Consider the following 44,925-nt stretch of genomic DNA (forward strand, 5'->3'; position numbering starts at 1 on the left):
AGAAAGGATCAAACGACAAACGCTTGAGCCAAGGCGCTTGCTTCACCGCAAGCTTGCCGCCTAAAACACATCAACCAGATGAGACCAAAAACTCAGCAAGCCAAAGCTTCAGCGTGTCTCAATTTATCTGACGACGGACACCTAGCTCAAGATCATTATATTCCAGAATGATGATGCAAATGTGCGGCTAACATCGACAGCCTTTCCACTATCAGGCCAGCTTGAGCCAGCGCTTTCAGTGAGTAGGTTAGCTCGAGCTTGTAACCCACTCTAACGGTCAATTCCCTTCACCCGCTCCACTTTCCGTCCGCTAACAAAAGAACGGAAGCGCACTAGAAGCGCACTGTAAGCCGCGCTAGATCATGGGCATGACCAATATGACACATGCCCGAGCGATCCTTGATCGGCTGATCGCTTTTGACACCACTTCTCGCAATTCCAATCTGGCGCTAATTGAATGGGTCGAAAGCTATCTTTCTGAGTATGGTGTAACTGGCCACCGTGTCGCCAATGAGGATGGCACCAAGTCCAATCTCTTCGCGACTATTGGGCCAATGGTTGAAGGCGGCGTGATCCTTTCGGGTCACACCGATGTGGTTCCCGTGGACAATCAAGACTGGTCCAGCGACCCTTGGATCACACGCGAGGAAAGCGGCAAGCTGTATGGGCGCGGCACGGCAGATATGAAGAGCTTTATCGCTTTGGCGCTTGCTTGGGTGCCAGAGTTTGCGAAGGGTGCCAAACCGATCCATTTGGCGATCAGCTATGATGAGGAGATCGGTTGTCTTGGTGCGCCCGCGATGATCGAACAGATGCGGACAAGTGTCCGGGCGCCGCGCCTTGCCGTTGTGGGTGAGCCGACGTCTATGCGGCTTGTGACCGGGCACAAGGGGATCAGCGTCTATAAAGTCGAAGTACAGGGTGCAGAGGCGCATTCCAGCCTCGTCAATCACGGCATCTCAGCCAATGAACATGCGGTGGATTTGATGCATTCCTTGGTCGAATTATCGCGCGAATTGAAAGCCAAAGCGGACCCCGACAATGGCTTCGACCCGCCCTATCCAACTCTTACGATTGGCGTGATGCAAGGGGGCGAGGCCGCCAATATTCTTGCTGGTCATGCCCAGTTCCAATTCGACCTTCGTTGTCCCCCGGGTTTCGCTCCTGATGAGCTGCTCGCTCCATTCAAGGCACGGTGTGAGGCGTTAGATAAAGAGCTGAGCGCACGCTTTCCTCAGGCTGGCGCTAGTTTTGAAAAACTGGCTGATGCGCCGCCTCTAAGCGACGATGGAAGCGATGATGCGATCGCCTTTGTGCAGAGGTTAACTGGCGAAAACATGCCGCCTGCCAAAGTGTCCTATGGCGCTGAAGCAGGGCAATTTCAGCAAGGCGGTTTTCCAACGGTCATCTGTGGTCCCGGCTCAATTGAACAAGCGCATCAGCCCAATGAATGGATCGCCCTAGAGCAATTGGAACAAGGTACACGTTTTATGGAGAGGCTGGCACAAGAACTGGCATAAGAGCTGGCTCAATAGCGGTTATGGATTTGGCAGGCAGTTCGGGGGATATGTCGTCGGTCGCATTCCATTTGCCGTTCGTCGAAACACAGGGCTCACCGTTGCGAGCGCCCGGCGTTCCATGTACCCGCCTCCGTTAGTCACTCGAACAGTCTTAGGAATGTGCCTTGCGTCTTTTAGTTCTACTCGTCGCGCTTTTGGTTTCTTCGCCGGCTTTTGCCCAAGGGATTCAACAAACCAAGGGCAATTTCGAGGACAAGTTTCGCCAATTGGATGAAGTGCTGGCCGATCCGAATGTGTACCGCAATGCATCGGGCGCCCCTGGCCACCAATATTGGCAGCAAGAGGCCGACTATCGAATCAATGCGACTTTGGATGAGGATGGACGCCGGCTAACCGCGCGCGCCATGATCACTTATAAGAACAAGTCGCCTGATACGCTGCCATGGATATGGATGCAGCTGGACCAGAACCGTTTCCGCACCGATAGCATGGCAGAGCTTACCGACACATTTGGTGGTCCGGGCAGGCGCGGTCCTGCGCGCTCCATTGGAAATGGCAACACTCCTGCGCGCCTTTCGATGGAAGAGCTGCGCCGCCAACAAGCGCTCGCGGACAACACGTATGGATATGATATTAGCCGGGTTCAGATGACCAGTGGCCGCGCGCTCAATCACACCATTGTCGGCACGTTGATGCGCATCGATTTGCCAACGCCTCTGCGTCCCGGTCAAAGCGTCAGCTTCAACATTGATTGGGCGTACAATATCGTCGAAGAGAATGTGATCTCTGCACGGTCCGGCTATGAGCACTTCCCCGATGATGCGCGCGAAGGGGGCAATGATCTGTTCCTGTTCGCGCAGTGGTTCCCGCGCCTTGTCGCCTATTCAGACTATGAAGGCTGGCACAATAAGGAATTCCTTGGCCGCGGCGAATTCACGCTCGAGTTTGGCAATTACGATGTCTCGATGAATGTGCCCAATGACCACATTGTCTCCTCTACAGGTGTGCTTGCAAACCCTTCCTCGGTTCTGACTTCGACCCAGCGTCAACGTCTGGCCAGCGCGCGCAACGCCGATGAACCGATGTTTATCGTGACACCTGAAGAGGCGCTCGCGAACGAAAGTTCTAACCCGACGGGTACCAAGACATGGCGCTTTACCGCGCAGAAAGTGCGCGACTTTGCTTGGGCAACAAGCCGCAAGTTTATCTGGGATGCGCAAGGTCACAAACAGCCGGGTGCGCAGCAAGAAACCGTAATGGCGATGTCTTTCTGGCCGAAAGAAGGTGGAGAGCTGTGGCGCAAATATTCAACCGCAGCCGTGGTCCACACGATGGAGGTCTATTCGCGCTATTCCTTCGATTACCCATACCCCACCGCACAGTCCGTCAATGGCCCGGTCGGCGGGATGGAATATCCGATGATCACCTTCAATGGTCCGCGCACGACCTTGCAGGATGATGGAACGCGGACCTACTCTGAGAGCGAGAAGATATTCTTGATCGGGGTCGTTATTCACGAGATCGGGCACATCTATTTCCCGATGGTGGTGAATTCGGATGAACGGCAATGGACGTGGATGGATGAAGGGATCAACTCCTTTCTCGACAGCGTTGCAGGGTATGAGTGGGACCCCAATATCCAATGGACCCGCAGCCTGCCGCGTGACCTTATTCCGTACATGACGTCAAGCCAGCAGGTTCCGATTATGACTCAATCGGACAGCGTCCTGAACATTGGTCCGAACGCATATGGTAAGCCATCTGCGGCCTATCACATCTTGCGCGATACGGTGATTGGGCGCGAACGATTTGACTTCGCCCTTCGCGAATATGCGCGCCGGTGGAAGTTTAAACGGCCCACGCCAACCGACTTCTTCCGCACGATGGAGGAGGCATCGGGCACAGATCTAGATTGGTTCTGGCGTGGTTGGTTCTACACGACGGATCACGTTGATATTTCCCTCGACAGCATTCACCGCTTGCGGATCGATACGGAGAATCCCGACATCGATCTTGCTCGTGACCGTCAACGCCTTGCCGATGAACCAGAGAAAGTTGGTGTTCGCCTGAACCGTGAGCAGGGTTTGCCAATTTGGGTTCTTGAGAACCCAGGCGTGACAGACTTCTACGACGAGAATGATCGCTTCACCGTGACCCCTCGGGATACAAAGAAGTATGAAGGCTTCCTCGAAGGGCTTGATGAATGGGAGCGCCAGGTTTTTGATCGGGCGGTGGCAGAGGACAACAATTATTACGTCCTCAGCTTCTCGAACCTTGGCGGATTGGTGATGCCGATCATCCTTGATCTGCACTTTGTCGATGGCACGAAAGAGCGCCTGCATATTCCAGCTGAAATCTGGCGTCGCAATTCGCGCAATGTCTCGAAGCTTTTGACTTTCCCGAAAGGTAAGGAATTGGCTGAGGTTGTGCTCGATCCTGATTGGGAAACAGCAGATGCGGATGTGAACAACAACCACTACCCGCGCAAAATTATCGATAGCCGCATCGAGGCGTTCAAACGTCCCGATCCGGCATCACGCGCAGGCCGCGATTTGATGGCTGAAGTACAGCAGGGTGCGAAGAAAAAAGAGGATGAAGAGGGCTCAAATTGATGCTGCGCTGGATTGCCGCTTTTCTCATGATAGCGCTCGCGATACCGGCGGCCTTTAATGGTGCGGCGGCGCATCAGCAGAAAGCTGCGATTACCAGTGTTGAACACAACCCGCGCACCGGGATGATTGAAATCGTCCATTCCATCCCCTTGCACGATGCCGAACATGCGCTGCGCCACCAAGGCAGCAAGCGCGCAGACATCAAAGGCAATGTCGAAAGCCGCCGAGCTTTTGCACGTTATGCCGCCGAGCGGTTTTCCATTGTGGTGGGCGATCGTGAACTTGAACTGACGGTGCTTGGTACTGAAATCGAAGGTGCAAGCATACTGGTCTATCAAGAAGGGGTGTCGCCTGGCGTTGGCGCTGAATTGGCCATTCGAGCACAAGTTCTCACCGATATTTGGTTGCGGCAAGTGAACAGCGTGAATGTCGGGCGCGGAACCGCGCCGCAAACGCTGGTCTTCAGCGGCGGCGACGGCGCTAAGACGGCGGTACTTCATTAAATGGCAAAAGCACTGGGTCAGCGTCTCGATGAAGCGGTAGCCTTTATTAGAGGCCGGACCAAACACCTGCCCGAACTTGCACTGGTCCTTGGGTCTGGGCTGGGTGATTTGGCGGAAGCGATTGAGGGAACGGCAATTCCCTATAGCGCCATTCCGCACTTCCCGGATTCCACCGCACCAAGCCATAAAGGCGTGCTCCATGTGGGCGAGCTTGCAGGCGTGTCGGTGGTGGCGATGCAAGGGCGAATGCATCTGTACGAAGGTTATTCACCTAAAGATGTCGTTTTTCCGATGCAGGTCATGGCAAGGCTGGGTGCTGGGACTGCGCTTCTCACCAATGCGGCTGGCGGTATTCGCGATGACTTTGAAGTAACCGATATCGTACTGATCGAGGACCATCTGAGCTTGGCTGGATTGGCAGGGGGCGACCCTTTGCGGGGCCCAAATGATGAGAGCGTGGGTGAGCGGTTTATCAGCATGAACAACGCCTATGATAAGAACCTGCGCGCGGCGGCCGAAAAGGTGGCCGGCGAAACCGGGCTCAACCTCAAGAGCGGCGTATACGGCTTTGTGAGCGGACCCAGTTTTGAAACCCCGGCTGAGATCCGCGCAATGCGAACGCTTGGCGCTGACCTTGTCGGTATGTCCACCGTGCCTGAAGTCATCGCCGCGCGGCATTCGGGCATGCAGGTGCTCGCGATCAGCACTGTCACTAACAAAGCGGTTAGCAGCCTGGATGATGACCATATCACGAATGCCGAGGAAGTCTGGGACGCAGCGGCGTTAATCCGGCCAAAGCTTGCGGGCTTTGTGGAGGCTTTGCTCCCTCGGTTGAGCGAAGCTACACAATAATGCGCATCGATACTCTCATCACCGGCGGCCATGTCCTTGCGATGGATGAGAGTTTCACCGAGTATCAGGTTGGAGCGGTTGCGATCCTAGATGGCAAAATTGTTGAATGCGGCGAAGCGGAAAACCTCTTTGCGCGCTATGAAGCGGATACGACCGTAGATGCAGACGGCGGCATAATCATGCCTGGGCTCGTCAATGGTCACTGTCATGCCGCGATGACGCTCTTCCGAGGTTACGCTGAAAACGTCACGCTCGACGCGTTCTTGGAAAAACTCTTCCACGCCGAAGACAACTACGTCTCGCCCGAAACAGTCTCCATCGGGGCAAGCGTTGCCTGCGCGGAAATGGTGCTTGGCGGGATTACCAGCTTTGTCGATATGTATTGGTATCCCGATGAAACCATACGCGCTGCCCGCGTGCTGAACATGTCAATCGTCGCAGGCCCCGTCTTCGTGGCCTTCCCCGGCTTTGATGACCTGTCTGAATGGTCGATGCGAACGGGTTTTGCCCAAGGATTTTCTGAGCGCTACAAGGATACACCGGGCGTTTTTCCAAGTCTTGCACCGCATGGCTGCTATACGTTGGATGAGCCCAAACTGGGGGAACTGGACACCATTGCTGAGCGGCACGGTCTGCCCGTCCAGATTCACGCCTCCGAAGCGCCGAGCGAGATGCAACTGGTGCGCGATGCCTATGACGCAACGCCGATTGAAGTGCTGGAGCGAACAGGTTTGCTCCGCCGCGATTGCCAGCTTGCCCACGCTGTCCATCTGTCGGACAGCGATATCGAGTTGATCGCGAACGCAGGGGCGAGTGTCATTCACAACCCTGCGTCCAACGTGAAACTGGCATCTGGCATTGCCCGGGTATGTGACCTGATGAAAGCAGGCGTTGCCGTTGGTTTGGGAACTGATGGTCCATCGAGCGGCAACGATCTCGATATGTGGAAGGCTATGCGGCTTGCAGCAAATTTGCAGTCGGTGAGCCGGGGCGAGCCGGGCGCCCTTAGTGACCGCGACACCCTGGCTCTCGCCACGCGGATCGGCGCAAGGGCGGCGGGGATGGGCGAGCATACCGGATCGCTTGAGCCTGGCAAAAACGCAGATGTGATCGTGGTTTCCACCAAAGGTTTGCATATGAGACCTGTGTTCAACCCCTACGCCAGTCTTGTCTATTCAGCGGGCCGCGAAGATGTCGCCCAAGTCTTTGCAAGCGGCCAACACATCGTCAAAAACGGCGAACTTCAATGGGATCGTTTTGACGCTTTGCTTGACCAATTCGACCAAATCGCCAAGGCCATCGCTGCGGACGAAAAGCTTGGACAGTTCGGCGTATAGTGGGCGAGGGCAGCCTCGCTGCGGCATTTGGGGGGACCTCCACTGATTGGACTTTTGGGAATTGCCGTCCTGATCGGCGTGGCCGTACTTCTTTCCGAAGCGCGCGGCCAGATTCACTATATCAACGCAGCCAAGGCGTTGACGCTGCAGATTGCGATTGCCGTGCTCGCGCTCGTAACGCCCGCCGGGCAGGCTGTCTTGCAAACGCTCTCAAGCGGAGTGGTCGAGGCTATATCTTACGCCAATGAAGGCATCGGATTTGTATTCGGGCCGCTTTCTAGCCCCGCAGATGGCCTCATTCTCGCTTTCCAAGTTTTGCCGGTCATTATCTTTATCGCCACGATCATGGCGGTGCTGTTCCATATCGGCATTATGACATGGGTGATCCGCATCATCGGTGGAGCTTTACGTTTTTTGACTGGGGCATCGCGCCTCGAATCCACTTGCGGTGCGGCCAATATCTTTGTGGGTATGGCCGAAAGCCCGCTTACCGTGCTGCCTTACCTGCCCAAGATTTCACGCGCGCAGATGTTTGTGATGATGTCGCTGGGGCTATCCAGCGTCGCTGGAACCGTTTTGGTTGCCTATTCTGCGCTCGGCATTCGGAGTGATCTTCTTCTTACGGCTGCGTTTATGGCGCCAGCTGGAGGCATTCTTTTCGGACGTATACTAGTGCCCGAAACCGGCGAGGCCTTCGATTTGGACGAGGCCGATAACGCAAACCCTTCCAGTCTGTCCAACGCTTCGAGCTTGATTGAAGCGGCCACCGATGGCGCAACTTTGGGTATGCAAATCATGCTGAGTGTGATTGCTGTCCTGATCGGATTTATCGCCGCTATCGCTTTTTTGAATGGGATACTGGGCGGCATCGGCGGCCTTCTCGGTTTCCCTGATCTCAGCCTAGAGCTTATCGTTGGCTACGCTTTTGCACCCATCTCTTACATCATCGGAGTGCCGTGGGAGGAGGCGACGCGGGCAGGGGTCTTTCTGGGTCAAAAAGTCGTGCTCAATGAATTCCTAGCCTATGCGAACTTTTCGCCTGTCGCTGACAGCTTTAGCGCTGCGGGCCAGATTACCCTCACCATCGCCATGTGCGGTTTTGCCAATTTCGGCGGCCTTGCAATCTTGATTGCGGGCCTGGGGGCCGCAGTTCCGGAGCGTAAGGCAGAGATTTCCAAGCTTGGCATCAAAGCGCTGCTCGCGGGCACGCTTTCAAACTTCACCAGCGCAGCGATTGTCAGCGTGCTTTTCGCTTTGGGTGGCTTCGCCTAATCCTTCCCAAGAACAACGCTGGCACTGGATTTGTGTTCGTTAATTTCTTGCGGCGTGAGCCCCTGCAATTCATGCGGAAAGACCAGCCAATCGTCGGTCTCATGTACGAAATAGTCCGGAGTGAGATCGGTCTGATTGCGCGACGGCTTGTAATAGACGGTCGCCACTTTGATCGTCTTGGGCAGATTGCGGCGGCACTTCAAAGAAAGTTCGCGCAACAAGGCTTCGATTGAACGGCCACTGTCGAACACATCGTCAATGATGAGCAGCGAATGATCACGATCCAGATTGTCGATGAGGTAATTGAGGCCCAACACGCGCACCTCTTTATGTTGTTGATCAATCCCGGTGTAAGACGATGTGCGCACTGCAATGTGGTCGCATGGGTGGCCGCGATACTCGAGCAATTCCTGCACTGCGATCCCGATCGGCGCACCGCCGCGCCAAATGGCGACGATATGGGTCGGATGAAACCCCGATTCGATAATCGCATCGCCTAGCGCGAAGGAATCTTCGAGCAGGTCATCAGCACTAAGAAAAGTTTTTTTGATCATCTCTGGTAACGCCCTGATGTCTTAATTTGTCCGCTTCCCTTACGGCTTTGGGGCTCGTGTTAGGGCTGGGGCACAAACATGCAAGTGCATCGTTGCCTTCAATAGAACCGCCAATGCCATAAATGCGATCAAACGGCTCTTGACGTAAACGTAAGGTATGGCAGGAAGAGATCAACGAAGTTCAACCGGAGAGAGAGCATGAATCTGGAATTCACGCCCGAAGAAAACGCATTCCGTGCGGAAGTGCGTGCCTTTATTGAAGCCAACCATCCCAAGCACCTCGAAGGGATGGGCAACCGCGAAGACATGTCTCCCGAAGACATGACCGCTTGGCATAAAATTCTAGGCAAGAAGGGCTGGTCTGCGCCTGCGTGGCCGACCGAATATGGCGGCACGGGATGGGATTCGACCCAGCGTTATATCTGGTCTGAAGAGAACGCTCGTGTTGGCACTTTCATGCCTCTGCCTTTCGGCATCTCTATGGTTGCCCCTGTGATCTACAGCTTCGGCAATGACGAGCAGAAGAAAAGGCACCTTCCCGGTATTCTATCGGGCGATGTGTGGTGGTGTCAGGGCTATTCAGAGCCGGGCGCGGGCTCTGATCTTGCCTCGCTGAAGACGACCGCTGTTCGTGACGGCGATCATTATGTGCTTAACGGCCAAAAGACATGGACCACTCTTGCGCAATACGCCGATTGGGGCTTTTTCCTTTGCCGCACCGATCCCGATGCGCCGAAACCCCAACAAGGCATCAGCTTCATCCTCGTCGACATGAAGACACCGGGTATTGAGGTGAAGCCGATCAAGCTGATTGATGGCGGTTACGAGGTCAATGAAACATGGCTCACCGATGTGCGTGTGCCGGTTGAAAACCTTGTAGGCGTGGAAAACCAAGGCTGGACCTATGCCAAATTCCTGCTCGCTCACGAACGCAGCGGGATTGCAGGCGTTGCCCGGTCTAAACGCGGGGTTGAAAAGCTGCGCGAGATTGCCGCGAATGAGACGCTGGACGGCGCGCCATTGATGCAAGACCTCGACTTTGCTCGTAAAGTGAGCCAGCTTGAAATTGATCTGGCAGCCCTTGAAATCACTGAACTTCGTACGCTCGCAGGTGAACAGGCGGGCAAGGGGCCTGGGCCAGAAAGTTCGATCCTCAAAATCAAGGGTACGGAGATACAGCAGCGCCTGACCGAACTCACGCTTGAGGCGGTGGGTTCCTATGGCACGCCAATGTACGGCTCTATCACCGATGCAGGCTCCAACGAGTACCCTATTGGTCCCGACTATGCTCAGCATTCAGCCGCGACCTATTTCAATATGCGTAAGACGTCGATCTATGGCGGATCGAACGAAATTCAGCGCAACATCATCACGAAAATGATCCTCGGCCTTTGAGGCACGCAGGCTAGACGGGAAGAGGAATACACCGTGGATTTCAATTTCACTGAAGAACAGGACATGGTTCGCGACGGTTTGTCGCGCATGGTCCGTGAGCAATATGGCGCAGAAGAGCGCCGTCAACTGATCGCCACTGACGCTGGTTGGAGCACCGCAATCTGGGGTCAGCTTGCTGAGCTTGGCATCCTTGGCATGCCCTTTAGCGAGGAAGACGGCGGCTTTGGCGGCGGCGCGATCGATTCCATGGTCGTCATGGAAGAGTTCGGCAAAGGTCTGGTCGTTGAACCATTTGTGCCCACCGTTGTGTGCGCTGGCGGCTTTTTGAAGCACGCTGGTACTGCGGCGCAAAAGGAAGAACATATCGGCGGCATCGTCTCTGGTGAGCGTGTCTTTGCCTTTGCTTACGCAGAGCCACGCGGGCGCTATGACCTCGCCAATCTTGAAACCACCGCTAAGAAGGACGGCGGCGACTATGTGCTGAACGGTCACAAGGCGGTCGTGATCGGCGCGCCTTGGGCAAGTCACCTTGTGGTGACAGCTCGGACCGGCGGCGAGCGCACGGACAAGCAAGGCATTTCAGTCTTTGTGGTCGACAAATCGTCCGAGGGCGTTGTCACCCGCGACTATGCAACTGTCGATGGTCGCCGAGCTTCGGAAATTTACTTCGAAAATGTCTGCGTGCCAGCAGAGGCTTTGATCGGTGAAGAGGGCAATGCGCTCCCCTTGATCGAACGCGTCACTGACGAAGCAATCGCAGCTCAATGCGCAGAGGTTTGCGGTGCGATGAAAGTCGCTCACGCAATGACGCTGGACTACGCTAAGCAGCGCAAGCAATTCGGTGTTCCAATTGCCAGCTTCCAAGTGCTGCAACATCGCATGGTGGATATGTACACGGAGTACGAGTGTTCAGTCTCGATGACCTATCTCGCAACGCTGCGTCTCGAAGCTGAGGAGCGTGAGCGCAAGCAGGCTGTGTCAGCAGCGAAGGTTCGCGTGGCTCAAGCCGCTCACCACGTGGGACAGGAAGCGATCCAGATCCACGGCGGAAACGGTATGACCGACGAATATGCAATTGGGCACTATTTCAAGCGCCTAACGATCTTCGATTCTGAGTTCGGCAATATCGACCACCATATGAAGCGTCACATCGCATTGGCGAGCTGATTGCAGATAAGTAAATTGGGCGAGATCCCAATATATAGCGAAAGCCCCGAAGCGATAAGCTTTGGGGCTTTTGTGTTCTCCATCACTTTTTTCCGCGCGCTATCTCACTATGGCGGAGGCAAGGTTGTATCCACGCCGGCGAGTTAAGGGGGCTGAAGGCGCAGAACGCGCAGTTTTATCACACCTTGGAGCGGCGATTGTGTCGCAGGGTTACAAGCCTTTTTCCGGGGAAGTGGTTAGAAAACCGGTGTAATGGGTGAATTTTGGGGGCGGGTGTTCGACGTAGGGCTTGCACCATCTCCAGAAAAAGGCAAAGTTAGCGCATCTCCTGGGGGGGAAGAGATGACAGTATTAAGGCCGATTTGGGGTTTCTTTACTCCGCTGTGTCGCATCAACACCGCTGCTGTGCGGGTGATTGCGGCTTTTGGGCTTCTCACAATTGTTCCATCAGCAACCGCTTCGGGCAATGCGACCTTTGAGGGCGTTGCTTCGTGCGCGGGCTCGACCTGCCATGGCCGCGCCGAAGGGAATGGTGCCGTTGTCCGGCAGGATGAGATTGCCACATGGCAGGAACCTTCCTCTCCTAGCGGGGCGCACAGCCGTGCCTACGCGGTCCTTGCGGGACGTCGCGGTCAACAGATCGCAAGCAGCCTTGGATTGGGGGATGCGACTCAGGCAAAGGATTGTCTTGGATGTCATGCGACATACGTTCCAGCTGCCAAGCGCGGGGCGCGATTCCAATTGTCGGATGGTGTCGGTTGTGAAAGTTGTCACGGGGCGGCTGAAGGCTGGCTTTCGAGCCACTATGCAGTGCCTGCGACCCATGCTTCGAATGTGGCCGATGGACTGACCCCGCTTGAGAACCCGCAAGCTCGTGCGAATGTTTGCCTCGACTGCCACTATGGCTCTACCAAACCCGGACAATTCGTCACGCACTCTATGATGGCAGCCGGTCACCCGCGCGTCTCGTTCGAACTCGACCTATTTAGTGCGCTCCAGCAGCATCACAATATTGACGATGACTATAAGCGCCGCAAACGCGCGCCGGATGCGGTCCGTTTTTGGGCGGTTGGACAGGCGGAGGCGGTGAAGCGTGCGACCGGTCTGTTCTCAAATCCAAAATTCGGCATGGAGGGGGCATTCCCGCAATACTATTTCTTTGATTGTCATTCCTGCCACCGCGAAATTCAGGATTCAGCGATCCGCCGTCTAACGTTCGAGGAAAACTCATCGCGCCCAATTCCATTCGGCAATGCGCCATTTAATGATGAAAATATCATCATGCTTTCGGCGGTCGCGGGTGCTTTGGTTCCGGGACAGGCCGATGCGTTCAAACAGGCAAGCCGCAACTTTCATGGCGCGCTTGGCGGTAGTGGCCAAGATCCCCGTGAGGCGGCGCGAGACTTGTCTCGCAGGGCTGGAGCGCTTTCAAATGCGTTATCTCAGCGTGCCTATGCCAATTCGGATGCATTCCGGGTGATTGATATCATCGGCAACAACGCAACGCGCCCGCGATTTACCGACTATTCTGGTTCAGTTCAGGCGGTGATGGCGGTGGATACCTTGCTCAACGGGCTTGTGACCAATGGCCGTGTGACGCCGGGGGCTGCGGCTGGCATTCGGGTTAGCATCAACAAGGCCTATGCAGCAGTTGAGGAGCCAAACTCCTTTAACCCTGCCGATTTTCGTACATCGCTCGCCTCTGCGCTCGCTTCGATCCGAAGGTTGAAATAGCGATGGCGGGGGGATTGAAGAGCTTTGCTGCTTTGGTGCCGCTCCTGGCGCTAACCGCTTGCGGTGGTGGAGGTGCTCCCACGCCAGCGCCTGCCGGTGGCGGCACGGCTGGCACACCGCCGCCGACCGCATCTCCGACGCCTCCTCCCACTGGAGGGTTGTTTTCTGTACCTGCACAAGAGAGCCTTTCGGTCGAGGATGTACAGCAGATCATTGCGCAGGCTGCAGGTGAGGCGAGTGCGCGCGGGTTCCCTTCGACAATTGCGGTGACGGACCGGGTTGGTAACGTCCTTGGTGTGTTTCAAATGGCTGGAGCCCCTGGCACCTCGAGTGTCAGTTTGCAGCAGATCGGCGGAGTGGCTGCAGCGGGCAACGGAATTGGCCTTCAAGGCGTAGGTGCGCCATCATCAGCAGCGGCGATCGCCAAGGCGATTACCGGGGCTTATCTGTCGAGCGGCGGCAACGCCTTTTCAACGCGTACCGCAAGTCAGATTGTGCAAGAACACTTTCCGCCTGCACCAACGACCATTGGTCTCGAGAGTGGCCCCTTGTTTGGGGTCCAATTCAGCCAATTGCCGTGCTCTGATCTGAGCACGCGTTTCACCGGTACGAGTGGTCCACGCGAATTGATTGGCCCCAAGCGTTCGCCCTTGGGTTTAGCTGCAGATTCGGGCGGTTTGCCGATTTACAAGAACGGCGTAATCGTCGGCGGTATTGGGGTTGAGGGCGACGGGGTCTATGGTTTTGATCCCAACACTCTTGATGTCGACGATGATCCTGAAGAATTCGCTGCGCTCGCAGGGATACAGGGCTTTGATCCGCCAGAAGAGATTCGCGCCGACCGGATTGCGGTTGACGGCTCTTCGCTGCGTTTTGTTGATGCAAACGTTGAAGGGCTTTCGCCTTTGCAAACCAGTTTTGGCGCGATTAATGGCCCGGGTAATGGGCTGATCGCGGTTGCAGGCTACACCGATGGCACCATCCGCGCAGGGTCGGCCTATGGCTCAGAGGAAAGCGGCATCCGCGCTGCTCAACCCAGCGAGTTCACAAATCCTGATGCCTTTATCCTTACAGACGGAAGCGGCGCCAATCGTTTCCCCATCCGCGCGGGCAGCGATGGCGCCGATGTGAGCCAGCCGCTTTCAGCGGATGAGGTGCGCGCGCTGTTGGAGGAGGCGTTCATGGTTCTCAGCCGTGCGCGTGCGCAAATCCGCAGGCCACTTGATAGCCGGATGCAGGCGACGATCAGCGTGGTCGATACCAATGGGGTAGTCCTTGGTATCGTGCGTAGCCCTGATGGACCGATTTTTGGCACCGATGTGTCTTTGCAAAAGGCGCGCACGGCCGCGCTATTCTCTAGCCCCATTGCCGCCCAAGAATTCTTGGGCGGACCACCACCGGTGGCTGCATTTGTGCAGCGGGTTCGTGATTTTCTCGGGGACGCCAATGCGTTGACCGGGCAATTTGCGTTTGCGGACCGTTCAGGTGGAAACCTTGCGCGGCCATATTTCCCAGACGGCGAAGTAGGGGCGATTTCAGGGCCGTTGTCGGTCGAAGATCCGCAAACCTTCAGCCCGTTTGCCACCGGTTTGCAAAGTACGCTGGTTCTGCCCAATATCGGCGAGCATGTCGGCTTCATCGCCAGTAACGGTGCAATGGCCGACACGCGGCGCGGTTGTACGCAATTGCCGAGAACGACGAGCGGAAACTCGCGCATTGCTAATGGCATTCAAATCTTCCCGGGGTCCGTGCCAATCTACCGCAATGGCGCTCTTATCGGCGGCATAGGTGTCTCTGGTGATGGCATCGATCAGGATGACATGGTTAGCTTCCTTGGGCTTCACAATGCTGGCGTTCGTTTGGGTACAATCAGCAATGCGCCCAATGACATCCGAGCTGATAGGATTGTGGTATCCTTAGGTGATCGCGAAGTGCGCCTGCGTTATGTAAACTGCCCGTTTGCACCATTCCTCGATGATCCGACGCAAAACGTGTGTGAGGGATTGTAAGCGATGAGCGGCGTCTCTCTTCTTCCTTTCATGGTCTTGATGCAGGCAGTGCCCGGCGAAGAGCCGGCAACCGCGCCTCCAGTTGAGGAAGCAGAAGCGGCATCCCAAAAGGCGCAAGACGCGCGCAATCAGAGCATCGACCGCGATGGTTTAAACACCACCGCGAAAGAGGAAGCAGAAGAGCTCGACAATCAGATTATCGAGGGCCGCGAGCGTCCTGGTTTCAACGAAGAGCTGCCCGAAAGGGTCACTCAAGATAACCCCGGCGCGGTACGTGCACCGCCACCGCAGGCTTTTTCGCCTAACCAAGTGCCGATCCCTGATCGCTGGCGTTTGATCGACAATGTGACCGATATTGATGGCAATCCGATCATCAAGGAGGCCCTGCTCGATCCCTATAACCAGAACACCTATAAAGGTGATCGGCCGATCAATCCGGAGAAGGTTCCATGGTTGCCGATTAAGGGTGACGACTGGTTCTTTGTGCTCAACGCGATCAGTGACACGGTCTACGAGCCGCGCACTTTCCCCATTCCGGTCGGTGTTCAGACCACAGAAGATGCCGATCGACTCGATGTTTTCGGTAATGACTTCTCGACTGTCTTGTCTCAGACTTTCATCGTGGGCGCAGCGCTTCTTAAAGGCTCCACCGCCTATAAGCCGCCCAGCATCGAGTATCGCCTAACGCTGGCCTACAACGTCAACTATGTCGATGTGCCCGAGCGGCGTGTATTGTTTGTCGAGCCATCAGAGCCCAGCCATCGTCTGGATCATTTCCTCGGTGTGCAAGAAGCTTTCGTTGATTACCACTTCACCGAATATGACCGCGACCGTTTCGACTTCATCTCAATCCGAGCAGGCATTCAGCCATTTCAGGCCGATTTTCGCGGGTTCCTTTTCCAAGACCAGCAGCTTGGCATTCGCCTGTTTGGCAACCGCGACAACAACCGCTTCCAGTTTAACCTCGCTGGGTTCTGGCGGCTTGAAAAAGACACCAACTCTGGCCTGAACTCGGTTGCAAAAACGCCGCGGGATGATTTTGTCTTTATCGCGAATGTCTACCGTCAGGATTTCCTGATCCCGGCTCTGACAAGCCAGTTTACGCTCGCATACAACCGCAACCGCGAAGCCGATGATATCCAAATCGACACCAATGGCTTTCCAGTGCGTCCGGCGCTGCTGGGCGATCTTCGTGGCCGTGACTATGACGTCTATTACTTGGGCTATAACGTCGATGGACGCATTGGCCGGATCAACATCACCGGCAGCGCCTATTGGGCGCTTGGAGAAGATCGCAATTCAATCCTCACCGGAGAGCCCGTTGATATCGACGCGCAGTTTGCGGCAGCTGAGCTTAGCTACGACCGCGACTGGATACGCTTCCGCCTGTCCGGCCTTTATCAAAGCGGCGACAGCGATCCGTTCGATGATACGCATACCGGTTTTGATGCGATCTTTGAAAACCCTCAGTTCGCAGGCGCCGATACGTCATACTGGATCAGGCAGACGCTTCCGTTTGCTGGCGGTGGCCGGGTGATCTCCATCAATGGCCGCAATGGCATTTTGAACACGCTGCGCTCTTCGAAAGAGCAGGGGCAATCGAACTTTCTCAATCCCGGCTTGTGGCTAGTGGGTGCGGGCGCGGACTTTGATCTGACACCTGAAATTCGTTTAACCGCAAACGCCAATCACCTTTGGTTTGAGGACACAGCGACGCTAGAGAACTTCCGAATTGAAGGCTCAATCCCGAGTGAGATCGGCTATGACCTTTCCGCGAGTGCCATTTGGCGGCCAAAAGCCAATCAAAACATCGTTTTCCGTCTGTCTGCTGCCACTTTGCTTTCGGGCAAAGGGTTTGAGGACTTGTTCGACAATCTTGGCAATGACGGCAATTTCTATTCCATCCTCGCCAACCTGACGCTGACATACTGATGGCGGTTCTATGTTTCTGGGGGGGCAGACCTTTGAAGAGCCTAAGCTCACAATTCCGCTTCTTGAGCCTTGGGCATGCTGTTGTGGCAGCGCTCGCATTGGTGCTGGGCGTTTCAGTCTTTCAGGCCGAAACCCAAGCGGCAGACAAGGAAAAACCGACTAAGCGCGATTATAGTCTCGTGATCACTCCGCCGGCGCCTGCCCGTCAGTCGCAGGCGAGCGCTGATGGAAAATCGGAAGGTTGCCTAACCTGCCACCGCGCAAGCGATGCGCCGACCATGCATGAAACGCCTGCGGTTGTGCTGGGCTGTACCGATTGTCACGGCGGCAATTCGGAAGTGGTGGGCAATCCCTCGCTTCCATATGATCACCCGGATTACATTTCTGCACGCGATACGGCGCACGTTCTGCCGAAATATCCTGACAGCTGGCACTTCCCGAGCAGCGCGAACCCTGAGCGTTCTTATGCGCTTCTCAACAAGGAATCGCCTGAGTTTGTGAAGTTTGTGAACCCGTCGGATTACCGCGTTGCACGCGAAGCTTGCGGGTCCTGCCATATCCAAGCGATCGAAAGCGCAGAGCGTTCAATCATGGCCACTGGCGCGATGCTGTGGGGAGGAGCGACCTATAACAACGGTATTTTGCCGTTCAAAAACTACATTTTGGGCGAGGCCTACACCCGTGCTGGCGATAGCGCGACGATTGCCGGTGTTGGCGCTGTTGTGGCGTCCCCTGGAGAGGCGGCGGATGGCCAACTTTCCGAAGAGCAAAAGGCGCGCGGTGTTCTGGGTCAGCTTTACCCGCTGCCAACATGGCATGTGACCCCGCCAGCAGATGTCTTCCGCGTGTTTGAGCGCGGCGGCCGCACCATCAACTCGCAATTCCCAGAGATTGGTCAGCCGAACATCACGGGCCGTATCCAGCTTTTGGAAGAGCCGGGCCGCCCTGATTTGAAGCAATCCAACCGCGGTCCGGGCACGGGCCTGCGGGTCGCCATCCCGGCATTGAACATCCATAAGACGCGCCTCAACGATCCGTTCACTTGGTTCATGGGCACCAATGATCAGCCGGGCGATTATCGCCATTCCGGCTGTGCATCGTGCCACGTGATTTACGCCAATGACCGCGAACCGCGTCACTCGCTCACTTACGCGCAATATGGCCGAGATGGTCAGACGGTGACAGTCGATCCTTGCATCAACCCAGAGGCGAACACCAACGCAGCGCTCCAATGCTACCAGCGTGTAGCATCAGCTGAGCGCAATCCAGGTGAAGCGGGTCATCACGGGTATGAGAAAGATATCGGCCTTCCCAAGAGCGGTCTGAAAGACGGCGGCTATGAAGAGGGCGGTTATGAAGGCGGTAGCGGCCACGGAGCACTCAAAGGCCCCGAAGACCATGCCGAAGATGATCATGGCGACGACAGCCAAGGCGCCCATGGCTCCAAGCCCAAGCGTGAAAAAGGCCACCCGCTAAAACACGTCTTTACCAGAGCTATCCCAACTGCGCAGTGCATGACCTGTCACATGCACCAGCCCAACATTTTCCTCAATTCCTACCTTGGCTACACCATGTGGGATTATGAGAGCGATGCGCCGCTGATGTGGTCGGGCCCTGAAAACCAGACCCCGCGCCCGCATGGCATGTCGGACGAAGATTACGAAGAGTTCTACAAGACACAGCGTTTCCCAACCGCCGAACAAGTGCGCGCCATCATGGACCGCAACCCAGAAGGCGCGGCAGCGCGCGGCATGTGGGGCGATGTCGACTTCCTGCGCAATGTCTATGACCTTAACCCAGAGTTAGAGCATACGCAGTTCGCCGATTACCACGGCCACGGTTGGAACTTCCGCGGCATTTTCAAACGCGACCGCGACGGCAATCTCTTGGATGCAGAAGGCGAAATCCTGCGGCCCGGCAATCCAGAAACGGACACACCTGAAGAACAAGCCTATCACGACGAGCGCTGGCGTCAGCGTTGGCGCAAGGATGGCGAGGGCAAGTTTGTCGAGGTTGAAAAAGACCCCGCCAAAAACGGCTCAAACAACCCGGGCACTGCCGTCCATATGATGAGCATCCACGCCGAGGTCGGCATGCAATGTGTGGACTGCCACTATGAACAAGACACGCACGGCAATGGCCTTATCTATGGTGAGGTCGCCAATGCGATTGAGATCGGTTGTAAGGATTGCCATGGCACCGCCGATGCATATCCAACATTGCGGACAAGCGGTCCTGCCGCGCCGCCAGAGGGACACAACCTTGCTCTCTTGCGCAATCCCGACGGCCAACGCCGATTTGAGTGGATGGAAAAAGAAAGCGGCCAACGGGTTCTGATCCAGCGCTCACTTCTTGATCCAGAACTTACTTGGGAAGTCAGCCTCGTAAAAGATTCCGTCGATCCCAAGGGCCCAACATTTAACGCCAAAGCTGCGCGATCAAAATTGATGAGCGTTTACGGCGCCGAAACGGGGAATTTTGAATTCGGCAGCGGCATCGCCAAGGGCGAACGCGCGCATGACGATGACAATATGGCGTGTTTCACCTGTCACTTGTCCTGGACGACCTCATGCGGCGGGTGTCACCTGCCGATTGAGGCAAACTGGAAGACAAAATCGCACCGCTATGACGGCGGCTCGACCCGGAACTTTGCGACTTACAACCCGCAGGTTGCGCGCGACCAGATGTTCCAGCTGGGTAAGCACCAGACGACTAAGGGCAATCAAACCGCACCGGTTCGCTCAACCTCGGCTCTGGTTCTTTCATCCACCAATATCAACCGCGAGCGCATCTATGTGCAGCAGCCGCCGATTTCGGCGATTGGCTTCTCATCACAAGCCTTCGCGCCGCACTTCCCGCATACGGTTCGTAAGACAGAGACCAAGCAATGTTCGGACTGTCACCTGTCCGAGGATGAAGACAACAACGCCATCATGGCGCAGCTTCTCTTGCTGGGCACAAACTATGTGAACTTTGTCGGCATGCACGCTTTCACAGGCCTCGAAGGCGGTATTTCCGCTGTTCGCGTTACCGAATATGACGAGCCGCAAGCTGTGCTGGGTTCTTACCTCCACCGCTATTCCTACCCTGATTATTGGCGCCGCCATGTCGAAGACAATGGCCGCGAGCTTAAAAACTGGGTGCGCGGTGAGGCGTTCGATGGCGACATCTCTGGTGAAACCAAGCCGTTCGAAGAATTCGCCAACGTGCATGAAGGCACAGGCGACGAGGTCCGCTGTCTGCAAATGCGCGGTGAGTATCTATTCGTCGCCGAAGGCAAGGGCGGTTTCCGCGCTTACGATATCGCCTCGATCGCGAACAAAGGTATCTCAGAGCGTATCCTAACCGCGCCGTTCTCACCGCTTGGCCATGACACGCATGTCGATACGAAAGACGCGACCTGTATGGCGGTGGCAACTAACCAACCCATCGCGCCAGAGCGCAACACGGCCCGCATGCGCGAGGTCAATGAAGAGCAACCGTTCAGCCCGATTTACGACTATGCATTCGTCACGGACAGCCAAGAGGGTCTCATCGCGGTTGATGTGAATACGCTCAATGATGGCGAGTTCCGCAACAACTTCTTTGGCCGTGCACGCTTTGACGATGGTTCGGATGCTTGGAACCCGAATGGGGTGCTCAACGGGGCAAGCCACATCACACTGGCGGGTGATTATGCGTACATCACCGCAGATGCCGGGCTGGTTGTGGTTTATCTGCCTAAGGACATTCCGGACAATCCCGCGACGGCTTACCGCGATGAGTGCGAGATTGACCCTGCAAACCCATCGGAAAGCTGCCTTGCGCCGCGCGTCATGAGCGTCATTCCAATGCAAGGCGCGCGGGCAAGTACGATCCAGTTCCGCTATCTGTGGGTCACGGACAATGAAGGCCTCAAAGTCTTTGACGTGACCGATATGGCAAACCCTATGGCAGTGCCTGAGGCGACTTACCCAATCGCAGATGCGCGCCGCATCTATGTCGCGCGCACATATGCTTATGTGGCGGCGAAGAGCGACGGGCTGATGATCTTCGATGTGAAGAACCCACGGTCGCCTAAGTTGTATAAGAAGGTGACATTGGACGGTACGTTGAATGATGCAGAGGACGTGATCGTTGGTTCCACCAATGCCTCGCTCTTTGCCTATGTCGCAGATGGGGTGAACGGGATGAAAGTCCTCCAGCTCACCAGCCCAGACACTCAGCGCAACTTCTACGGCTTTAGCCCGGCTCCTGTGCCCGAACTTGTCTCTTACGCCAAAACACCTTCGCCAGCGCTTGCGCTTTCGAAGGGACTCGACCGCGACCGCGCGGTGGATGAAACCGGCGGGCAGATGGCGGTGTTTGGACGCCTTGGTTCACGGCCGTTTACGCGCGATGAAATGGAGAAGCTGTTCATGACCCGCTCGGGCGTTCCATGGAAAGTCACCGATGATGTGACCATGGACCGCTGGGTCGGAAGCGGTTTCGGACCCAATGTAGCAGTCCGCCGCGAGGAAGAGGGCATGGACGCTGAGCCCGTCGATGACGGTCAACTTGGCGGCTAATCGAACTGCTGAAATAGACGAAGGGCGCTGGGAGAATCCTAAGCGCGCTTTTTATGTCTGACGCTCTGCGAACAGGCCTTTCATCATCGGCTTGATATGCTCTTCAAACCGGGCGAGTGTTTGCCACTGACCCACGGGCTGGAAGTGCGAAACGAATGTTTGATCGCGCCAAATGTGGAGCGAATAAAAGGGCGGTTCTGCATCCACAATAGGGCGTTGGTCAGCCACTTCAGTGTCCATTGGGCGTAGGTCAAGAGAGACCGCAGGCGCAACTGCCGGCGTTACGCTAATCGGAATGCCTTCAACCACAGAATGGAGAGGTCTGTGCAAATGCCCGGCCTGAATCGAGAGTATCTGTTTGTGCCCGCGCACAGTGTCACGAAACCGTATCATCCATGGCTCGTGCGGCTTGGGATCCATCCAATCGATTGACGATACCACCGGCGGATGGTGGATGAACAATACCGTCGGCGTGTCAGGATGTGCGTTGAGTTCCTTTGTCAGCCAAGCTGCTCGCACTTCACAGAACGCGCCGCCGTGCCGGCCCGGTTCAAAGCTATCAAGGCAAAGCACCCGAAGTTTCTCGTCGCCGTCACCAAACTCGAGGGCGAACTGCGCAAATCCATCAGCCGTGGGGCATTCCGGATTGATTTCCAACATGACGTCGCGGCTGTCGTGATTGCCTGGAATGATCTCATAGGGAATCGCGCAACCGCTCATCAGATCGCGGATACGGTGGTAACATTCCGCGCTGCCATTATCGGTAAGGTCACCGGAGAGGATTAGCAAATCCGGTTGAACTGGCTGGGAAAGCAAATGACCAAGCACATTGCGGAAACGAACAAAGTTGAATTCATTTTCGCCAGCCTCAGGCTCAAACCCGACATGTGTGTCGGTGATTTGTGCAATCAATACCCCGGACCCGGGCTTTGTCGCGATTGGCTGGCCGCCGTTCGGCTTGTTCGCATGCATCCTAGCGCCTTAGACTGCTTAAGATTGCTGCAACATTATCATCGCCGCCATTTCCGGGCAAATTCGGATGATCTTCCGGCTTCCAAGGTGAGGCAGGCGTGTGGTAGCCGTGACACATAGCACAGCTTGAAGGCACGATCTCTTCGGTTTTCAGAGCGCTCTCTCCAAGATGGCAATCGCGGCAGCTTTCAAGATCTGGGATCAGAAGATCAGTGGCCTCGCCAGAGGTATCGGCCGCATGACAGTCTTTGCATTCCGCAACATCGTCACCGTGTGCCTCATGCGGGAAGAAGCCGCGGTGGATGTATTTTTCGGGAATGTTAACCGGGATGAGGTCCGGTCGGCCATCGGTCGTCGTGCGAAGGTGACAATCACCGCACGTCCCGCCTTTTTCAAGCGCGCGGCTAATCGCAAGATAGGCTCCCATCGGACGGCCAAAGTTGGCGTAGTAGCGCCCACCAGAACCATACTGCCCGGGGCGACCGCGTCCCGTTACGACGGTTCTGCGTGAGCTGAGGTTTACTTTCGCAAGGTCCTCCATCAAATCGCTGACGTCTCCATGACGCAGCGAGGTGAAGGCGCTTCCTGTAGTGCCTGAGACTAGGCTGTGGCAGGCCTCGCACGAATCTTCCATGACAACGGGCATGAACCCGCCGGGCGCTTCTTTGTCTTCAGTATGGCAGTCGCTGCATTCGAGTGGGCCGCCGTATTGCGAAAGGCTCATCGCCATCTTTGCTGCCCCGCCCGTTTCTGAGACGTGGATGTCATGAGGGAAGACTAGGCCGCTTTTCTCGATGGGATTTTCATCAAGGCTGACGCGCTTGGCTTCTTTATCGAAATGGGCTGCATAAAATTGGGGCCGGAACTGTGGATGCTTCTCTCCAAAGTCGCCAGCATTGCCGAAACTGACATCGGTGAGGCGAACGTCCATATCATTGTGGCAGTCGGCGCAGAATTTCTCATCGGACGCTTCCAGCTTGACGGGACCTTCGTGTTCGGTGTGGCAGGAAACACAGCCGAGCGGGCCTTCTTTGCCCAGCGCCTGTCCGATATTCCATTGGATCGAATCGCCCGTGCTCATTGGCGCCATGCCGGTGAGCTGGCGGTCCATTTTGGCGTGGTCGCCGAGAACTTCATGGCACGTGATGCAGGTTTCGTCTTGGACGGAGACAAACGCGTTCTGGTGACAGGCTTCGCAATTGTCCTCCAAGTCGTGGTGAGCCATGCTGAGATCGCCAGTGCTCCACGAAGCATCCATCAAAACAGTGCCATCGTCGATATTTTTGGGGTCATTTTCGACCCGCTCGCGCAATTGGTGCGAGAGGATGGGAACCGACAACAAAAGTAAAAAGATCAGGCCAAAGAATGTCCATGCCATGGTCCGCTTGCTGGGCATGGCGCTGGCCATACGGAAGCCGGCCTCTGGTTCCCCAGTAACTTTGTCTTTGGGCGCGGGCTGAATGTTGATTTTTACAGGGCCATCTTCGCCGCGCGAGACCGCAAGGAGCGCAGGGCCCACTGCAATCTCTGCCCCTGCATTGGGATCAATCCGGGCGTCTGTGACGCTTTGACCGTCGCAATCAAACGGCAGCTCACCAATTGCGCGCGCCGCAATCATGCCTCGGCCTGCATCGGTGAGTTTCAGATGTTGAAGTTCGACCGTGAGGTCGGGCAAATGAATGTCGCTTGCCGGATCGCGCCCGACGATCAATTCGTCTTTCTCAACAGTGCGATCGCGTACGATCTCACGGCCTGATTTGGCGACAGCAATGGTGCGGATCAAAAATGCCATGCGTTCGTACCCCTCACCAATAATAGAATACGCTGATCACATGCGCGAGAAGGCTTGCGAGCAGGGCAATCGTTGCTGGAATATGGATGAACAGCCAAATCTCTAGCATCGATTTAATGCGAAGATGGCGGCGGATTTGTCCGAGTTGCTCAGACCGGTTTGATAGAAGCTCATGCACGCGGGCCTCAGCATCGCTCCCTGACGCAGGAATACCGCTAAGTGCGCGTTTCGTGGCACAAGCTGGATAGGTGTTCGTAAGGCGGGCAAATGCGCCGCCGTAAAACACATCCTGCTCAAGCGCGCCGATAACCAAGTCGCACGCCGCACGGCCCAATGGCTGGGCACTGCTATCAAGTTTGCGGTCAATATCGGCGATGAGATCGAGCATATCGCCGCCGGTCTTATCACCTCGGTTAGACGACAACTCTTTGGGTAGAGCCGCATAAGCGTAAACGCCGTAGATCCCGCTGAAGATCACGATCAACATAAGGACGTAGGCGAGTGTGTGGACATTCCAACCGATCTGGAAACCAGTGTGAAGCGTGCCCACCACAATAAGTGCAAGGCCTAGATATACATGGGCGCTTGTCCAAGCTTTGAGGCTCCACGCGCCTTCAGAGATACGGCGCTTGCGAATGCCCAGCATTGAAAGCCAGACAATCAAGAGTAGCCCGATTGTTCCAAGCGTATAGCCATACCAACTGCCACCATTGGGGCGTGGTTCTTGATCGATTAATGCATAGCCAATGATGCTGGCCACGCACAAAAGAAGCGCCATCCAAAGCCAGCGAAAACCGCGGTGTTTGAGAAAGCTGAGATGATCAGCATCCCGCCTCTTTTCATCTTCGCGAAACCGATTGTCTGCTGCGCTCGCCATCAGCTTTCAACGTCCTCTGTCATCTTGGCAAATGTCAGAAACTTGTCGGGCGACACGCGGATAGCGGCGCCCGTTGGGCACGCGCGCACGCAGGAGGGACCACCTTCGATCCCTGCGCACATGTCGCATTTAACCGCTTTTTTAGCGACGCCAGGTTCAGCGTTGTCCTTGCGCCAAGAATAGGGCGCTTCGCCTGGACCCGGCCCGCTTCCAAACATCATCCATTTCAGAAGGCTTGGTTTTTCAGGCGGCACTGGCTCCATATTGATCACGCCATAAGGACAGTAGCTTTTGCAATTGCCACAACCAATGCATGTCTCGCGGTTGATATAAACCTCGCCATCTTCGCCGCGTTGGATGGCATTGGGCGGGCAATCCGTCATGCAATGCGGGTGTTCACAATGACGGCAGGAAATTGGCACATGAAGATAGGCAAAGGTCTTACCCGTCTCCCGGTCAAGCCGCGACAAGCCATCGTGGCTGTCTGCGCAGGCCTTCTCGCAATTGTCACAGCCGACGCAAAGGCGCTCATCAATAAGCAGTGCATCGGTGGCTTCGCCCATGCCTTCGTCAAATAGGAAAGAGGCCAGACCAGAATAATCGTCGACCTTGCCGTCGCCCCTATCTTGCTGGCTTTCGATTTCTTCATTGGAACGACGGCGTTCGTCCATCGTTTGGAGCGCACGCTCGCGTAATTGTGGTTTCTTCGCAAGCAGGTCGAGAAACCCTTCGCCCGGCAGGCGGATGACTTCCGATTTGACCGCGGCCTTCACCGTGGACATGCGCGCCTGCCCATCAATAATGCCCATTTCGCCGAAGAAATTGCCAGCGGGAATAAGGCCAAGGAAGGTCTGTTTCTCGCCGCTTCCTTTTTCAACCCGCATCGAGCCAAAGCGCACGATGAACAGGTCATTGTCATCATCGCCCTCGTTGATAACAGGGCTACCCGCTCTGATTTCCTCAGTGACGGCGCTGTCCACCAAAGGTTTGATGTCATCAGGGGTGAGCCCTGAGCCAAACAGCTGGAGTACTTGACGCTCGATCGAAATGCGTTTGACCGCTTCGGCAGCCTCAGGCGATGAACCGATCAGCTTCAGTGCAGCCTTACGTGATAACTCGACGACTACGGTGTCTTCGGCAGCCCTGATAGTCGCACCGCGGCGCCTGCCTGAAACCAGACCAACCTCACCAAAGATCGAGCCCTGACCAATGGGAACGGTGATCGATGGATCGTTAGGACTGACCTCAACTGCAACGCTGCCTTGCGCGATTGCGAAAAGCGATGATCCAGGGGCGTCGCGCCGGAAAATGGGCTCTCCCGGAGCAAAGGCAGTGCAGATCGAATCCAACATCAATTCGCGCATTTGCAGCGTTGAAAGACCCGCGAAAATGTCGACATTGTTGCGATACAATTCGAGCCAATAATCGACCGACTTACCGCCAGGAAGGTTTACGAACACGTTTTCAAGCAACGGCTCATCCGCCGGTTTTACAGCGGTGCCGGTGGCCAGATATTCGATGACATCAAAGCCTTGGTTCATGCAGTGCTTGATCAGCGGATAACCAGCCAAAGCGCCGATAACGAAGACACCTTCTTTGGTCGTTTCGAATTCAGGCGAGAGTTTCGGAAAGGCGCTACGCTCTTCTGAGGTAAACTCGATCCCCATGCTTTCGATAAATTTGCGCGGCGGTTGCGAGCCGATACGCGTGATAATCATGTCGCATGGGATGATTTCTTGGCCAGTTTCGGTCTCGACCACCATCTCACCATCGCGCACTTCGGCCGGAGAAGTGCGATAGGCAATTCTCAGATCACCTTCTTCATCCGCGCTGGTGAGATCAGTCGCGTTCTTGGTCTTTGCCTTTGCAAAATCAGTGCCGCGGTTAAGAATGGTGACCGTGTTGCCAAGGGCTGGATCAGTTGCGAGGCCCAGTGCGTTTTCGATCCCCGCATCGCCTGTTCCAACAACAACAACATTCTTATCAATGTGATCTTCAGGGTCATCCAACTGAGGCGTGATCATCGGGTGATCAGCGCCCGGACAGCGCAGCAAATTTGGATTCCCTTGCGTGCCGATCGCAAGAATAATTGTCTCAGCCCGAACGGTGTCGCCGTCCTTTAGCTTAATCGAGAAATTGCCCTTTTCCCCATCGACCGAGATTACTTCTGCGTTGAGCCTTGTGTTGATCTCAAAGTCTTGAACCTCGTGATCGGGCTCTGGAATGCTGGGGTCGACGATGCGGCAGTGCTTATTCCAAATGCCGAGGATACGTTCGCGTGTACCCTCTTCAAATTCCATGCCTTCGTGCACGTCCTCCTCGTACCCACCGCCACGAAGCGCAAGGTCAGAAGGGGTCGCCATTACGTGCTTACCCTTTTGGTATTTGAAGATTGTATCCGACAGGTGATCGGTCTTTTCGAGCAGGACATGCGACATGCCACGCTTTGCAGCCTGACCTGCAGCGCTCATCCCGGCAGGGCCGGAGCCAATAATGGCGACTTTCATCAAGTCAGACAATCTATCCCCCCCCCTTTTCGGATAGATTACGGTTCTACGCGATCATAAAGAAAGCGTACCCCAATGCCAGATACAATTGCCGTTTTTGCGAGCAGATGCTAGTGCAAAATGCACAGGATTTGACGAAATACGTACAAATGAGGGTGTAATGGGGGACAATTTAGAAGGCCAATCCGGCTCTAAAGCCGGTTGGGCTTTGCTGGGCGGCGCAGCTTTGCTTGCGGTTGCATCGGTTGGGTACAACATTTATTCGAGCGGGGAGAGCGAGGCCCCTGTCGAGGTGGCCGCAAACGGCGCCCCGACGATTGGAGAGCTTCGCGAAGCGGCAGAAAACTCTAGCGATGACGCCGGCCCTTGGAGTGAGCTGGGTTTTGCCCATTTTGAACGCGGCGAATTTGCAGATGCGGTTGAGGCGTATGAAAATGCGGTCGCAATCGACGCAACAACTGGCTCGCTTTGGTCCGCCTTGGGTGAGGCCCGCGTTATGGCGGTTGATGCAGCTCAGGCCGACGCTGATCCACTCCCTCCTGCCGCGCTGGATGCCTTTGCAAAAGCGCTGGAGCGCGATGCAAACGACCCGCGCGCGCGCTATTTCATGGCCGTGAAGAAAGACATTGATGGCGATCATCAAGGCGCGATTGATAGTTGGTTCGGCCTGCTCGAGGACACCCCTGTTGGTGCGCCTTGGGAAGGGGATGTGGTCCGCACAATTGAGCAAGTCGCCGCCATCAATGAAATTGATTTGGGAGACCGCCTTTCCGGCGTGATGGCAACCCGTACACCGGAAATTGCAATCCCGGGATCGGGTGCAGCGGCAGGCGATGCGGCCTCCCCCACAGTGCGCGGCCCCACGGCGCAAGATGTCGCCAACGCGCGGCAAATGTCCGAAAGCGACCAGCGTCAAATGATCGCTGGTATGGTGTCTGGCCTTGAAACGCGGCTTGAAGATGACCCCGGCAATCTTGATGGCTGGGTGATGTTGATACGCAGCCGGATGACGCTGGGCGAAACCGGAAAAGCGCGTGAGGCACTGGCGAAAGCGGTTGCGGCCAATCCGAATGAAGAGACGGAGCTTAGGCGTCAGGCAGCGCAGTTGGGGATTGAGTGAAGACCGAAGTGTGATCGTGATGTCTGCCTCAGCTGTATTTCCAGACAGCAATAAAAGTCGCGTTTTTTGGGGGGAAAGCGGACATTGCAGGAAGTCCAAAGGGCGCAGCAAATCGCTGCGCCCTTTCTAACCATGGCGGCATTCAGCTGTACCGAAGCGCGTCGATCTCGTCGATCTCGCTTTGGAGCTTACGCGCCGCTTTTTTATTGAACCGATAGACAGCGACAAGCACGACGATGACAAAGGCAGGACGGACCAACTGATCAAGCAGGGTATCATCTCCTTTAGGCCAATTCGGATCAATGAACGGCATGCCAAGTAGAACGAATAGGCCAGGGATAAGTGGAAGCAGATACCAGATCGTTGAGCTTCGAAGCACATCTTTCTGACGCACCAACTCCTGCCGTTGATAGTCGAGAATCGGCAACTGACCACTATTTAAAGGCGGTGATAGCGGCGTCCCGCGACTGCGGAGTTGCCACAAGGCAATGCCGACGCCTCCGGCCAACAACGCAGCACCAATCCGCAACGAATCTATCGGAACCAGCCATGCGACGACTGCGATCACCAAAATTGCCAAACCACCGCCAACATACTCAAGAAAATTTCGCCGGCGAATCTCACGTGTGAATCGGGCTGAGCGCTCGCGCAGCTCGGTGATCGGAGGCAAAGACGCAATTGCACTGTCGTCTTTCCAGCTGTTTAGGGTCGCTTCTTCGGGTGTCATCATTTGTCTCCTTCTTTGGTAAAGGCCTCAGCCAGCAGTACTTTCACGCGGTGAATTCGTGTGCTGACAGCACCGGCGGACAGGCCGGTGACATCGCCAATTTCTTCGGCGGTCAGCTCCTCGAGATAGAGAAGCATCACTTGCCGGTCGGCTGGTTTAAGACGGTGGATGGTGGCAAGCAGGCGGCTTCGCAATTGCGATTCCTCCGTTGCTTTGCTTTGATCATCGATACTAGGCAGCTCGGTAATCGTTTCAAGTCCAACAAGCACACCGGGTTTGGCTCGGCGGCTGGCCTTAATGTGGCTGACCGCGACATTGTGTCCGATGCGATAAACCCAGCTTCGAACCGAGCACTGGCCTTCGAAATATTCAAAGCTACGCCAAAGCGCGGTATGAATATCCTGGACCAAGTCTTGGACTTGGCTTTGGTCAGCCTCATACCCTCGCGCCAGACGCTCTATTGCCCCACCATATTCTTTAGCGGCCAGATGATAGGCGTCATCCTGCGAGAGAGAAGTCGGTTTCAAGCGATTTTTATCCTGTGCCATGGCAAGGTAGTCAGCCGAGCGCAGGAAGTCTTACAAAATTGCGGAATTTTCTTTCCAGTGTTGAATCTATCGAGCTGTGGTTCAGTCAGATGTCCACAATTGGGTCGAAAGCTTACGGCAGCTTTTGGGGGTCAGACTATAAAAAGGGGCGCTTCCCGCGAAGGAAGCGCCCCTTTGTGTTCGTTTATGAAAGCTTGGCTTAAACCACGCCGAACGCCAGCATCGCATCGGCCACTTTCTTAAAGCCTGCGATATTTGCGCCCTTCACATAGTCGACATAGCCCCCTCCTTGGTCGCCGTATTCGGTGCACTTCTCGTGAATGCCCGCCATCAAATCGGTTAGCATGTCGCCAAGACGCTCTTGGTTCCAGCTAATGCGCTCTGAGTTTTGGCTCATTTCCAAACCAGATACGGCCACACCGCCAGCGTTTGCCGCTTTACCCGGACCGTACATGATCTTGGCATCGTGGAAGACTTTCACGCCTTCCAGAGTGGTCGGCATGTTCGCGCCTTCGGAAACGCCTTTGACGCCGTTCGCAACAAGCGATTTCGCTTCATCTTCATTGAGCTCGTTTTGTGTTGCGCATGGCAGAGCAAGGTCTGCTGCAACGCCCCATGGGCGCCCTTCGTGGAAGGTCGCGCCTTTGAACTCATCGGCATATTCGCTGATCCGGCCGCGTTTGACCGTTTTGAGGTGCTTGACCCAGTCAATCTTCTCTTGGTCGATGCCGTCTGGATCGTGGATGAAGCCGCCTGAATCGGACAGGGTCAAAACCTTGCCGCCCAGTTGGACAATCTTCTCCGCCGCGTGCGTTGCCACATTGCCCGATCCTGAGATGACGGCCGCGTGACCTTCAACATCAGAGCCAGCATGCTTGAGCATATTGCGTAGGAAATAGACCGCGCCATATCCGGTCGCTTCGGGACGCATTTCAGAGCCGCCATATTCCTGACCTTTGCCGGTCAGCACGCCTTCCCAGCGGTTCGTAAGGCGCTTGTATTGGCCAAACATATAACCAATTTCGCGCCCGCCAACGCCGATGTCGCCCGCAGGAACGTCGGTGTTAGGGCCAATGTGACGATAGAGCTCTGACATAAAGCTCTGGCAGAAACGCATCACTTCGGCATCGGATTTGCCGCGCGGGTTGAAGTTTGCGCCGCCTTTACCGCCGCCCATCGGAAGGCCGGTCAGTGAGTTTTTGAAGGTCTGTTCGAAAGCCAGGAACTTCAGAACACTCTCAGTTACCGATGGGTGAAAGCGAATGCCGCCCTTGTATGGGCCGATTGCATTGTTGTTTTGAACGCGCCAGCCGCGCTGTACGCGGACGTTGTGATTGTCATCTTCCCAACACACGCGGAAAGAGACGATCCGGTCAGGTTCAGCGATACGGCGCAAGATCTGCGCTTCGTGATATTCGACCTTATCGGCCATGAATTCAAAGATGTCTTGAGCCACCTCATGCACCGCTTGGATGAATTCGGTTTGGCCTGGATTGCGTTTTGTAACGCCCGCCATGAATTGTTCGAGATTTACGTGGTCAGAAACCGGCATTGCTTACCCCCCTTTGATAACAACACGACCGTTTATTGTTTTTGCGTGAGCGGTGTATCCTCTGAAAGCGCATGAGACGCAAGTGTAAGTCTGCACATTGGTGCGGCCTGACGCTTTTCCATTTTGGATCGGCCTGCGAAGGCTTTGGGAGTGCGGGGTTGCCATATGGCGGTGAAGGACTGTAGGCACTTTCCCTCAAGCAAGTGTGCCCGACACGAGGTGCACGGCTGGGTCTCGGAAGGGCGCCTAGCAGGAACCGGGTCGCCCTGCTGTGGCCTAAGCGCGGACGCACTATTCCATGACCAGCAGCGGAGCTGACCCAAAGGTCGCTGAGCAATCATCAAGCGGCGACCATCCGATTGCACCACCTTTGGTCGAACTCGAGATCGAAACCCATGACAAAGGCTTTTACGACGGGTTTAGCCGTGAGGTAACGATCCCGGCAAAGATCATTGTCTCACTCATCATCATGTGGGCGATCTTCTTCCCGGTTAATGCAATGGAGACATTGGCGGTCGCCAATTCGACCATCATTAGCGCGTTTAGCGGTTGGTACGTGTACCTGATCGCGTTCCTTGTAATCAGCAGCGCGGTGCTTGTGCTGATCCCGCAGATCGGCTCACTGCGCATCGGAGCGCCGGGCGAAAAGCCAGAGTTTTCGCGCGCTTCGTGGTTCTCCATGTTGTTTGGCGCCGGAATTGGTATTGGGATGCTGACCTTCTCCACCGGAGAACCGCTGGCGCATTTCGCCAATAACCCGGACATTATTCGCGGCACGATCGAAGCGCGCTCTACAGAGGCTGTGAGACCTGCCTATATTTACACCTTCCTGCATTGGGGGTTTGGCGCATGGTGCACCTATGCATTGGTCGGGCTTGGTATCGGCTATGTCGCGCACCGGCGCGGTCTGCCGCTGACCATCCGTTCGAGCCTTGCTCCCCTCTTTGGAGAGCGCATGTCGGGCCTGCCGGGGCACGCGGTTGACGTGGTGGCTGTGGTGGCGACCATTCTGGGCGTTGCATACACGCTGGCCTTTGGAGTGGAGCAGTTTGTTGCCGGATTGTACCGCATTGGTTTTGGCGATTGGTTGATGGTTGCAGGCTCTGACGGGGTTCTGACCGCTTCAACCGGGGCGATCATCATCGCTTTGGTCGTGTTGGTAGGGGCTTCGACGCTGAGCGCTTTGTCCGGGGTCGGGCGCGGGATAAAGTGGCTCTCCAACATCAACATGGCTTTGTCTTTCGGGCTGCTCGGATTGTTCGCGCTTTTGGGCTCGGGCCTTTATGGCTTGCAGCTCATGGGTACTGCCACTTGGGATTATGTTGTGAACCTGCCTGTGCAATCGCTGACCCTCTTCCAAGACGACGGCAGCGAAGTCGCAGGCGCATTGGTTGATTGGCAGCTTGGCTGGACGGTCATGTATTGGGCGTGGTGGATCGCCTTTGCGCCTTTTGTCGGCATGTTTATCGCACGCATTTCGCGAGGGCGCACCATCCGCGAGTATGTCCTTGGCGTAGCCTTGGTGCCTTCGCTTATGTGCTTTATCTGGATGGCGCTTGTTGGTGGAACTGCGATTGATCTGGAGTTGTCTGGTGTTGCGGGCGGCACGATTGTCGATGCGCCTATGGCTGATCAATTGTTTGCAACGCTTGCCCTGCTGCTTGAGCCGGGAACCGCGGCGATTGTCTCTGGGCTCGTAGTGGTCTTGTTGATGACTTATCTCATCACTTCGGCTGACAGTGCGATCCTGATCGTCAATACAATCAACGGTGCAGGGGATAATGAAGGGTCGCGGCGTTACCACATCTTGTTCTGGGGTACGGCGTTGGCCTTCGTAGTGGGATCGATGCTTATCCTTGGCGGGATCGAGGCAATCCGCATCACTATGATTATCGGGGCATTGCCGTTTTCACTGGTGCTTGCCGCAATGTGCGCATCGATTATCAAGGCGGTCGTGTTCGACCTTATCCGGCAGAAGCACGGTGTCCCGACCACGGCAGAAGCATGTGAGAACTGGGGAGCGGAAGCTGCGACCCCTAAAGACTTGGCAAGAACTTGAAATTTGTCAGTATAGGTCGGTTGATGAAATTCAATTGCATTGATTTATGAAGTATATTTCAGTTTACTTGAAAAACTTATCGAGTAAAATCCTATTGCCTATGAATAGTTTTTTGAGTTCGTAGAGTTTTCATGACTTAGATTTACATTGTTGTTTCGGTGCAACACATGTTTGCTGCTTTGGGAAATGCTGGGCCGAGCTGTGGCCAGCTTACTAAGCTCTTGTTACCTGCCCCTTCAGCGCGCCCCGTAATCTGCATCTCTTGCGGACTATGTTGAGCGCGCCGTTCCGGGGTGAACTGGCGCATTCTCGCGCCGCACATTTCATCCGCAGGTCAAAAGGAAAAACAAAATGAGGAACTGTATAACCGGCGCGTCGCTTGGCGCGTTGGCGGTCGCAATCGCATCACCTGTCGCAGCTCAAGAAGCGGCGGCCCCTGCAGCTGAAGAACGTCAGGGCGGTGTTGGCACCATTGTTGTCACCGCGCAGCGTCGCAGCGAAGATCTGCAGGACGTGCCGATTTCCGTGTCTGCCATCGGCGAAGAGCAGCTTGATGAGCTGAACATCGACACATTCGAAGATTACCTCGACCAAATTCCATCTGTGACAGCTGGTGGTAACGGTCCGGGTCAGAGCACGATTTACATTCGCGGTCTTGCATCCACCACACCAAACATCACGGTTGCTGGCGTCGCAGGTCTCGCGCCGAACGTGGCGCTGTATCTCAACGATCAACCGCTTTCACAGCCTGGCCGTAACCTTGACGTTTATGCCGCTGACTTGGCGCGTATTGAGGTGCTTTCGGGTCCGCAAGGCACGCTGTTTGGCGCAAGTTCGCAAGCAGGCGTTGTGCGCCTTATCACGAATAAGCCCGACCTCTCTGGTCTTTCGGCCAAATCATCAGCTGGCGTGTCATTCACCAAAGGCGGTGAAGCAAGTTACCAAGGTGAGTTCACCATCAACGTCCCTGTAAGCGATACGTTCGCTTTGCGCGGTGTTGCTTATCTCGACGATCAAGGCGGCTACATCGACAATGTTCAGGGCACGCGTGACCTCTCTGAGAGCGCACGTTTCCGTCCAGAAGGTTTCGTCCGTGAAAACGGCGTTCCGGTTTCTGCCGTGCGCGCAGGTTTTCAGTCCGGCGCTGATCTGTCCGACGTGACATTTTTGCAGGCCGACAATGCCGGCCTTGCAGAGGATAATTTCAACGACACCACATATTCCGGTTTCCGGGTAAGCGCTTTGTGGGAAGTGACGCCTGATTGGACCGTCAACATCTCGCACCAACGCCAAAGCCTTGAATCAGACGGCGTGTTTTTCGCCGATCCAGAGCTTGGTGGACTTGGTGATCTCGAGATTGAGCGTTTTGAAGAAGACCGTCTCGAAGACGATTTCTCCAACACCAGCTGGACCGTGGAAGGCCGCATTGGCTGGCTCGATGTGATCTACACCGGCGCGTACACCGACCGTGAAAGCGATCAGCGCGCTGATTACACCGACTATCTGTTTGCTGGGCAATATCTGCCCTATTACATCTGTGATGGCTCGGTGACCTATCCCGGTGCAGGCAATGCACCAAGCGGTACGTGTCAGGCGCCAAACCTGTTTGTGAACTCTTTGTCCAACACCGAAGTGTTCACCCAGGAACTGCGTTTCTCGACGCCAGATGATTGGCGCGTAAGCTTCCAGGGCGGCGCGTTCTATTCCGACCTCAGCCTCGAAGAGCGCGTGGACTTTGCCTATCCGGGTAATGTTCTGGCCAACCCATTTGGTCCGTTTGCAGAAAACTTCCCGCAAACAACTGGCTTCTTCTCTGATCCGGGGCCGTTCCCGGCATCGACGATTTTCCGCAACGACATTCGCCGTACCGATGAACAGTTCGGTATCTTTGGTGAAGCCAACTTTGATGTCATCCCTGACTTGCTCGCCGTGACATTCGGCGCGCGCTACTACGATGTTGAGGTGGACTTTGAAGGGTCAGCCAACGGATCGTTCTGTAACTCTGGTGCGGCAACCGATGCGAACGCGTTCGGCACCAACATCAGCGACCTTTACGACGGTGACGGCCAATTCACCTTCATCGGTTCGTGTGACGCGTCTTTGCGTCAAACCTTCGATTTGAATGACAGCCTCGAAGACATTCAGGCAGCCGGCCTTTCCGAAGCGCAGGCAACGCAGGTCTTTAACGCGGTGCGTGCACCGGACGTTGCTGAAACCAGCGGCGTGATCTTCAAAGGTACGGTCACTTTGACACCGACGCCTGATATGCTGTTCTATGCAACATATTCCGAAGGTTTCCGTCCCGGCTTCCTCAACCGTCCCGGCGGCGCAGTGGGTGCTGGCGGATTTGTGGTCCCGTTCGAGCTCGAGACCGATGAGGTTCAAAACTACGAACTTGGCTGGAAACTCGACCTTCTCGACGGTCAATTCCGTTGGAACGGTTCGGCCTTCTTCGTGGACATTCAAAACCTGCAAACGCAGATTTTCGATCCTTCCATCACCAACCTGTTCTTCTCGTCAAACGCTGCGGATGCAGAGATTTACGGGATTGAATCGGACTTTACCGTTGCGCCGTATTCGACGCCGGGTCTGACCTTTGCAGGTGCGTTCTCGATCCTCGATACAGAGGTCACGGAAATCCTTATTCCGACCAATGATGTGGTCTTGGGAAGCGACCTTGCCTATGCGCCAAGCTTCCAGGGCAACATCCGTGCACGGTATGAGTGGGATGTGTCGGATAGTCTTGAGGCGTTTATTCAGCCGCAGGCGACATACTCGGCATCGAAGCAAACCGACATTATCGCGATCAACAACATCCAATTGGACAGCTACACCACCTTCGATTTGTCGTTGGGCGTGAAAGCGGAACAGTGGAAGTTTGAAATCTTCGGCGAAAACCTCTCCGATGAGCGCGCGGAAGTCTCCGGTACCTTCGGCAATGACCGTGAGCGCATCATCACGAACCGTCCTTTGACGGTGGGTATGCGCGTTTCGTTCGACTATTAATCGAACGCGTCTAATCAAAAACGGCGGGAGTGACAGTGTTCACTCCCGCCGTTTTGCTGTCTAAGGCAGGTATATGAGCCGCACAGAGCAACTCCAATCCGCGCAAAAATCCCTTCAGGCTGGAGAGTTTGAAGCAGGGTTGGCCGGTGCTAAGGCGCTTCTTTCCGAAAACCCATCGGATGGCGAGGCGCTGTATATGGCGGCGGTGGCATGCCGGTATTTAAAGCGATTTGACGAGGCTGCCTCGCACCTAAACGCGCTTCATTCCGCCATGCCCGAATATGGCCGTGCGTGGCAGGAGCAAGGGCACCTGTCCTTGGCCCGCGACGACAATCGAGGCGCCTTGGCCGCGTTCACACGGGCCACAAGGTTTAACCCGGCGCTTGAGGCCAGTTGGCGCGAATTGTCGCGGCTCGAAGCGGAAGCTGGCCGTGTGGCTGAGAGCAATGCTGCCAAAGTTCAACAAGAGCGGATCGCGCGTTTGCCGCGTGAGCTTGTGGCGGTCACCAACCATTTGGCCGAAGGGCGCATTGCCCGGGCCGAAGAGATATGCCGCCATTATCTGCGGACCCATCCCACCCGCGATGCAGCCCACATCGAGGGTATGCGTTTGCTTGCCAAAATCGGGATTGAGCTGGGCGTTCTGGATGATGCGGAATTCCTGCTGGAGAGCGCGGTCGAGTTTTCACCTGACGATGTGCAATTGCGCCTCGATTATATCGATGCACTGCGCCGGCGGCAGAAGTCCGCCGAAGCGTTGGAGCAGGCCGAGCTGCTCATCAAACGCGATCCGGAAAGCCCGGTGTTCCAATCGCGCCTTGCGATCGAACGCATTCAAATGGGTGATTACGAGGGCGGCCTTGAGCTGTTCGATCAAGTGCTTGCAAAGCTGCCCAATGATCCCGCCAGCCTCACCAGCAGAGGCCATGCGTTAAAGACTAAGGGCGACCGCCGCGAGGCGGAAGAAAGTTATCGTTCAGCCATTGCGGCAAAAGCTGATCACGGCGATGGCTATTATGCGCTCGCGAACCTTAAAACCTATCGTTTTGAGCAAAGCGAAATTGCAGCGATGCGCGCTCAGTTAGAGCGCAGCGATTTGGCGTTTATGGACCGTGTGCACCTCCACTTTGCGCTTGCAAAGGCGTGTGAAGACGAGGGCGATTACGAGGCCGCGTTCCAGCATTACGATGCAGGCAACAGCCTGAAACGCGCGCAGACCCGCTATAAAGCTGAGACGATGAGCGGCGAACTTGCCCGCCAGAAAGAACATTGCACGGCCGAACTCTTCGCCAAGCATAAGGGCAGCGGCCACGATGCGCGCGACCCGATCTTTATTCTTGGCCTGCCGCGTGCAGGTTCCACCTTGCTTGAGCAAATTCTTGCCAGCCACAGTCAGATCGACGGGACGCTTGAGCTTCCCAATATTCTGGCACTTGCCCACCGGCTTCGCGGGCGCAAAGCGGGGCAGTCATTGTATCCGCAAGTGCTGCATGATCTGGCCGCAGAGCAGCTTGAGAAATTCGGGACGGATTTCATTGAGAACACTCGCATCCACCGCCAAGGCGCGCCGCTGTTTATTGACAAAATGCCGAATAATTTCCGGCATATCGGGCTGATCCATTTGATCCTTCCCAATGCCAAAATCATTGATGCAAGACGCGCGCCTTTGGATTGCTGTTTCTCTGGCTTCAAACAGCTTTTCGCCGAGGGCCAAGAGTTCACCTACGGTCTGCATGAAGTGGGTCAGTATTACGCCGATTACGTCGATCTGATGGACCATTGGGACGCGGTGCTGCCGGGTAAAGTCCTGCGGGTTCAGCACGAGGATGTGCTCGACGATCTTGAGGGGCAGACCCGCCGGATGCTCGACTTTTTAGAGGTCTCTTTCGAAGAGCAATGCCTTGCCTTCCACAAAACCGATCGCGCGGTGCGGACCGCGTCGTCGGAACAAGTGCGCCAACCGATCAACCGCAAGGGACAGGACGCTTGGAAACCGTTTGAACCTTGGCTGGGCCCATTGAAAGAGGCGCTAGAGGGCCACCTCTAAACCCTCACATCAAACGCGCGCCTTTGGGCACGTCTTTATCGGGCGAGGCCAGGACAATTGCGCCTTCGCTATCTTCAAAGCCCAGCACCAAAATCTCGCTCATAAACGGGCCGATCTGCCTTGATGGAAAGTTGACCACTGCCATCACCGTTCGCCCCACTAGGCTTTCTGGCGTGTAGTGCACTGTGATTTGGGCTGAGCTTTTCTTGACGCCAAGATCGCCGCCAAAATCGACCCAAAGCTTGATCGCTGGTTTGCGTGCTTCGGGAAAGGGTTCCGCGCGCACCACTTGTCCGGTGCGAATATCGACCTTCATAAAATCATCGAATGAAATTTCAGTCATGGGGTCTCCGATTGGTGTGCCACTATTCGTGCTTTGCGTTTCAGTCTATGCGCGATAGATTGCACATCGCAACTGAGAAAGAGAGAAACCCCTTGGCCAATTTCATCCTCAATGGTGAGCCCGTCAATATTGATGCAGAACCAGAGATGCCGCTTCTTTGGGCGGTGCGCGAAAAGGCGGGACTGGTGGGCACCAAATTTGGCTGCGGGATCGCGCAATGCGGGGCGTGCACTATGCATTTGGATGGGCGACCCGTTCGCTCTTGCTCAACGCCCATTAGCATGGCCGAGGGACGCGAGGTTACCACCATCGAAGGCATTGGCGCCAAAACAGATGGTGTCGATGGCATGATGAGCGCTATCCAAGCCGCTTGGATCAGCGAGCAAGTGCCGCAATGCGGGTACTGTCAATCGGGTCAGATTATGAGCGCAACCGCGCTTCTTCGCGACAATCCCGCGCCGTCAGACGACGACATTGATGCCGCGATGAAGGGCAATATCTGCCGCTGCGGTACCTACACCCGCATTCGCCGCGCGATTAAGGTCGCCAGTGGCCAAGTTGAACCGCGCCAAGAAGAGGAGGCATAAGTCATGAACGATTTAACTCCTGAAAAAACAGAGAACGCGAAAAAAGAACGCTCAAAGCTCGCCAAATGGAGCCGCCGCGGATTTATCGGGGCCGGTGTTCTTGCAGGTGGCGGCTTGCTCATCGGTATTGGCGTTCGTCCTGGCAATCCTGTTGGCTCGCTTTCATCCAAAGTCGCTGGTGGTGACGGCGAGCAGCTGGTCAATAGCTGGGTTAAAATTGATCTCAACAATGTGGTCACGGCGATCGTCCCCCATTGCGAAATGGGGCAGGGCGCGCATTCAGTTCTTGCACAAATGCTGGCTGATGAGCTGGATGCAGACTGGGCCAATGTCCGCGTGATGCAGGCACCTGCTGACGGCTCATACGTCGTCACCGATGCAACGCGGCTGTTCTTGGCCCCGTTCACTTTGAACGCGGCCGATTGGATTGAGCCGACTTGGAACGGCCTTTTTACCCAAGTCTCGCGGATGGCGGAAGTCTTAATCACAGGCGGATCATCCTCGATCCGCACCACGGGACAAAACTCCATGCGTGTTGCCGGCGCAGCAGCGCGCAAAATGCTGGTCGGAGCAGCGGCGGAAAAATGGGGGGTTCCAACCGCCGAAATCACCACCAAAGACAGCGTTCTGTTCCACAAAGCATCAGGCAATTCTGCGAAATACTCAGAGCTCGCGACCGCAGCTGCTGAGCAGCCAATGGACCATACACCGACGCTTAAGACACCTGATCAATTTCGCTTAATGGGCAAAAGCAAAGCGCGCACCGATATTCCGGCCAAGATCAACGGCACCGCTGAATTCGGGATCGACGCTGTGCCAGAAGGCCTTGAGCTGTCCTATGCCGCCACCGTGAGGCCGCCAGTCCCTGGTACCAAAGTGGTCAGCATGGATGCGAGCCGCGCCAAAACTATGAAAGGGGTCTTGCAGATCCTCAATATGGAGAACTTCGTCGCGGTTGTTGCCGATAGCTATTGGCAGGCTCAGCAAGCGATGAACACGGTTCAGATCGAATGGAGCCAATCCGCCAGCCCGATTAAAACCATGGACGATCAATACGCCGCCTTTGCCGCTGTCCTTGATGATGCGGGTGAGGCCGGAGGCGAAGAGGTGGCGGGCAAAGGCGATGCGAAAGCTGCGCTTTCCAATGCTTCCCAGACCATCGAGGCTGAATACAAAGCGCCCTATCTCGCGCACTCGCCGATGGAACCGCTTAACTGCACCGCCCATGTGGCAGATGGCAAATGCGATGTCTGGGCAAGTACGCAGGTGCCTCTAATGGCGCGCAGCGGGGTCGCCGAAGCTCTGAACATCTCCGCCGAAGACGTGACCATGCACCAAACCTATTTGGGCGGGGCTTTTGGCCGCCGCCTTGGCGTGGATGAGGTGTCCATGGCGGCGCGGGTCGCGCGGGCAACAGGCTACCCGGTGAAGGTGATTTGGAGCCGTGAGGAAGACACGCAAAAAGCGCTCTATCGCTGCGCAGATATGGCGCGGATGCGAGCGGGCCTTGATGAAGATGGGAAGCTTGACGCGTTCGATCATGTGTTCACCCAGCGGCATGATCCCGCTCAGGCCTGCGTCCCGGCGATCTACAATATCGCCAACACCAGCGTGCGTCACGCACCCGCTGACTTGCATCTCCCGTTCCAAGCATGGCGTTCGGTTGACCATTCACAGCAAGGTTTCTTCATCGAAAGCTTCATCGACGAGGCGGCGCACGCTGCGGGTGCAGACCCGCTCGATTTCCGCCTCGCTATGCTCAAAGGTTCAGCGCGCCATGTCGCAGTGCTCGAAAAGGTCGCCGAGATGAGCGATTGGCGGGGCACACGCGCCGAAGGGCATGCCAAAGGCGTCGCCATTGTCGAGGCTTTTGGCACCATCGCCGCCGAGGTGGTCGAAATTGATATGTCGTCGGGCAAACCCAAGCTCGTGAATGTCTGGGCGGTTTGCGATGCGGGCTATGTGATGAACCCCAATGGCTTTAAAAACCAGATCGAGGGCGGCATCATCTTTGGCCTCACCGCGGCGATGTATGGCGAGTTAGAGCTTGAAGACGGCGCAATCGTTCAAAGCAATTTTCACGATTATAAGATGCTGCGTATGGATGAGGTGCCTCATATCGAGGTTGCGATCATCAATTCAGGCGATGTGCCAATTGGCGGGGCAGGGGAGCCGGGTCTGCCGCCCGTAGCGCCTGCCTTCACCAATGCGATTTTTGCAGCCTCCGGCAAGCGGATTCGAACTTTGCCAGTCGCAAAACAGTTCGCATAGGTTACAGGCGCGATATCAGGGATTTTGAGAGGGATTGTTAGGATGCATAATCAGGCTTTGCTTAGCCGGAGTGGGCTTGCCGTTTGCTTGCTTACCATGATGACCGCGGCTTGCGGAACTTCCGCTGAGCCGCCTAAAGTGGCGGAACAAATCATCGTGCGCGAACGCGGTGCAGCTGATGCAGCGGGGCCTTCTACCGGCGGTTCTCAAGATCTCGTCAGCCTTGGCGAAGACGTATTTCAGACCTGCAAAGGATGCCATTCGCTCGATGCCGATGGGCGTTCTTCAGCAGGGCCCAACCTATACGGCGTGATGGGCCGCAAGGCCGGAAGCCATGAGGGATATTCCTATTCTGACGCTCTCGCTGCATCTGATATCACATGGGATGAAGCAAGCCTCGATGGCTTCATCGCTGATCCGCAGGGTTACATCCCGGGAAGCGAGATGGTCGTAGGCGCCCTGCGAGATGATGAGCGCCGCAAAGCGGTGATCGCCTATCTTGCCGCGCAAGGCGAATAGGCGGCGGCCCGAAGAGCGCTAATCGGTGGACCTTGCCCAAACTCTTCAATTTTTAGACAGCGCGCAAAAGAGCGGCCTTCGCACGGTTCTTGTCACCGTTTGCGGGGTTGAGGGTTCCTCCATGCGCGGTCCCGGCACCATTATGGGCGTTGCCGAGGATGGCCAGTTTGCGGGGTCCTTGTCAGGAGGTTGTATTGAAAACGCGGTGGTGTCAGAGGCGCTGGATGTGCTTGCAAAAGGGCAGGCGCGGACGGTGCGCTTTGGCGCTGGTTCGCCTTATCTCGATATAAAACTGCCGTGCGGGGGCGGGCTTGATGTGTCGTTTCATGTGATTGAGGATGCAGGCTTTACAGGCGCCTGCCTTGCTTCAATCGTGGCGCGCGCGCCGTTCTCAATCGCAACCGGTATAGGCGGGGCGGCCCATGTCGCCGAATGGCGCAAAGCCTCCTTTGATGCAGTATCAGGCGAAGCCGTCTTTGGGCACTATCCCGCGCCTCACATGCAAATTATAGGCCACGGCGCAGGGGTGATGGCGCTTGCGGATTTAGCGAGCGCGTATGGCTGCACATTGCGCGTTCTGACACCTGACAAACAATTGGTCGAGCAATGCGCGGTGAAGAGGATCACGGTGAACAGGATCACGGTGAACAGGGGCGCGGGGAACAAGATCGCGGTGCACCACCTTAAGCAAACCAATCAAACAGAACTTCTCCAAAGCGATGCTTGGACAGCCACGGTTTTCCTTTTTCACGATCACGATTGGGAAATAGACTTGATGGCGGCGGCGCTCCAAATGCCGCATTTTTATTTGGGCGCGATGGGCGGCAGGCGCGCGCATGAATTTCGCTGCGAGGCATTGCTTGCCCTTGGGGTTGCGCAATCACAGCTTGACCGCATTCATGCGCCCATTGGTCTGTTCCATTCATCGCGTGATCCGCAAACGCTTGCACTATCGGCATTGGCTGAGGTGGTTCGAACCTATGAAGAGACGGTATGGGACGCCCGCGTTTAGGCGCCGCATTGCTTGCGGCCGGCTCGTCCAGACGGTTTGGCGAGGCGGACAAGCTTTGCGCTCCTTACAAGGGCCGAATGCTGGCTGAACATGCCGCGCGCGCTATCCCGGTCGAGGCGTTCGAAAATGCCTGGGTGATTGCTGCTGCACCGGGCCATCCGTGCGAAGGCACATGGCGTCAACACGGGTTTTTGCCCCTCATCAATCCGGATGCGGCTCTTGGGATGGGCACCTCCCTTGCACTCGCCGCGCGCGCCGCGATGGAGGCCTCACTCGATGGCTTGTTGATTGCACTGGCTGATATGCCGCTGGTCCAAGGCAGCCATTTCGAAGCTTTGATACGCGGATATGACGGGCCTGAGGCAATCGCTGTATCTGCGATTGGTGAGGTTCGGATGCCGCCTGCGATTTTTGGCAAGGCGTATTTTGAGGCGCTTGCTAATGCCAGCGCCGACACTGGCGCTCGCGGCCTTCTTGGCGCCGGTAGAGTGGCGCATTGCCCCGAAGAATGGCTCAAGGATATTGATACAACCTCTGACCTTTGAACCGCTGATCTGTGACCACGGCTTCTGTCTGTAAATCAGCTCTGGGAGTAGAGTGAATGGCCGCGTTGTTGTGTTGCGGCAACATTCTCAATGCGGCCTCGACCCAGAGGCTCTGAGCAGGAAAGCCGAAACATAACATCGACAATCGCTGCTTTTGGAAATACTCATCTCTTTATCGCTGAGGCTTCCGCATTGTAATCGTGCAAGGGCGGCTGGCGCATACGGTTGTGACGACGCACATTTGAGTGCCCAAGAGGGGTTTTCGTGAAAAAGATTTTGATCATTCTGGCGCTCGCTGCGCTGGTTGCAGCCTATTTTATGTTTGATCTGGGGCAATATCTCACGATTGCTGGAATCAAGGACACTGTTGAGGATGTTCGAGGCTTTTACGCCGAAAACCAATGGTTGGTGCTCGCTGTCTTCTTCGTGATCTATGTGGCTGCGACCGCCGCATCTATTCCGGGCGCTGGTATTTTGACATTGGCGGCTGGCGCGCTTTTTGGGCTCGTTTTAGGCACAGTTTTGGTGTCATTCGCCTCGACAATTGGGGCCTCGCTCGCGTTCCTTTCCTCGCGCTATGTTCTGCGCGATACGATTGAGGCAAAATTTGGCGACCGGTTGAAGACGATCAATGACGGGCTGGAGCGTGACGGGGCATTCTACCTCTTCACCTTGCGCATGATCCCGGCGGTCCCTTTCTTCGTCATCAATCTGGTGATGGGCCTGACGCGGATCAAAACATGGACTTATGTTTGGGTGAGCCAGATTGGTATGCTGCTGGGTACGATTGTGTTTGTGAATGCGGGCACACGGTTAGCGCAGATTGAAAGCACTGCTGGACTGTTGTCGCCTGCCCTTATCGGCAGCTTCGTCCTGCTCGCCATCGTCCCGTGGATTGCCAAGGCTGTGGTCGCTTTCATCCAGCGGCGCAAAGTCTACAAGGGTTTCGACAAACCGAAGACATTCGACCGCAATATAGTGATAATCGGCGGAGGCGCGGCGGGCCT

The 44,925-nt window shown here is 55.8% G+C and carries 31 protein-coding genes; 22 read left to right on the forward strand and 9 right to left on the reverse strand.

What is annotated here, in order from left to right:
- Nucleotides 1-368 precede the first annotated feature (368 nt).
- The 6 genes from argE to ABJ205_RS01580 all read left to right on the forward strand — a co-directional run bounded on the left by argE (nucleotide 369) and on the right by ABJ205_RS01580 (nucleotide 8,096).
- On the forward strand, nucleotides 369-1,520 hold the full coding sequence (gene argE, locus ABJ205_RS01555; RefSeq protein WP_348158908.1) for an acetylornithine deacetylase: 1,152 nt from the start codon (nucleotides 369-371) through the stop codon (nucleotides 1,518-1,520).
- Between the two features lie 164 nt (nucleotides 1,521-1,684).
- Nucleotides 1,685-4,132 carry a M1 family metallopeptidase gene (locus ABJ205_RS01560; RefSeq protein ID WP_348158910.1) on the forward strand — a complete coding sequence of 816 codons (2,448 nt, stop codon included), beginning with the start codon at nucleotides 1,685-1,687 and terminating at the stop codon, nucleotides 4,130-4,132.
- Nucleotides 4,132-4,635 (forward strand): DUF6702 family protein, encoded by a 504-nt coding sequence (locus ABJ205_RS01565; protein ID WP_348158911.1) that lies wholly within the window; start codon nucleotides 4,132-4,134, stop codon nucleotides 4,633-4,635. Before ABJ205_RS01560 ends, ABJ205_RS01565 begins: the two co-directional genes overlap by 1 nt.
- A complete protein-coding gene (locus tag ABJ205_RS01570; protein ID WP_348158912.1) occupies nucleotides 4,636-5,487 on the forward strand; it encodes a purine-nucleoside phosphorylase in 852 nt (283 codons plus the stop codon). It begins immediately after the preceding gene.
- The gene (locus ABJ205_RS01575; RefSeq protein WP_348158914.1) at nucleotides 5,487-6,824 is read left to right on the forward strand and encodes an amidohydrolase; all 1,338 of its coding nucleotides are present in this window, start codon (nucleotides 5,487-5,489) and stop codon (nucleotides 6,822-6,824) included. Before ABJ205_RS01570 ends, ABJ205_RS01575 begins: the two co-directional genes overlap by 1 nt.
- A gap of 54 nt (nucleotides 6,825-6,878) precedes the next feature.
- The gene (locus ABJ205_RS01580) at nucleotides 6,879-8,096 is read left to right on the forward strand and encodes a nucleoside transporter C-terminal domain-containing protein (RefSeq protein WP_348158915.1); all 1,218 of its coding nucleotides are present in this window, start codon (nucleotides 6,879-6,881) and stop codon (nucleotides 8,094-8,096) included.
- On the opposite strand, the gene ABJ205_RS01585 is transcribed toward ABJ205_RS01580, so the two are convergent.
- Nucleotides 8,093-8,650 carry a phosphoribosyltransferase family protein gene (locus ABJ205_RS01585; RefSeq protein WP_348158917.1) on the reverse strand — a complete coding sequence of 186 codons (558 nt, stop codon included), beginning with the start codon at nucleotides 8,648-8,650 and terminating at the stop codon, nucleotides 8,093-8,095. The two genes, ABJ205_RS01580 and ABJ205_RS01585, sit on opposite strands and share 4 nt — an antisense overlap.
- A gap of 198 nt (nucleotides 8,651-8,848) precedes the next feature.
- Between ABJ205_RS01585 and ABJ205_RS01590 the strand changes: the two genes are divergently transcribed.
- The 6 genes from ABJ205_RS01590 (at nucleotide 8,849) to ABJ205_RS01615 (ending at nucleotide 21,434) form a co-directional block, all read left to right on the forward strand.
- On the forward strand, nucleotides 8,849-10,045 hold the full coding sequence (locus ABJ205_RS01590) for an acyl-CoA dehydrogenase family protein (protein ID WP_348158918.1): 1,197 nt from the start codon (nucleotides 8,849-8,851) through the stop codon (nucleotides 10,043-10,045).
- 33 nt (nucleotides 10,046-10,078) lie between these two features.
- Entirely contained in the window at nucleotides 10,079-11,212 is a 1,134-nt protein-coding gene (locus tag ABJ205_RS01595; protein WP_348158919.1) for an acyl-CoA dehydrogenase family protein, read from the forward strand.
- 342 nt (nucleotides 11,213-11,554) lie between these two features.
- Nucleotides 11,555-12,946, forward strand: coding sequence for a multiheme c-type cytochrome (locus tag ABJ205_RS01600; RefSeq protein WP_348158921.1), 1,392 nt, complete (start codon nucleotides 11,555-11,557; stop codon nucleotides 12,944-12,946).
- Nucleotides 12,947-12,948: 2 nt separating this feature from the next.
- A complete protein-coding gene (locus tag ABJ205_RS01605; protein ID WP_348158923.1) occupies nucleotides 12,949-14,955 on the forward strand; it encodes a heme-binding protein in 2,007 nt (668 codons plus the stop codon).
- A 3-nt stretch (nucleotides 14,956-14,958) separates the two neighbouring features.
- Nucleotides 14,959-16,887: a hypothetical protein gene (locus ABJ205_RS01610; protein ID WP_348158925.1), complete on the forward strand. Its 1,929-nt coding sequence runs from the start codon at nucleotides 14,959-14,961 to the stop codon at nucleotides 16,885-16,887.
- Between the two features lie 83 nt (nucleotides 16,888-16,970).
- Complete coding sequence (locus tag ABJ205_RS01615; protein WP_348158955.1) at nucleotides 16,971-21,434, forward strand: multiheme c-type cytochrome; 4,464 nt, start codon at nucleotides 16,971-16,973, stop codon at nucleotides 21,432-21,434.
- 51 nt (nucleotides 21,435-21,485) lie between these two features.
- Here the strand turns inward: ABJ205_RS01615 and ABJ205_RS01620 are convergent, their stop codons facing one another.
- The 4 genes from ABJ205_RS01620 to ABJ205_RS01635 are packed head-to-tail and all read right to left on the reverse strand — an operon-like array spanning nucleotide 21,486 to nucleotide 27,582.
- On the reverse strand, nucleotides 21,486-22,406 hold the full coding sequence (locus ABJ205_RS01620) for a metallophosphoesterase (protein WP_348158927.1): 921 nt from the start codon (nucleotides 22,404-22,406) through the stop codon (nucleotides 21,486-21,488).
- Between the two features lies 1 nt (nucleotide 22,407).
- A complete protein-coding gene (locus ABJ205_RS01625) occupies nucleotides 22,408-24,198 on the reverse strand; it encodes a cytochrome c3 family protein (protein ID WP_348158929.1) in 1,791 nt (596 codons plus the stop codon).
- Between the two features lie 13 nt (nucleotides 24,199-24,211).
- Nucleotides 24,212-25,075 (reverse strand): hypothetical protein, encoded by an 864-nt coding sequence (locus tag ABJ205_RS01630; protein WP_348158930.1) that lies wholly within the window; start codon nucleotides 25,073-25,075, stop codon nucleotides 24,212-24,214.
- On the reverse strand, nucleotides 25,075-27,582 hold the full coding sequence (locus ABJ205_RS01635) for a cyclic nucleotide-binding domain-containing protein (RefSeq protein ID WP_348158957.1): 2,508 nt from the start codon (nucleotides 27,580-27,582) through the stop codon (nucleotides 25,075-25,077). The genes ABJ205_RS01630 and ABJ205_RS01635 overlap by 1 nt, the downstream gene beginning before the upstream one ends.
- A gap of 160 nt (nucleotides 27,583-27,742) precedes the next feature.
- On the opposite strand from ABJ205_RS01635, the gene ABJ205_RS01640 reads away from it, so the two are divergent.
- Entirely contained in the window at nucleotides 27,743-28,702 is a 960-nt protein-coding gene (locus ABJ205_RS01640) for a tetratricopeptide repeat protein (RefSeq protein ID WP_348158932.1), read from the forward strand.
- Between the two features lie 142 nt (nucleotides 28,703-28,844).
- On the opposite strand, the gene ABJ205_RS01645 is transcribed toward ABJ205_RS01640, so the two are convergent.
- The 3 genes from ABJ205_RS01645 to gdhA all read right to left on the reverse strand — a co-directional run bounded on the left by ABJ205_RS01645 (nucleotide 28,845) and on the right by gdhA (nucleotide 31,529).
- Nucleotides 28,845-29,432: a hypothetical protein gene (locus ABJ205_RS01645; RefSeq protein ID WP_348158934.1), complete on the reverse strand. Its 588-nt coding sequence runs from the start codon at nucleotides 29,430-29,432 to the stop codon at nucleotides 28,845-28,847.
- Nucleotides 29,429-29,956, reverse strand: coding sequence for an RNA polymerase sigma factor (locus ABJ205_RS01650; RefSeq protein ID WP_348158935.1), 528 nt, complete (start codon nucleotides 29,954-29,956; stop codon nucleotides 29,429-29,431). The genes ABJ205_RS01645 and ABJ205_RS01650 overlap by 4 nt, the downstream gene beginning before the upstream one ends.
- A 220-nt stretch (nucleotides 29,957-30,176) precedes the next feature.
- Nucleotides 30,177-31,529, reverse strand: coding sequence for an NADP-specific glutamate dehydrogenase (gdhA, locus tag ABJ205_RS01655; protein WP_348158937.1), 1,353 nt, complete (start codon nucleotides 31,527-31,529; stop codon nucleotides 30,177-30,179).
- A gap of 298 nt (nucleotides 31,530-31,827) precedes the next feature.
- Here gdhA and ABJ205_RS01660 point away from each other — a divergent pair, with 298 nt between their 5' ends.
- From ABJ205_RS01660 to ABJ205_RS01670, 3 genes are all read left to right on the forward strand, one after another.
- The gene (locus ABJ205_RS01660; protein WP_348158939.1) at nucleotides 31,828-33,588 is read left to right on the forward strand and encodes a BCCT family transporter; all 1,761 of its coding nucleotides are present in this window, start codon (nucleotides 31,828-31,830) and stop codon (nucleotides 33,586-33,588) included.
- A gap of 351 nt (nucleotides 33,589-33,939) precedes the next feature.
- Nucleotides 33,940-36,594: a TonB-dependent receptor gene (locus ABJ205_RS01665; protein ID WP_348158941.1), complete on the forward strand. Its 2,655-nt coding sequence runs from the start codon at nucleotides 33,940-33,942 to the stop codon at nucleotides 36,592-36,594.
- Nucleotides 36,595-36,667: 73 nt separating this feature from the next.
- Nucleotides 36,668-38,641 carry a sulfotransferase gene (locus ABJ205_RS01670; RefSeq protein WP_348158942.1) on the forward strand — a complete coding sequence of 658 codons (1,974 nt, stop codon included), beginning with the start codon at nucleotides 36,668-36,670 and terminating at the stop codon, nucleotides 38,639-38,641.
- Between the two features lie 4 nt (nucleotides 38,642-38,645).
- Here ABJ205_RS01670 and ABJ205_RS01675 read toward each other — a convergent pair whose 3' ends face one another.
- Entirely contained in the window at nucleotides 38,646-38,984 is a 339-nt protein-coding gene (locus ABJ205_RS01675; RefSeq protein WP_348158944.1) for a tRNA-binding protein, read from the reverse strand.
- A gap of 92 nt (nucleotides 38,985-39,076) precedes the next feature.
- Here ABJ205_RS01675 and ABJ205_RS01680 point away from each other — a divergent pair, with 92 nt between their 5' ends.
- From ABJ205_RS01680 to ABJ205_RS01705, 6 genes are all read left to right on the forward strand, one after another.
- On the forward strand, nucleotides 39,077-39,571 hold the full coding sequence (locus tag ABJ205_RS01680) for a (2Fe-2S)-binding protein (RefSeq protein WP_348158946.1): 495 nt from the start codon (nucleotides 39,077-39,079) through the stop codon (nucleotides 39,569-39,571).
- A gap of 3 nt (nucleotides 39,572-39,574) precedes the next feature.
- On the forward strand, nucleotides 39,575-41,842 hold the full coding sequence (locus ABJ205_RS01685) for a molybdopterin cofactor-binding domain-containing protein (protein WP_348158947.1): 2,268 nt from the start codon (nucleotides 39,575-39,577) through the stop codon (nucleotides 41,840-41,842).
- A 42-nt stretch (nucleotides 41,843-41,884) separates the two neighbouring features.
- Complete coding sequence (locus ABJ205_RS01690; RefSeq protein WP_348158948.1) at nucleotides 41,885-42,361, forward strand: c-type cytochrome; 477 nt, start codon at nucleotides 41,885-41,887, stop codon at nucleotides 42,359-42,361.
- 25 nt (nucleotides 42,362-42,386) lie between these two features.
- Nucleotides 42,387-43,373: an XdhC family protein gene (locus ABJ205_RS01695; RefSeq protein ID WP_348158950.1), complete on the forward strand. Its 987-nt coding sequence runs from the start codon at nucleotides 42,387-42,389 to the stop codon at nucleotides 43,371-43,373.
- Entirely contained in the window at nucleotides 43,355-43,918 is a 564-nt protein-coding gene (locus tag ABJ205_RS01700) for a nucleotidyltransferase family protein (RefSeq protein WP_348158952.1), read from the forward strand. The genes ABJ205_RS01695 and ABJ205_RS01700 overlap by 19 nt, the downstream gene beginning before the upstream one ends.
- A 264-nt stretch (nucleotides 43,919-44,182) precedes the next feature.
- Nucleotides 44,183-44,925 (forward strand): TVP38/TMEM64 family protein (locus ABJ205_RS01705; protein ID WP_348158954.1); only part of this gene is annotated, 743 nt, incomplete at its 3' end.

The sequence above is a fragment of the Erythrobacter sp. genome (assembly GCF_039988855.1).
In the GTDB taxonomy this organism is placed as follows: Bacteria; Pseudomonadota; Alphaproteobacteria; order Sphingomonadales; family Sphingomonadaceae; genus Erythrobacter.

Coding starts and splice junctions, on each gene's coding strand:
- ABJ205_RS01665 (WP_348158941.1), top strand. CDS start 33,940: ATGAGGAACTGTATAACCGGCGCGTCGCTTGGCGCGTTGGCGGTCGCA.
- ABJ205_RS01570 (WP_348158912.1), top strand. CDS start 4,636: ATGGCAAAAGCACTGGGTCAGCGTCTCGATGAAGCGGTAGCCTTTATT.
- ABJ205_RS01620 (WP_348158927.1), bottom strand. CDS start 22,406: ATGCATGCGAACAAGCCGAACGGCGGCCAGCCAATCGCGACAAAGCCC.
- ABJ205_RS01590 (WP_348158918.1), top strand. CDS start 8,849: ATGAATCTGGAATTCACGCCCGAAGAAAACGCATTCCGTGCGGAAGTG.
- ABJ205_RS01585 (WP_348158917.1), bottom strand. CDS start 8,650: ATGATCAAAAAAACTTTTCTTAGTGCTGATGACCTGCTCGAAGATTCC.
- ABJ205_RS01600 (WP_348158921.1), top strand. CDS start 11,555: ATGACAGTATTAAGGCCGATTTGGGGTTTCTTTACTCCGCTGTGTCGC.
- ABJ205_RS01565 (WP_348158911.1), top strand. CDS start 4,132: ATGCTGCGCTGGATTGCCGCTTTTCTCATGATAGCGCTCGCGATACCG.
- ABJ205_RS01630 (WP_348158930.1), bottom strand. CDS start 25,075: ATGGCGAGCGCAGCAGACAATCGGTTTCGCGAAGATGAAAAGAGGCGG.
- ABJ205_RS01625 (WP_348158929.1), bottom strand. CDS start 24,198: ATGGCATTTTTGATCCGCACCATTGCTGTCGCCAAATCAGGCCGTGAG.
- ABJ205_RS01670 (WP_348158942.1), top strand. CDS start 36,668: ATGAGCCGCACAGAGCAACTCCAATCCGCGCAAAAATCCCTTCAGGCT.
- ABJ205_RS01605 (WP_348158923.1), top strand. CDS start 12,949: ATGGCGGGGGGATTGAAGAGCTTTGCTGCTTTGGTGCCGCTCCTGGCG.
- ABJ205_RS01635 (WP_348158957.1), bottom strand. CDS start 27,582: ATGAAAGTCGCCATTATTGGCTCCGGCCCTGCCGGGATGAGCGCTGCA.
- gdhA (WP_348158937.1), bottom strand. CDS start 31,529: ATGCCGGTTTCTGACCACGTAAATCTCGAACAATTCATGGCGGGCGTT.
- ABJ205_RS01660 (WP_348158939.1), top strand. CDS start 31,828: ATGACCAGCAGCGGAGCTGACCCAAAGGTCGCTGAGCAATCATCAAGC.
- ABJ205_RS01640 (WP_348158932.1), top strand. CDS start 27,743: ATGGGGGACAATTTAGAAGGCCAATCCGGCTCTAAAGCCGGTTGGGCT.
- ABJ205_RS01690 (WP_348158948.1), top strand. CDS start 41,885: ATGCATAATCAGGCTTTGCTTAGCCGGAGTGGGCTTGCCGTTTGCTTG.
- ABJ205_RS01575 (WP_348158914.1), top strand. CDS start 5,487: ATGCGCATCGATACTCTCATCACCGGCGGCCATGTCCTTGCGATGGAT.
- argE (WP_348158908.1), top strand. CDS start 369: ATGACCAATATGACACATGCCCGAGCGATCCTTGATCGGCTGATCGCT.
- ABJ205_RS01610 (WP_348158925.1), top strand. CDS start 14,959: ATGAGCGGCGTCTCTCTTCTTCCTTTCATGGTCTTGATGCAGGCAGTG.
- ABJ205_RS01700 (WP_348158952.1), top strand. CDS start 43,355: ATGGGACGCCCGCGTTTAGGCGCCGCATTGCTTGCGGCCGGCTCGTCC.
- ABJ205_RS01645 (WP_348158934.1), bottom strand. CDS start 29,432: ATGATGACACCCGAAGAAGCGACCCTAAACAGCTGGAAAGACGACAGT.
- ABJ205_RS01685 (WP_348158947.1), top strand. CDS start 39,575: ATGAACGATTTAACTCCTGAAAAAACAGAGAACGCGAAAAAAGAACGC.
- ABJ205_RS01675 (WP_348158944.1), bottom strand. CDS start 38,984: ATGACTGAAATTTCATTCGATGATTTTATGAAGGTCGATATTCGCACC.